The sequence below is a fragment of the Streptomyces sp. NPDC048623 genome, assembly GCF_040650755.1.
GTDB lineage: Bacteria > Actinomycetota > Actinomycetes > Streptomycetales > Streptomycetaceae > Streptomyces.
The window spans coordinates 1-41,392 of sequence record NZ_JBEZHV010000041.1; the positions used below are offsets into that span (position 1 = coordinate 1).

General features: G+C 72.5%; 34 protein-coding genes. 18 read left to right on the forward strand and 16 right to left on the reverse strand.

Translation table 11 applies throughout. The features are described from left to right. Positions 1 to 89 (forward strand): acyl-CoA dehydrogenase family protein (locus tag AB0C73_RS34520; protein ID WP_157846636.1); only part of this gene is annotated, 89 nt, incomplete at its 5' end. A gap of 63 nt (positions 90 to 152) precedes the next feature. On the opposite strand, the gene AB0C73_RS34525 is transcribed toward AB0C73_RS34520, so the two are convergent. The 4 genes from AB0C73_RS34525 to AB0C73_RS34540 form a co-directional block, all read right to left on the reverse strand. Next, positions 153 to 680: a hypothetical protein gene (locus AB0C73_RS34525; RefSeq protein WP_362537635.1), complete on the reverse strand. Its 528-nt coding sequence runs from the start codon at positions 678 to 680 to the stop codon at positions 153 to 155. Positions 681 to 684: 4 nt separating this feature from the next. Continuing rightward, entirely contained in the window at positions 685 to 2,496 is a 1,812-nt protein-coding gene (locus tag AB0C73_RS34530; RefSeq protein WP_362537689.1) for an alpha/beta hydrolase, read from the reverse strand. Positions 2,497 to 2,504: 8 nt separating this feature from the next. After that, the gene (locus tag AB0C73_RS34535) at positions 2,505 to 2,954 is read right to left on the reverse strand and encodes a hypothetical protein (protein WP_362537637.1); all 450 of its coding nucleotides are present in this window, start codon (positions 2,952 to 2,954) and stop codon (positions 2,505 to 2,507) included. A gap of 145 nt (positions 2,955 to 3,099) precedes the next feature. Beyond that, on the reverse strand, positions 3,100 to 4,398 hold the full coding sequence (locus AB0C73_RS34540; protein ID WP_362537639.1) for an LCP family protein: 1,299 nt from the start codon (positions 4,396 to 4,398) through the stop codon (positions 3,100 to 3,102). A gap of 131 nt (positions 4,399 to 4,529) precedes the next feature. Here AB0C73_RS34540 and AB0C73_RS34545 point away from each other — a divergent pair, with 131 nt between their 5' ends. Next, the gene (locus tag AB0C73_RS34545; RefSeq protein ID WP_362537640.1) at positions 4,530 to 5,063 is read left to right on the forward strand and encodes an acyl-CoA thioesterase; all 534 of its coding nucleotides are present in this window, start codon (positions 4,530 to 4,532) and stop codon (positions 5,061 to 5,063) included. Positions 5,064 to 5,235: 172 nt separating this feature from the next. Here AB0C73_RS34545 and AB0C73_RS34550 read toward each other — a convergent pair whose 3' ends face one another. Continuing rightward, complete coding sequence (locus tag AB0C73_RS34550; RefSeq protein WP_362537642.1) at positions 5,236 to 6,612, reverse strand: LCP family protein; 1,377 nt, start codon at positions 6,610 to 6,612, stop codon at positions 5,236 to 5,238. Between the two features lie 265 nt (positions 6,613 to 6,877). On the opposite strand from AB0C73_RS34550, the gene AB0C73_RS34555 reads away from it, so the two are divergent. Further along, positions 6,878 to 7,900, forward strand: coding sequence for a glycosyltransferase family 2 protein (locus AB0C73_RS34555; RefSeq protein WP_362537644.1), 1,023 nt, complete (start codon positions 6,878 to 6,880; stop codon positions 7,898 to 7,900). A 72-nt stretch (positions 7,901 to 7,972) separates the two neighbouring features. Here AB0C73_RS34555 and AB0C73_RS34560 read toward each other — a convergent pair whose 3' ends face one another. The 4 genes from AB0C73_RS34560 to AB0C73_RS34575 form a co-directional block, all read right to left on the reverse strand. Further along, positions 7,973 to 9,766, reverse strand: coding sequence for an LCP family protein (locus tag AB0C73_RS34560; RefSeq protein ID WP_362537646.1), 1,794 nt, complete (start codon positions 9,764 to 9,766; stop codon positions 7,973 to 7,975). A 55-nt stretch (positions 9,767 to 9,821) separates the two neighbouring features. Continuing rightward, positions 9,822 to 11,606, reverse strand: a complete 1,785-nt coding sequence (locus tag AB0C73_RS34565; RefSeq protein ID WP_362537648.1) for an LCP family protein — start codon at positions 11,604 to 11,606, stop codon at positions 9,822 to 9,824. 230 nt (positions 11,607 to 11,836) lie between these two features. Next, positions 11,837 to 12,994, reverse strand: coding sequence for an LCP family protein (locus AB0C73_RS34570; RefSeq protein WP_362537649.1), 1,158 nt, complete (start codon positions 12,992 to 12,994; stop codon positions 11,837 to 11,839). Positions 12,995 to 13,239: 245 nt separating this feature from the next. Beyond that, positions 13,240 to 13,998, reverse strand: coding sequence for a TIGR03089 family protein (locus tag AB0C73_RS34575; RefSeq protein WP_362537651.1), 759 nt, complete (start codon positions 13,996 to 13,998; stop codon positions 13,240 to 13,242). Between the two features lie 136 nt (positions 13,999 to 14,134). Here AB0C73_RS34575 and AB0C73_RS34580 point away from each other — a divergent pair, with 136 nt between their 5' ends. From AB0C73_RS34580 to AB0C73_RS34590, 3 genes are all read left to right on the forward strand, one after another. Next, positions 14,135 to 15,712, forward strand: coding sequence for an N-acetylmuramoyl-L-alanine amidase (locus AB0C73_RS34580; protein ID WP_362537653.1), 1,578 nt, complete (start codon positions 14,135 to 14,137; stop codon positions 15,710 to 15,712). Between the two features lie 110 nt (positions 15,713 to 15,822). Next, positions 15,823 to 16,905, forward strand: coding sequence for an NDP-sugar synthase (locus tag AB0C73_RS34585; protein WP_362537655.1), 1,083 nt, complete (start codon positions 15,823 to 15,825; stop codon positions 16,903 to 16,905). A gap of 260 nt (positions 16,906 to 17,165) precedes the next feature. Continuing rightward, a complete protein-coding gene (locus AB0C73_RS34590; protein WP_362537657.1) occupies positions 17,166 to 18,131 on the forward strand; it encodes a DNA-3-methyladenine glycosylase 2 family protein in 966 nt (321 codons plus the stop codon). Positions 18,132 to 18,152: 21 nt separating this feature from the next. On the opposite strand, the gene AB0C73_RS34595 is transcribed toward AB0C73_RS34590, so the two are convergent. The 3 genes from AB0C73_RS34595 to AB0C73_RS34605 form a co-directional block, all read right to left on the reverse strand. Further along, positions 18,153 to 19,466 carry a coenzyme F420-0:L-glutamate ligase gene (locus AB0C73_RS34595; protein WP_362537691.1) on the reverse strand — a complete coding sequence of 438 codons (1,314 nt, stop codon included), beginning with the start codon at positions 19,464 to 19,466 and terminating at the stop codon, positions 18,153 to 18,155. 374 nt (positions 19,467 to 19,840) lie between these two features. Further along, positions 19,841 to 20,797: a 2-phospho-L-lactate transferase gene (cofD, locus tag AB0C73_RS34600; RefSeq protein WP_362537659.1), complete on the reverse strand. Its 957-nt coding sequence runs from the start codon at positions 20,795 to 20,797 to the stop codon at positions 19,841 to 19,843. A 54-nt stretch (positions 20,798 to 20,851) separates the two neighbouring features. Then, a complete protein-coding gene (locus tag AB0C73_RS34605; protein ID WP_362537661.1) occupies positions 20,852 to 21,376 on the reverse strand; it encodes a cysteine dioxygenase family protein in 525 nt (174 codons plus the stop codon). 682 nt (positions 21,377 to 22,058) lie between these two features. On the opposite strand from AB0C73_RS34605, the gene AB0C73_RS34610 reads away from it, so the two are divergent. The 3 genes from AB0C73_RS34610 (at position 22,059) to AB0C73_RS34620 (ending at position 27,864) form a co-directional block, all read left to right on the forward strand. Then, positions 22,059 to 22,322 carry a WhiB family transcriptional regulator gene (locus tag AB0C73_RS34610; protein ID WP_128984260.1) on the forward strand — a complete coding sequence of 88 codons (264 nt, stop codon included), beginning with the start codon at positions 22,059 to 22,061 and terminating at the stop codon, positions 22,320 to 22,322. A 296-nt stretch (positions 22,323 to 22,618) separates the two neighbouring features. After that, the gene (locus tag AB0C73_RS34615) at positions 22,619 to 26,332 is read left to right on the forward strand and encodes a glycosyltransferase family 2 protein (RefSeq protein WP_362537663.1); all 3,714 of its coding nucleotides are present in this window, start codon (positions 22,619 to 22,621) and stop codon (positions 26,330 to 26,332) included. Beyond that, a complete protein-coding gene (locus AB0C73_RS34620) occupies positions 26,329 to 27,864 on the forward strand; it encodes a DUF5719 family protein (protein ID WP_362537665.1) in 1,536 nt (511 codons plus the stop codon). The genes AB0C73_RS34615 and AB0C73_RS34620 overlap by 4 nt, the downstream gene beginning before the upstream one ends. Before the next feature lie 233 nt (positions 27,865 to 28,097). On the opposite strand, the gene AB0C73_RS34625 is transcribed toward AB0C73_RS34620, so the two are convergent. Beyond that, positions 28,098 to 28,514 (reverse strand): metallopeptidase family protein, encoded by a 417-nt coding sequence (locus AB0C73_RS34625; RefSeq protein ID WP_362537693.1) that lies wholly within the window; start codon positions 28,512 to 28,514, stop codon positions 28,098 to 28,100. 305 nt (positions 28,515 to 28,819) lie between these two features. On the opposite strand from AB0C73_RS34625, the gene AB0C73_RS34630 reads away from it, so the two are divergent. From AB0C73_RS34630 to AB0C73_RS34655, 6 genes are all read left to right on the forward strand, one after another. Then, on the forward strand, positions 28,820 to 29,260 hold the full coding sequence (locus tag AB0C73_RS34630; RefSeq protein WP_362537695.1) for a DUF3499 domain-containing protein: 441 nt from the start codon (positions 28,820 to 28,822) through the stop codon (positions 29,258 to 29,260). A 93-nt stretch (positions 29,261 to 29,353) separates the two neighbouring features. Then, positions 29,354 to 30,724: a phosphomannomutase/phosphoglucomutase gene (locus tag AB0C73_RS34635; protein WP_362537667.1), complete on the forward strand. Its 1,371-nt coding sequence runs from the start codon at positions 29,354 to 29,356 to the stop codon at positions 30,722 to 30,724. A 620-nt stretch (positions 30,725 to 31,344) separates the two neighbouring features. Then, on the forward strand, positions 31,345 to 31,527 hold the full coding sequence (locus AB0C73_RS34640) for a Trm112 family protein (RefSeq protein ID WP_362537669.1): 183 nt from the start codon (positions 31,345 to 31,347) through the stop codon (positions 31,525 to 31,527). Positions 31,528 to 31,736: 209 nt separating this feature from the next. Next, positions 31,737 to 32,891, forward strand: a complete 1,155-nt coding sequence (locus AB0C73_RS34645; protein WP_362537671.1) for an SIS domain-containing protein — start codon at positions 31,737 to 31,739, stop codon at positions 32,889 to 32,891. A 222-nt stretch (positions 32,892 to 33,113) separates the two neighbouring features. After that, complete coding sequence (gene manA, locus AB0C73_RS34650; protein WP_362537673.1) at positions 33,114 to 34,265, forward strand: mannose-6-phosphate isomerase, class I; 1,152 nt, start codon at positions 33,114 to 33,116, stop codon at positions 34,263 to 34,265. Between the two features lie 181 nt (positions 34,266 to 34,446). Next, on the forward strand, positions 34,447 to 35,403 hold the full coding sequence (locus tag AB0C73_RS34655) for a cation diffusion facilitator family transporter (RefSeq protein ID WP_362537675.1): 957 nt from the start codon (positions 34,447 to 34,449) through the stop codon (positions 35,401 to 35,403). A gap of 68 nt (positions 35,404 to 35,471) precedes the next feature. On the opposite strand, the gene lepB is transcribed toward AB0C73_RS34655, so the two are convergent. Next, positions 35,472 to 36,143 carry a signal peptidase I gene (gene lepB / locus AB0C73_RS34660; protein WP_362537677.1) on the reverse strand — a complete coding sequence of 224 codons (672 nt, stop codon included), beginning with the start codon at positions 36,141 to 36,143 and terminating at the stop codon, positions 35,472 to 35,474. 360 nt (positions 36,144 to 36,503) lie between these two features. Here lepB and ahcY point away from each other — a divergent pair, with 360 nt between their 5' ends. Then, positions 36,504 to 37,958: an adenosylhomocysteinase gene (gene ahcY / locus AB0C73_RS34665; protein WP_362537679.1), complete on the forward strand. Its 1,455-nt coding sequence runs from the start codon at positions 36,504 to 36,506 to the stop codon at positions 37,956 to 37,958. Between the two features lie 218 nt (positions 37,959 to 38,176). Then, positions 38,177 to 38,788 carry a hypothetical protein gene (locus AB0C73_RS34670; protein ID WP_362537681.1) on the forward strand — a complete coding sequence of 204 codons (612 nt, stop codon included), beginning with the start codon at positions 38,177 to 38,179 and terminating at the stop codon, positions 38,786 to 38,788. Positions 38,789 to 38,819: 31 nt separating this feature from the next. On the opposite strand, the gene AB0C73_RS34675 is transcribed toward AB0C73_RS34670, so the two are convergent. Then, the gene (locus AB0C73_RS34675; RefSeq protein ID WP_362537683.1) at positions 38,820 to 39,731 is read right to left on the reverse strand and encodes an RDD family protein; all 912 of its coding nucleotides are present in this window, start codon (positions 39,729 to 39,731) and stop codon (positions 38,820 to 38,822) included. Positions 39,732 to 39,895: 164 nt separating this feature from the next. On the opposite strand from AB0C73_RS34675, the gene AB0C73_RS34680 reads away from it, so the two are divergent. Next, complete coding sequence (locus AB0C73_RS34680) at positions 39,896 to 40,903, forward strand: stage II sporulation protein M (protein WP_362537685.1); 1,008 nt, start codon at positions 39,896 to 39,898, stop codon at positions 40,901 to 40,903. A gap of 238 nt (positions 40,904 to 41,141) precedes the next feature. Here the strand turns inward: AB0C73_RS34680 and AB0C73_RS34685 are convergent. Then, a partial coding sequence (locus tag AB0C73_RS34685) for a hypothetical protein (RefSeq protein ID WP_362537687.1) occupies positions 41,142 to 41,392 on the reverse strand: 251 nt, incomplete at its 5' end.

The following is a 41,392-nucleotide window of genomic DNA, read 5'->3' on the forward strand; positions in this document are numbered from 1 at the left end:
AGCGCATGATGCGCGACGCCAAGATCACCCAGATCTACGAAGGCACCAACCAGGTCCAGCGCATCGTCATGGCCCGCAACCTCCCGTAACCCCCCCACGGGAAACCGACGGCCCCCGGCACGACGGTGCCGGGGGCCGTCGTGCGTTCGGCACTAGTCGACCTTGTCGCCCTCCGGGACCTGGTAGCAGCCGGAGACGAGGAACACGTTCAGCTTCGGCGGGTTCTCGTTGGCCCAGTGGGCGATCTTGACGCTGTGCTTCCTGGCGTCGTTGTCGGCGGTGATCGTGACGCTCTTGCTCTGACTGGTGTCGGGCCCGAAATCGACGATCTTCCAGCCGTGCTTCGGCATCTCCGCCTTGAGCCGCTCCATCACGCCGGCGAGCTGCTCGGGCGACGCAGGGGTGAAGGTCCACGCGTGGAACGTGGTGAAGTACTTCTCCGGGTCCTTGCCGGAGCACTCGTTGACACCGGGGCCCGGCTGGGTCGCCTTCCCCTTGAGGCCGATCAGGTCGTAGAGCTCGCTGGAGACCTTCTCCGCCGCGTCCAGCGCGTCGGACGTGGTGGAAACGCCCGCGGACGGAAGGCTGTCGGAATCCTTGGCATCGGTCATGCTGCATCCAGAGAGGGTCGTGAGGGCGAGGGACACGAGGAGCGCGGTTGCGCCCGCCTTGATCTTCATCTGACTAGCGCACTCCGGGAGTGGGGTTCGGTGGCGGCTTCAGCTTGACGTGCTCCGGCTCTCCGGCGACGACCAGCGCCTGGTTCTCCAGGCTCGTGGAGCCCTCGTTCCAGTAGTCGCTGTGACCCGAGCCGTCCGTGGTCATCTGGTTGGCGCCGAAGGTCGGGTCACTGGGGATCTGGAACGGACCGTCCCAGTCGGTCCCGCCGTGTCCGAACCGGCCGATGTCCGGGACCGGGTCCCCGTCGGCCTCCTCGTTCCAGACGTGCCCCTTGGGGACGTCCAGCTGCTCCGCCTTCGGCACCTGCACGCCGGGGCTGCCCGCGAGGATCACGTCGTCGGCGTTCAGGTCTCCCTGCCGGGCCGCCGAGCCGATGAGGGTCGTGCCGTACGAGTGGCCGATCGCCGTGCGGTGCGGGTCCGAGTCGACCGCACGTGACGCGTCGAGGCCGTCGAGGAAGCGGTTGTAGGCCGGGGCGCCGTCATTCGCGTAATGACTGAACGGCGAGTCCTTGACGATGTCCTGAGGGGCGTCGTAGCCGAGCCAGGTGACCGTGGAGACCGAGCCGTTGTCGGCACCGTTGGCCACGCTCCAGAGCCGTTCCATCCGCTTGATGTCGCCGTCGATGCCGCTCAGGTTCGCCGTCGTACCCGGCACGTAGACCGCCTGGTGGTCGGCCGTGTCCGGGTTCCCGTTGGCGACGATCGCCCGGCCGTTGCCCTCGGGGCTGAAGCCGAGCAGGTAGGCCTCCGGCGTGCCCTTGATCCCCGTCCGGTCGAAGCGTCCCTGGATGGCGTCCATGCCCTTCAGGGCGCCCGTGAGTTCCCTGTACCGGTCCCCGTGCTGCCTGTCCCACGCCATCCACTCGTCGGTGTGCACCTTCGCCGGGTACATACCGGCGGTGATCCACGTCCACTCGTTGGCGGGCGGCTTCGGTATGGAATTCAGCTCCGTCTGGTACTGGCCGTGCTTCTCCGCGAGGACCACCCGGTTCGCCTCGTCGCGCACCGTGGAGGGCAGCCCGTCGAGCGCGCCCACCGCCTCGGGCCGGAGGGACAGCCAGGCCGCCTGCTGCTCCGCGTCCAGCCCCTTCCACCAGTTCGCGTTGTCCTTCGGACTGCCGTCCCTGGGCGGCTGCGGCAGGGAGTCGAGGTAGCTCTTGCCCGCCTCCTTCACCCCGCCCATGTCCGACTGCGCGTCCGACCAGTCCCGGTCCGAGACCGTCAGGTCGTCGTCCGCCTTCAGGGCCCGCAGCTTCGGCGCCCACTTGGCGTCCGCTTCCGTGGCTTCCTTCACGGCGTCGGCGATCCTGTTCGCGAACTCGATGGCCTTGCCGTAGTGCGGGTTCGGGTGGATGTTGATGGCCTGGCGCTCGATGGCGTTCGCCGTGGGGTCGGTCATCCCGGCGCTCCCGGTCACCGTTCCGCCGTCGGCGGTCTTGTCCGCGCCGGGCTTCGCGCCGGGCGGGAAGCCGACCGAACCGTTCGGGTTCACGGTGCAGTTGGCCGCCTGGGCGTCGGCGATCGCCGCGTCCAGCTTCCGTTTGGCCGCCCCCAGGTCGAAGGCGAAACCGTTCAGCGCGGTGCTGACGAGACCGCACTCGGTCTGCGCGTAGTGGAAGTTCTTCGACAGTTCCTTGAGCTCGCCCAGGGCGGCTTCGGCGGCCTTGCCCTCCAGCTCGCCGCGGATGCCGCCGGAGATCTTGGTGTCGATCGTGTCCTTGGCCGCCATGGCCATGTCGCCGACGGCCCGGTAGCCGTCCGCGGCCTCCTCGTACTCGGCCTGCTTGAAGGCCCGCAAGGTCTCCAGGTCCATGGCCGCTGTCACTTCTCCTTCGCCTGGCCGCCGACGGCCTCGGTGTCCGTGTAGTGCGCCTTGAGACCGTTGAGCTCACCGAGGAGGGTCTCGTCGGGCTTCGCCAGATCGTGCCCCGAGGAGGTCAGCAGTCCGCCCAGGGCGCCGCAACGGCCGTTCACGTCACCGACGTACTTCTTCCAGCTCTCGTAGAGCTCCTTCTGGGCGGCCGCGCTCTGGATCCCCTGACCGTCACCCAGTCCCGCCTGGCCCGAGTCGAGCTTCGTCAGCGCCGTGGCGACCTCGGTCTTCAGGCCCGAGACGCCCTCGCCGGCCTTCGCCCAGGCCCGCTTGTCGGACTTCAGGTCCTCCGAGTACCCGCCGCCGCCCGGGTCCGGCGCGACCTGGTTCAGGCGCATCGACGACGACTGGCGTGCCGCCGTCTCCGCTTTGAGCTGCTCCCACTCGTCCCACGCCATGCGTGAACCTCCCCGTTCTCCCCGCTGTCCCCGTGCTGTCGCCCCGAGGCGATCCGCCATGATTCCCGGCTTTGCTCGATGAAATCAAACGGTCGACGCCCGAACAGGGCGCCGACCGGGAGGACTCGACATCAGAGGTTCGAGGTCAGCGGTCCGCCGTCACCGTGACCGGCTCGTCGTTCTGGATCTCCTTCACCAGCTGCTTCACCTTCGGCATGTCCCACCGCAGGGAGTTCTGCGGGGCCGAGCCGCTCAGCGGCATGTTCATCGACTTGCCGTCTCCGCCGCTGATGCCCTTCATCGCGAAGAACATCTGGCCCAGGTCCCAGAGCGACATGTCCTTGTCCACGATCAGGGTGTCCAGGCCCGCGCCGAGCGTCGGGTAGAGCTTGAACGGGTTGAGGATCGTGCCCGGGGTCGCCGCCTGGTTCGCCAGGGCCGACAGGAACTTCTGCTGGTTCTTCGTCCGCTGGAGGTCGGACTGGGCGAAGGCGTAGCGGGTACGGACGAAGGCCAGGGCCTGCTCGCCGTTGAGGGTCTGGGTGCCGGCCTGGAAGTCGGCGCCGGACTTCTTGTCCTTGAAGCCCTTCTCGATGTTCAGCTCGACACCGCCGAGCGCGTCCACGATGTTCGCGAAGCCGGCGAAGCCGATCTCCGCGTAGTGGTCGATGTGCAGCCCGGTGTTGAACTCGACGGTGCGGACGAGCAGCTCCGGGCCGTCCATCGCGTACGCCGCGTTCAGCTTGGAGCCGCCGCGCTCCGCGTACTTCTTGCCGGACTCCGAACCCACGAAGGACGGGATCGTCACCCACGAGTCGCGGGGGAGCGAGACCATGGTGTTCCCGCTGGAGCAGGCCGCGAGGATCATCATCGAGTCGGTCCGCTTGCCCTCGGCCGAGCCGGTGTGCAGCTTCTTCTTGTCCTCGGCCGACATGCCCTCACGGCTGTCGGAGCCGACGATCAGATACGTCGTGCAGTCGTCGTCCGCCGGCCGCTCGATGACCTTGGCCAGATCGACCTCGTTGCGCATCTGTGAGCTCGCCCACGCGTACGTGCCGACGCCCCACGCCAGCACGCCCACGACCAGCACGATCGAGCCGATCTTGACGCGCTTGCCCCAGTTCGGCGCGGGCCGCGTGGGGACGGGACCGCCGGCGCCGCCGCCGGGCGCGTACTGCGGCGGCACGCCGCCCCGGCCGCCGCCCTGCTGGCCGCCGTAGACCCGGCCGGAGCTGTAACCGGAGTCGTAGCCGGTGTTCCGGGCCTGGGTGAAGTTGGGGTTGTACCCCTGGCCCTGGTCGTAACCCTGGCCCTGGTCGTAGCCCTGCTCGTACCCCTGGTTCTGCTGGTTCTGGGCGTACGGCTGCTGCGGGGGGACCTGCGGGCGCTGCACATGGCGCATCCGGCGAGGTCCCTCGGGCTGGGCGTCGGGCCAGTCATTCATGCGGACCAGTCTGCCGGTCCCCGCCGCCGGCCCGACAGGGCGGGTGGCGAATCGGACCGGCGCTGTTGCCGATCTGATGCAAAGCGGACGGCACCGAGACCCGCCGCAAGGGCGGGCATAAGGTAGAGGGCATGACAGATCAGGGCGCTATCCCGGGGAAGCCCACCTCCGCCTCCCGCACGACTCTCAGCCACATCATGACCAGCCACGACACCAACCTCCTCGGTACGGTGCACGGCGGCGTGATCATGAAGCTGGTGGACGACGCCGCGGGCGCGGTCGCGGGCCGGCACTCGGGCGGCCCCGCCGTCACCGCGTCCATGGACGAGATGGCCTTCCTGGAGCCGGTCCGGGTCGGCGACCTGGTCCATGTGAAGGCCCAGGTGAACTGGACCGGCCGCTCCAGCATGGAGGTCGGCGTCCGCGTCATGGCCGAGCGCTGGAACGAGTCCACCCCGGCGACCCAGGTCGGCTCCGCGTACCTCGTCTTCGCCGCCGTCGACGCCGACGGCAAGCCCCGCCAGGTCCCGCCGGTCCTCCCGGAGACGGAGCGCGACAAGCGCCGCTACCAGGAGGCCCAGATCCGCCGCACCCACCGCCTGGCCCGCCGCCGCGCGATCATGGAACTCCGCGAGCGCAGGGCGGCCGAGGGCTACGAGGAGTAGGACCGTACGGTGCCCTGACGAGGGCCCCGACCCCGTGGGCGAGTGAGCCGAAGGGGCGCGACGGGGGAACAGTCGCGGGCGCGCGCAGTCTCCCGAGGAACGAGGGAGGCGAGCACGGCCGGGGCTGTGAGCCCGGCTCAAGCGCCCCGGAGGTGAGCCGAGCCACAAAAAATCACGGGCACACGACCTGGTCCCCCCGTACCGCCTCGAACTGCCCCGTCTGCTGCTCCCGCTCCCGCACCGGCGTCGCCCCCTTGTAGTCCGCGCCCACCGTCACCTTCAGCGTCGCGCCCTGGCCCTTCACCGGGCGCAGCTCGGCGCCCGGCAGGGCCGCGGCCAGGGACCGCGCCGAGCGGTCCCAGCCCGGGTCGTACTCGATGACGGTGCGGGCGTGGTCCCGGCCCGTGCCGGCGGTCCGCGGCGCCCGGGTCGTGTCGAAGCCGCCGGCGCGCAGCGCCGCGTCGACCCGGCCGCCGAGCCCGTCCGTGCGGGTCCCGTTGTAGACCTGGACCCGGACCGTCTTCGGCGCGACGTCCACGTCGACGGGCCGCGGCCCCTGCTTCGGGGCCGGGCGGGCGGTCGCGAGCGGCCGGTCGTCGCGCAGCGACTGGAACAGCTTCTGCGCCTTCGCCGCGTCCCACTTCACCGTGGAGCCGATCCCCTTCACCGGGAAGCTCATGTCGCCGAGCGGCACGGACACGAACTCCGACGAGGCCGGCGTGAAGCCGTTCATCGCCTTCGCGAGCGCCAGCATCTGCTGCGTACCGAAGCCCTGGTCGGCCCGTACCGAGGTCAGCATCGTGGACGCGACCTCGCGGAACCGCACCGGGTTGAGCAGCACCCCGCCGCTGGTCACCCGGTCGATCAGCGCCGCCAGGAACTTCTGCTGCCGCTGCATCCGCCCGATGTCGGCGGCGCCGTCGACATGCCGGGCGCGCACGAACTGCAGCGCCTGCCCGCCGTCGAGCTCGTGCGTCCCGGCGGACAGGTCGAGCCCGGTGTAGGAGTCCTTCAGCGGCTTGGTGGTGCAGATCTGCACACCGCCGACCGCGTCGACGGTGCGCATGAAGCTGGTGAAGTCGACCTCCAGATAGTGGTCGATCTTCACCCCGGTCATCGACTCGACCGTCCGCACGGTCAGCGAAGGACCGCCCTCCGCGTACGCCGCGTTCAGCTTCACCGGGTGCGCGTGGTGGTGCTGGCCGGTGGTGAGGTCGGTGTGCTCGGGCATCTCGGCGTACGAGTCACGGGGCAGCGACACCACACTCGCCCGCTCCCGGTCCTCCGAGATGTGCACCAGCATCACGGTGTCGGTGCAGTGGCAGGGCGCGCCGCCGAGCCGGTACTTCTTCCGCTCGTCCTCCGTGATCTTGTCCCGGCCGTCGGTGCCGACGACCAGGACGTTCATGCCGTGCCCGGCCATCGGGCGGTTCTTCATGTCCTTGAAGGGGTCGATCCGGTCGATGCCGGTGTCGAGGCCGGTCACCACGGCATGCCCGATGCCCCCCGCGGCGAGCACCACCACGGACAGCGTGGTCGCCATCCGCATCCCCCACCGCGGCCGGCTCGGCCTCCGCCGTGGCCGGCGGACCGGCGCGGTGCGAGCCGCCACGGGGCGGGCCGGCAGCCGGGGCGGACGGGGCGGCCGGGGCGGCGTGCGGGGCTGCGTACGGGGCGGTGTGGGCACCTGTGGGACACCTCCGCTGGTACGAAAGGGGGACCATGAGCACCGTAGGCCCATACGATCAGCGCCACCCCGCTGCGACCCGGCGGCACGCGACCGTGTCCCCCGTTCGCGGTAACGTGGGCGGACCATGAACGCCACTCCGCCTGTCTCCGTGATCATGCCGGTCCTCAACGAGGAGCGGCATCTGCGCAACTCCGTCCGTCACATCCTGGAGCAGGAGTACGACGGCGAGATGGAGGTGGTGATCGCGCTCGGGCCGTCCACGGACCGCACCGACGAGATCGCCGCCGAGCTCGTACGGGAGGACCCCAGGGTCCACACCGTGCCGAACCCCACCGGCCGCACCCCCGCCGCCCTCAACGCGGCGATCAAGGCATCCCGTCACCCGATCGTGGTGCGCGTCGACGGCCACGGCATGCTGTCGCCCAACTACATCGCGACCGCCGTCCGCCTCCTGGAGGAGACGGGCGCGATGAACGTCGGCGGCATCATGCACGCCGAGGGCGAGAACGCCTGGGAGGACGCGGTCGCCGCCGCGATGACCTCCAGGATCGGCGTCGGCAACGCGGCCTTCCACACCGGCGGCCAGGCGGGCCCGGCCGAGACCGTCTACCTGGGCGTGTTCCGCCGCGAGGCGCTGGAACAGCAGGACGGCTACAACGTGGAGTTCATCCGCGCCCAGGACTGGGAGCTGAACTTCCGCATCCGCGAGGCCGGCGGCCTGATCTGGTTCTCGCCGGAGCTGCGCGTGCAGTACCGGCCCCGCCCGTCGGTCCGCGCGCTCGCGAAGCAGTACAAGGACTACGGCCGCTGGCGGCATGTCGTCGCCCGCTACCACGAGGGCTCCATCAACCTGCGCTACCTCGCCCCGCCGGCCGCCGTCTGCGCGATCGCCGCGGGCCTCGTGGTGGGCGCGGCCCTCACCCCGCTGGGCTTCGTGATCCCGGCCGGCTACCTGGCGGCGATCACCGCGGGCTCGGTCCCGGCCGGCAAGGGCCTGTCGCTCAAGGCGCGCCTCCAGATCCCGGTGGCCCTGGCGACCATGCACATGTCGTGGGGCTTCGGCTTCCTGACCAGCCCGCGCGCGCTGGCGAAGAAGGTCATCGCCAGCAAGCGCCCGGCGGTGCTGAAGGCGGGCGAGACCGTCTGACCTGCTGCTCACGGCGAAGGCCGGGCCCCTTACGAGGGGGCCCGGCCTTCGCCGTATGGATAGTGCGGGTTCCTAGGACTTCCCGTCCCACTTGTAGACCGAGTAGACGTCCATGCAGTCCGTCTTGTCGTCCGCGCCCTCGGGCAGGTCGCCCGCGGCCACGGTCGGCTTCTTGTAGGTGCTGCCCTCGCGCCAGTCGGCGCCGACGACCAGCGTGAGGTCCGTGACCTTGGCGTCCGCGCGGACCGCCGTGGCCGGCAGGCCGAGGGCGGTGGCCACGGACTCGGCGTTCGCCTTGCCCTGGTCACCGGCGGCCTTCGGGTAGAACACCACGGTGTCCTTGCGCGGCTGGGCCTCCCGGGAGGACTCGGCCCGGGTGAAGCCCTTGCCCTGCAGCTGCTCGGCCAGCGCGCCGGCCCGGCCTTCCTGGGCCGCCTCGCCGTCGCCCGCGGTGCCGTTGATCACCGTGAGCGCGAGGGAGCCGGGCGCCTCGGCGACGGCCGCAGGCTTCGCGGAGGCGGAGGGCTTCGGCTTCGCGTCGGCCGGGTCGCCGTTCTTGTCCATGGCCACGTCGTCGCGGAGCATCGACCACATCTTCTCGGCGGCCGACGGGACCGGCTGGAGCCAGGCCTTCGGGTTCGGCGGGTACTCGGTCGTCGGAACGGTGGCCGTGGTCAGCCGGTCCAGCTTCACGTTCTTCAGCTGCATCGACAGATCGAACAGCTTCGCCACCGTGCCGATCTCGTCGGAGACCTTGAAGGCCTTCGTGGCGGTCTCGGCCAGTCCCATCAGACGCGGGGTGTCGGTCCAGGCGTTCTGCTCCTGGAGTTTCTTCATCAGGCCGTTCATGTACATGTGCTGGGCCTGGGCGCGGCCCTGGTCACTGCCCCAGGCGTGCCGGGTGCGCAGCCACTGCAGGGCCTGCTCGCCCTGGATGTCGTGGGTGCCCTGGGGGAGCTTGAGCTGAGAGCCGCCGGGGGCGGCGGCCGTCGACCTGTCGTAGACGCCGGTCTTCACACAGACCGGGACGCCGCCGACCTCGTCGGCCATGGAGACCACACCCGCGAAGTCGATCATCATCCAGTGGTCGACGTAGACCCCGGTGAGCTTCTCCCAGGTGGTGAGGGTGCAGCCGGGGCCGCCTCGGGCCAGCGACTCGTTGATGGGCCGGTTGGTGGTCTCGGGGTACCTCTTGCCGTCCTTGTCCTTGCACTCGGGGATCTTGACGACGGTGTCGCGCGGTATGGAGACGATCGAGGCGTTCTTCCGGTCCGCGGAGACGTGCAGCAGCATCTGCACGTCGGCGAGCGGCGGCCGGTCGCGGTCCTTCTTGCCGCCGCCCAGTGCCACGTTCCTGGGGTCACTACGGTCGTCGGAGCCGATGAGGAGGATGTTCAGCGGGGTGTCGCCGAGCGCGTTCGGCGCGGCCTTCTTCACACCGCTCTCGCCGCCCGCGCGGCCACCGCTCTGGATGTTGCCGTTGAGGTGCAGGTAGTACGCGTATCCGGCGCCGGCCGTGCCGAGTATCAGCACCGACAGCGTGATGGCGGTCCAGCGCAGCGCCTTGCGCTTGCCGGTCTTCTTGGTCCGGGCACGCCGGCGCGGGCCGCCGCGGCGATGGCCGTGACCGGCGTCGCCGGAGCCCGGGCCCTCGCCGCCCTCGCCACCGGCGGGGCCGCCGCCGGCCCGCCGGGCGCGGGGCACCCGGCCGCCCGGGCCCCCGCCCGAACTGCCGTCCCCGCTCCCGGTACCGGTTCCGGTGCCGCCCCTGTTCCCCTCCTCGTAGAGACTGTCGTCCCAGCCCACTTCGCTGGCGCGCGAGGCGCCTTTCGGCGCCCCCTCCCTACGCACGCTGCTCTGTCCCACCCCAGGTCTCCTTGTTCAACTCAGGCGCGACCCAGAGGCCGGACGGTGGTCCGGCTCACTTGGCGCACACCTGCTTGTCTGCCGTCTGCGCACCCTCCGGCGCCTTCGCCGGACCGGTGAGGGGCACCCCCGCCCCAGGGAAATCCGCGCCGAGCACGAGCGTCATGGGCTCACGCTCCCCGGCGTCCTGCGTGCCCGGCTTGAGAGCCGAGGCGGGCAGGCCCATCAGGTCCGCGAGCTTGCGGGCCTGGTCGGCCTGATTGGGCGCGTACGTGAGCGTGGTCTTCGCCGCCGGCTCCGGGGCGTTGCTCCTGTTGCTGGACCGCGTCACGCCGTGCTCGTTCTGGAGCCAGTCGATCGTCTTCTGTGCCGCACCCGTCTTGCCGCTGCCGTTGTACACGTCGACGCGGACCTCGTGCGCGGTGGAGCGGGTGCCTTCGAGGAGCTTCGCCTGGGCCGCGGCCTGGGCGTTCTTGGCATCCGCCTGCTTCTTCTTCACCTCGCTGAGCGAGGTGTCGGACTGCAGCATCGAGAAGAGCTGCGGGGCCTTCTCCGGGTCGGGGACGACCGTCGCGTGGACCTTCTCGGTCGGGTTGTCGATGACCGGCAGCGTGGTGAAGGTGATGTTCTTGGTGTCGATGTCCGTCAGCTCGCCCGCGAGGGCCTTGAGCTTGGAGATGCTTCCTATGCCGGTGTCGACGGTGAGCGCCTTGGTGGCGGCGTCGGCGAGGTCGTACAGCTTGGTCGGCGACGTGAGCGTGTCGTCCGACTTCATCTGACGGATCATCGAGCTGAGGAACTGCTGCTGGACCTTGATCCGGTCCAGGTCGCTCTCGTTGCCGAAGCTGTGCCGGGTCCGGACGAAGGCCAGCGCCTGCTCGCCCTGGATGACCGACTCGCCCTTCGGCAGCTTGAGGTGCGACTTGGAGTCGTTCACCGGCTTGGCCAGGCAGACCTTGACGCCGCCGACGGCGGTCGTCATCTCCTTGACGGCGTTGAAGTCGGCCATCATGAAGTGGTCGACGGTCAGCCCGGTGAGCTCCTTGACCGTGGCCATGGTGCAGCCGGGGTCGCGGCCGTCCTGGCCGAGGCTCGTGTTGAAGCGCTGGGCGCTCGAGCCGGGGATCTTCTTGACGGTCCCGTCGGGCTGCTTGCTCTCGCACTCGGGGATGTCGGTCACCAGGTCCCGGGGGATGGACATCGCCGTGGCGTTCGTCCGGTCCTTGGAGACGTGGAAGAGGATGTTGGTGTCGGCGTGGCCGACGCTGCCCTTGTCTCCGTAACCCTCGTTGCCCGCACCGGTCCGCTTGTCGGTGCCGATGATCAGGATGTTGAAGGGCTGGCCCTCCTGGAAGCCCTCGGTGCCGCCGGCCACGTCGATGGTGCTGATGTTGCCGTCGAAGTGCTTGTAGAGCGCGTACGCGCCCGCGGCGCCGGCCACGATGACGAAGGCCATCGTGCCGCCGGTCCACATCAGGACCTTCTTCTTGCGCGACTTCGCCGGCCTGCGCTTGCGGCGCCCCGCGGCGCCGCGCTCGTCGGCGGGCTCGGGGGCGCGGCGGCGGCGCTGGCCGGGGACCGGCGGAGCGGCCTCGGTGGTGCGCTCACCCGGGCGGCCGGTGTGGCCGCCGCGCTCGCCGCGGTCGTGCGTTCTCTGTCCGGGCGGCGTGGTGCCCCGGGCGCTACGGGTGGTGCGGGGGCGCGGTTGGGACGGGGCGGCGTGCGACGACTGCCCAGCGGAGTGGTCCAGTCGCAGTTCGTAGTGGCCTGTCTGCGGGTTGAGCACCCACTGGTCGGCGGGGTCGATCTCGTCCGCCCGTCCACGGCTGTGCGCGTCCACGGTTACTGAGTCCTCCGTCGGTGCCACGCGAGGCGCCTCCCCCTCGGGCGCTCGGTCGTTCGATCCATCGAGTGCGCGACCACGCGGTCTTGTGCACCGGATCGCGTCACACTATCCGCCCAGTTCAGCGTGGGGCGACGTCAGTGACAAATTCCACGCCCCTTACAACCGGGCAATTCGCTCAAACCTCATCCGGCACACGTCCCCCTTGGCCCTCGCTTTACAAAAGTTCACCGGCAGGCCCCCTCCGCCGCGTTCCGCCCGGCGAAGGACGGCGTCGCGGAAGCGCTCGGCTGCCCGTCGGCCGCCGCCTGCTCCTTTGTCCCGCTGTCGCCCGGGTGCACGGCCACCGGCTGGTCCGCGCGCAGCCGCGCGAAGAGCTGATCGGCGGCCGGTTGCACCAGTTCGTCCCGGTTCGCGTTGTACGTGTACGGGCGCCGCGGCACCGTGAGGAACTGCACTTTCTCCGTCGGGATCGCCCGCATCGACCGCGCCAGGTCGTACAGATCGCGCAGCGAGTCGAGACCCCGGTCGGTGGTGATCGACTTCGTGGCCGCGTCCAGGACCGGGTACAGCTTCGTCGGATTGAGCAGGACGCCGTCGCTCTGCACCTTGTTGACGAGCGCGCCGAGGAACTGCTGCTGCCGGTCCATCCGCTCGGTGTCGCTGCCGTTGCCGATCGACTTGCGGGCCCGTACGAAACCGAGCGCCTGCTCGCCGTGCAGCGTCTGTCGCCCGGCCGGCAGCTTCAGATGCGCGTCGCGGTCGTCGATCGGCTCCTTGAGGCAGACCTCCACGCCGTCCACGGCGTCGACCATCTTCTTGAAGCCCCGGAAGTCGATCACCATGTGGTGGTCGATCCGGATCTTCGTCAGCTTCTCCAGGGTGCGGATCGTGCAGGCGGTGCCGCCGAACTCGAAGGCCCAGTTGAACTGGGCGAACTGCTCCTTGGTGCGGCTCTTGTCCGGCTTCGTGCAGCTGGGGATCCGCACCATCAGATCGCGCGGGATCGACACGGCCGTCGCGCCCGCGCCCTCCGCCGAGATGTGCAGCAGGATCGTGGTGTCCGAACGCTGGGTGCCCCGGTCCTTGCCGTACTTACCGTTCCCCGCGCCGGTCCGGGTGTCGGAGCCGATCAGCAGGATGTTCCGCGCGGCGTTCACGGCGGGCGAGGGGCGCTCCTTCTCGTACTTGAGCAGCTCCGCCTCGGCGGTGGTGTCCGTGGTGATGTTCCCGTCCAGCTTCCGGTACAGCCACCACCCCACCCCCGCCGCCGCGAGCACCACGACCGCCACCCCCAACGCCGTCCAGCGCAGCCAGTGCCGCCGCCGCTTCCCCTGGGCGTCCGCGCTGTCCGTCACGTCAGAACCGTCCGTCCTCGCTGGCATCCGCGGCACCCCGTCCGGCCGTAAGACGACCGACCCCACCGCTTGGTTGTGCGGGAAGGCATCGGATACCCCCTCGGCCGATCATGTACCGGAAGCCGGGACCGGGGCGGGGTACGCGGCGCGTCGATGGGCCGTCCGAGTGACCAGCCGACCTCCGCGCCGCGCCTGCCGCCGCCTCCGCGCGGGCCGCGCCTGGCGGCGGTGCCCAGCGGCGCAGGACGCGACGGAGACGGCGCGCCCCGCGTTCAGTCCGCGAGCGTCACCGTGACCCGCTCGCTCTCCACCCGCTTCGCCAGCCCCTCCACCCCCAGCAGCCCCACATTCCGGCACAGCACCACCGACCCACCCGGCGCCGCCAGCGCCGCGTACAGCCCGGCCGAGACGCCGGCCCAGGTGTCGTACGACCGTCCCGACAGCACACGGCCGCCACTCCCGAGGCCCCACCCCTCCGCATCGGCCCGCGCCCGCTCCACGACCTCCGCCCCCGTCAGCTCCACCCCGTCGACGACGAGAGCGACCGCGTCCGGGTCCACCGGCTCGAACGGGGCGAAGCGGTCGCCCTGGCTCGGCACCTCCACCGCGTAGTCCGCGTACCCGGCCGGTGCCGTGGGGAAGCGGCGCCCCAGCGGGGCGAGGGAGAGCGCGATCCGGTCCCCGGAGCAGGCGAGGCCCGCCTCAAGACCTTCCGGCCCGGCCACCACGTGATCCGCGTCGGCCGGATCGCCGCCGATCTCCGCCGTCACCCCGACCGACGCGCACGCGAGCAGCCACACCGCGGTCTGCCAGTGCGCGGGCAGCAGCAGCGCGAGCCGGTCGCCGGGCGCGGCGGACAGCTCGCCCTGGAGCAGATTCGCGGTCTTGGCCACCCAATTGGCGAAGGTGGCCACCGACAATTCCACGCGTTCACCGGTGGCGTCGTCGTAGAAAGTGACCAAGGGGCGGGCCGGATCCGTGGCGAGCGCGGATCGCAGCAGGTCGGCGGGGGTACGGTCGCTGGCGTTCACGCGGGCAAGGGTACGCGCGGCGCCCGGCGCGGTCCCCCGTACCGGTGACCCCGTCCACCGGTCGGCCCGACGGGGCGTCAGTTTCCGCGCCGGTTCCCGCCGTGCGCGACCGCCGCCCCGTACGGACGATCGCTCCATGCGTGCCTACCTCGCCTCCTCGATCGCCGTCACGTGCGCGGCGGCACTCGCCCTGCCGCTGGCCCTCACGACCCCGGCCGGCGCGGCCGCAGCGCCCGCGGTCCCACCCGTGCTCCCAGCCGGCACCGGCGCCGCCGGACCCGCGGGCGACCTCGCCGGGTCGACCCAGTCCCTTCCCCTCGAACCCCTCGCCGATCCCGAGACCCCGTCGCACGGCCGCACCTTCGGGCGGCCCGACGCGCCAACGGGAGAGCGGGGCCTGACCCGACGGGACGTCAGACCCTTCTCCCTGGTGGGTGTCGTGTGGGACGACACCCGGGCCCAGCTGCACGGCACCGTCCAGGTGCGCACCCGCGCCACGGCGGACGGCCTCTGGTCCGACTGGCAGGACGTGGAGACCCACAACGAAGAGCACGGCGCGGACCCGGGCACGGCCGAAGGCCGTTCGGGCGCGCTGCGCGGGGCGACCGCTCCGCTGTGGGTCGGCGACTCGGACGGCGTGGAGATCCGCGTACGCCCGGAGTCCCAGGCTGCGGAGTCCCAGGCTTCGGAATCCCGGGCTTCGGAGCCCCAGGCTTCGGAGCCCCAGGCCCCGGAGTCTCAGGCTTCGGAATCCCGGGACTCGGAGTCCCAGGCTTCGGAGTCTCACGCCGCGCAGTCCCGGGACTCGGAGTCCGACGCCCCGCAGTCCCGCGCCCCGGAGGACCGGTCGACCCCCGCCACCCCCGCCAGCCCCGTCGCGCCCACCACCCTCCCGGCCGGCCTGCGCCTCGAACTGGTCGACCCGGGCCCGGACCCGGACGCGGACCCGGACGCGGCACCCGCCCCGGCGGCGGGAGCCGCCCGTACCTCCCGAGCCGCCCTGGCCCCCGCGGCGAGCGTGAACGCCGTCCTCCCGGCCCTCACCCGGGCCCAGACCCTCGCCGCGCTCCCCGCCGCCGACCGCGCCGCCCTCGCGGCGAAGCCGTACATCGGCCCCCGCCCCAAGATCATCACCCGTAAGGGCTGGGGCGCCGACGAGAAGATGCGCGAGAGGGCCTTCGTCTACACGAAGACGATCAAGGCGGCGTTCGTGCACCACAGCGCCACCGGCAACAACTACACCTGCAAGCAGGCCCCCTCCGTGCTGCGCAGCATCTACCGCTACCACGTGAAGAGCCTGGGCTGGCGGGACTTCGGCTACAACTTCGCCGTCGACAAGTGCGGAAACATCTACGAGGGGCGGGCCGGCGGCGTCGCCAAGGCGGTGCTCGGCGCCCACACCCTCGGGTTCAACACCAACAGCATGGGCGTCGCGGTGCTCGGCACCTACGGCAGCACCACCCCGCCGGCCGCCGTCGTGACGGCCGTCGCGAAGCTGACGGCGTGGAAGCTCGGTCTCCATGGGGTGAATCCGAAGGGAAAGGTGACACTCACCTCAGGCGGCGGGAACCGCTACAAAAAGGGCAGCAAGGTGAAGTTCAACGCCATCGCCGGCCACCGCGACGGCTTCGCCACCGAATGCCCGGGCGGGCGCCTCTACAACAAGCTCGGCACCGCCCGGTCGGACTCGGCGAAGTACCAGGGAAGGCGCTGATGGAGTGGTGACTCAACCATCTGCATAAACTGACCGGTCATATCGTACGGACGGCCGAAACGGAGGCCGTCCCGGCGAGAGACCGGACCGACAGGAAGCAGAGACGACAGGTGACCGAAGCGATTCTTCTGGTCGGTGGCAAGGGCACCCGACTGCGTCCCCTGACCGTCAACACGCCCAAGCCGATGGTTCCGGCGGCGGGCGTTCCCTTCCTGACGCACCAGCTGGCCCGGGCCCGGGCCGCGGGCGTGGACCACATCGTCCTCGCCACCTCCTATCTGGCGGAGGTCTTCGAACCGTACTTCGGTGACGGCTCGGCGCTCGGACTGAGCATCGAGTACGTCACCGAGGAGGAGCCCCTCGGCACCGGCGGCGCCATCCGCAACGTCGCCTCCCGGCTCCGCTCGGGCCCCGAGGACCCCGTCCTGATCTTCAACGGCGACATCCTCACCGGCCTCGACATCGGTGCGCTCGTCGCCACCCACGAGACGTCCGGGGCGGATGTCTCGCTGCACCTGACGCGGGTCGAGGACCCGAGGGCGTTCGGGCTCGTGCCGACGGACGGGACGGGGCGCGTCACCGCCTTCCTGGAGAAGCCGCAGACGCCGGAGGAGATCGTCACCGACCAGATCAACGCCGGTGCGTACGTCTTCCGGCGCTCGGTCATCGACACGATCCCGGCCGGGCGGCCGGTCTCCGTCGAACGCGAGACCTTCCCCGACCTGCTGGCCTCCGGCGCGCACCTCCAGGGCATGGTCGACTCCACGTACTGGCTCGACCTCGGCACCCCGCAGGCCTTCGTGCGCGGCTCCGCCGACCTCGTCCTCGGCCGCGCCCCCTCCCCGGCCGTCCCGGGGCGCTGCGGCGACCGCCTCGTCCTCGACACCGCGACCGTCGCCCCGGACGCCAAGCTCACCGGCGGTACGGTCGTCGGCCCCGGCGCGGTCATCGGCTCCGGCGCCCGCGTCAACGGCTCCACCGTCCTCGCCGGCGCGGTCATCGGCGACGGTGCCGTCGTCACCGACTCCCTCATCGGCACCCGCGCCCGCATCGGCGCCCGCACGATCCTCACGGGCGCGGTCATCGGCGACGGCGCGGACGTGGGCGCGGACAACGAGCTCCGCGACGGCGTCCGCGTCTGGTGCGACGCCAAACTCCCCGCCTCCGCGATCCGCTTCTCCTCGGACCAGTAGCCAGCGGGCCGGTGCCCACCCGTTGCGGGGCGCCGCGCGCCGCTCGTTGTGGGCCCGCGCCCGCGGGGCGGTACCCACCCGCACGGGCTGCGCCCCCGCGCCACCGCCGTGTGGGCATTCGTCCCGCAGGACGCGGGGGTCCCCCCAGGGCGAAGCCCTAGGGGGCGGGTGGGCACACGGGACGGCGCCCCTTGCGGGCGCGTTCCGCACCTGTGCCTGGACCCGCACCCACTGTGCGGCGCCCCAGTACGCTCGTACCCATGGCCGGCCGCTTCGTCCCCCGCACCCCCTCCACCCCCACCACCGCCCGCGGCGGCCACGCCCCCGTCCCCACCCCCGGAAACACACCGCTCGACCTCGACCTCGGCCTCACCCTCGGCCCCCTCCGCCGCGGCCCCGCCGACCCCACCTTCCGGGCGACGGCCGACGGATCCGTCTGGCGGGCCAGCCGCACGCCCGACGGCGCGGGGACGATCCGCGTACGGGCGGACGGACAGGCCGAGGCGTGGGGCCCGGGAGGCGGGTGGCTCATGGCGCGGCTGCCCGCGCTGCTCGGCGCGGAGGACGACCCCGCCGCCTTCGTCCCCCGCCACAAACTGCTCGCGCTCACCCACCGCGCCCGCCGCGGCCTGCGGCTCACCCGCACCGGCCTGGTCCTGGAGGCGCTGATTCCGTCCGTACTGGAGCAGAAGGTCACGACGGACGAGGCCTACCGCTCCTGGCGCCTGCTGGTACGGAAGTACGGCGAGCCCGCCCCCGGCCCGGGCGGCGCACCCGACGGCCTGTACGTGATGCCGGACGCCCGCACCTGGGCGATGATCCCGTCCTGGGAATGGCACCGTGCCAACGTCGACGGCAAGCGCGCCGCCGCCATCGTCCGCGCCGCCCGCGTCGCCCCGCGCCTGGAGGAGGCCGCGCACATGCCGCCCGCCGAGGCCCGCAAGCGCCTCGAACTGATCCCCGGCATCGGCCCCTGGACCTCCGCCGAGACGATCCAGCGCAGCAACGGCGCGCCCGACGAGGTCACCACCGGCGACCTGCACCTGCCGGGCATCGTCGGCTGGGCCCTCGCGGGCGACCGGAGCGCCGACGACGCGGCGATGCTGGAGCTGCTCGCCCCCTACGCGGGCCAGCGCCACCGCGCCGCCCGCCTGATCCTGCTCAGCGGCCGGGTACCCCCGCGCCGGGCGCCCCGTATGACACCCGGCAACATCACCAGCCTCTAGGGCGCGCTCCGGCCGACGGGCTCACCGCACCTCGATGAACGCCGCCGCCTGCCGCGCCGGCCGCTCCTTCGGCGGCGCGGCAGGCCGGCCGACCGCCACCGCGCCCATCGGGTCCCAGCCGGCCGGCAGCCCGAGCACGTCGCGCACCACGTCGCGGCAGAACATCGTCGAGGACACCCACGCCGAGCCCAGCCGCTCGCCCGCGAGCGCCACCAGCAGGTTCTGTACGCCCGCGCCCGCCGCGACCACGAACATCTCGCGCTCGGCGGCGTCCCGGCGCGGATCGCCGTAGTGGTGGGAGCCGTCCATGACCAGGCACGGCACGATCAGGTACGGCGCGTTGCGCAGCACGTCACCGCGGCGCACCCGCTTGGCGATCGACTCCTCCGACTTGCCGTCGCGCCGCAGGTCCGCGATCCACGCCTCCCGCATCGCGTCGAGCAGCCGGGTCCGCGAGGCCGCCGACTCCAGGAGGACGAAGCGCCACGGGGTGGTGTGGTGCGGGGCGGGCGCCGTGACGGCGGCGGCGACGGCCCGCCGTACCGCGCCCGGGTCGACGGGGTCGTCGGTGAACTCCCGTACGGTACGGCGCAGGGTCACCGCCTCCCGTACGGCCTCCGAGGTGCCGAGCCGGAACATGTCGTCGGCGGCGTCCCGGACGAGCGCCCGGGCACCCGCCCGGTCATCAGGCCCGACGACATGCGGCAGCCCCCGGACGACGGCCACGGGCCGCCCCGCCGCCTTGCCCTTCACCAGGTCGCCGGCGGCGGCCAGTTCGTCGGCGGTGGCGGTGACGGTGACGTTCAGCTCGTTGCCGTGGGAGTCGGTGGCGCCGCGCAGGTCGTCGAGGACCCGTACCCCGGCGGCACCGATGGCCACGTCGGTGAGGCCGTTGCGCCAGGGCCGGCCGAAGGTGTCGGTGACGACCACCCCGACCTCGACGCCGAGGGCCTCGCGCAGTCCGGTGCGGATCCGCGCGGCCGAGGCGTCGGGGTCCTCGGGCAGCAACAGCACGGTCCCGGCGGGGGTGTTGGAGGCGTCGACCCCGGCGGCGGCCATGACCAGGCCCTGCCGGTTCTCGACGATACGGAGCGCTCCGCGCCGCGCCACCACCCGTACCGTCTCGGCGTCGATCGCCGCCTCCCGGTCGGCGGCGGCGATCAGCCGCCCCTCCGCCTTGCTGACGATCTTCGAGGTGACGAGGAGGACGTCCCCGTCGCGGAGGCCGGGAGAGGCGTCGGCGATCAGCTTGGCGAGGTCGTCCCCCACCGCGACCTCGGGCACCCCGTCGAGCGCCCACACCTCGTACCGCGAGGACGTGGCCGCTCCGGGCACCGAGGCCCCCGCGGCGACCTCCCGAGCCCCGGCGACCCCGGTGCCCTCGGCGGTGTCGGCGCCTCCGGCGACCACGGTGACCCCGCTGGTCTCAGCAGCCCCGGCAGCCCCGGTGCCCCCAGGGGCCCGCGTACCCCCGGTCGCCTCCGCCTCCCTTGCGGTCGAGGAGGCTGCGGCGGCCTCGTCGCTCTCAGCGGGCCCGGCAGCCTCGGCGCCCGTGGCGACGTCGCGAGCCCCGGCGACCCTGGCGGTGTCGGCGCCTCCGGTGACCCCGGTGCCCCCAGGCACCTGCACGCTCTCGGCGACCCCGGCGGCCCCAGCCACCTCCGCGCTCCGCGGCGCCTCCGCGCCCCCGGCCACCCCCGTACCCCCCGTCATCCCCTGACCTCCGCCGCCAGCGCCAGCGCCTCGCGCGCCATCGCCGCCGTCGCGTCCAGGTCCGTCATCATCAGCGGCACCGCGCGGCAGCGGATGCCCGCCGCCTCGACGCCGGCGACCGCGTCCGCGTCGACGGTGTCGACCAGCCAGCCGTCGAGCAGCCCCGCGCCGTAGTGCAGGGCCACGGCCCCGGCCGTGGACTCCACGCCGACCGCCGCGAGGACCTTGTCGGCCATGCCGCGCACGGGCGCGTCGCCGACGATGGGGGAGAGGCCGACCACCGGCGCGTCCGCGGCGGCGACCGCCTCGCGGATGCCGGGCACGGCGAGGATCGTGCCGACGGACACGACCGGGTTGGACGGCGGGAAGACGATGACGTCGGCGGCGGCGATCGCCTCCAGGACGCCCGGCGCGGGCTTCGCCTGCTCGGCGCCGACCGGCACGACCGCCAGCGCGTCGACGGAGGCGCGCAGCTTGACCCAGTACTCCTGGAAGTGCACGGCCCGCTGCTCGCCGTCGACCTCGATCGCCACATGCGTCTCGATCCGGTCGTCCGACATCGGCAGCAGCCGGACGCCGGGCTGCCAGCGGGCGCACAGCGCCTCGGTGACGGCGCTGAGCGGATAGCCGGCGCCCAGCATCTGGGTGCGGACGATGTGGGTCGCGAAGTCGCGGTCGCCGAGGCCGAACCACTCGGGCCCGACCCCGTACGCCGCGAGTTCCTCCTTGACCGTGAAGGACTCGTCCTCGCGGCCCCAGCCCTGTTCCTCGTTGATGCCACCGCCGAGGGTGTACATCACGGTGTCGAGGTCGGGGCAGACCTTGAGGCCGAAGAGATGGATGTCGTCACCGGTGTTGCCGACGACCGTGATCTCCGCGTCGGGCGCGGCCTGCTTGAGGCCGCGAAGGAAGCGGGCACCACCGATGCCACCGGCCAGAACCACAATGCGCATGCAGTGCAGTCTGACAGGCGGGTACGACATGTCGTCAGGCGGTTACGGCTCCGGTCACGCGGTCACGGCTCCGGCGGCGCCGACCGCGTCCCTCACCGCAGCGCACTGCTCGCGCAGCGACTCGTGCATCGGCATCTCCGTCAGGCCCGGGTAGTAGACGTGCAGGCTCACGGCCGGTTCGAGGGAGTCGTTGACGACCTCGTGGACGTAGCCGGGCGCGAACACCCGCTGCGCGCCCGCGCCGAGGCTCCGCGCGGCCCGCTCGGTGCGCTCCGACAGCCGGCCTTCGAGGACGGTCAGCACACCGGAGGACGGGCCGTGGTCGTGGCGGCCGCTGCCCTGGCCGGGCAGCCAGGAGAGCAGCCAGACCTCGTAACCGGGGCCGGTGCGCAGCCGGTGGTACCAGCGGGTGGTGGCGTCGTACTCGACGTAGGGGGCCCACAGGGCGCGGTCGGCGGCGATCTCGCGGGCGAGACCGGCGAACTCGGCCACGGTGGCGGGGTGCTCGCGGGCGGGCTGCAGGAGGTGCGGGACCTCAAGGATGTCGCCGGCGATCTGAAGGTCGCTGTCCATGTTCATGGGGTGCGGTGGTTCCTCGGCATGAGTGCGGGGTGTCGCAGAGCGGGGGGTACGGCAGAGGCGGCGGGACGGCCGCGTGAAGAGGCTGGAGCGCTACGAGACGAAGGCGCGCGTCAACAGCTGGGACAGCAACAGCAACAGCGGTCCTGGACAGCGCGGCGGAACCCACGGGCGTGGGTCGCGGAGGGCGCTGCGGTCGCTGGCATGCCACCAAAGTGGCCGGAGGGACACCCGACTGTCAACTCAATGCCCGATTTGGGGGCAATGTTTCACCTCATCCGGTTACCTTGCCTGGAGAAAGGTTTGTGCAGCGCGTGAGCAGGAGACATGGCGCAGCAACCGTGACCGTAAACATGGTGGGGGTCTTGTGATCAGACTGTGATCCGGATCGCTTCCGTGGCTGGATCGCAACAAGATCCAAGTTTCGGGCGTCCTTCTCTGTGAGACGCGACGGTGTGGACAGGCCGGTGGCATGTGTCAGGTTTTTTGGTGATTTGAACACTTTCCGCATAGGCTTGGTTCCGCAGAGTGAATACGGGGCCCAATAGCAGATCTCGGCTTGACTCGCACAGAGCACGAACTTGTAATTTCACTCGTGTCGTTCGGCCGATCGACCGGGATCGAAGACGGCCGATCACGGGGACGCAATGCACGGGGACGCAATGACGGACGAGGGGCGCACATGACCGAGTTGTTCGAGGAACTGCTGGTCGAGGACGCGGGCGAGGAACTCGGCTGGCAGGAGCGCGCGCTGTGCGCCCAGACCGATCCCGAGTCCTTCTTCCCCGAGAAGGGCGGCTCGACCCGGGAGGCCAAAAAGGTCTGCCTCGCCTGCGAGGTGCGTTCCGAATGCCTCGAATACGCGCTGCAGAACGACGAGCGCTTCGGAATCTGGGGCGGCCTGTCCGAGCGTGAGCGCCGCCGCCTGAAGAAGGCCGCCGTCTGACCGACGGCGCATTCCGGCCACCCGCCCCTGGGGCGATGTCCGCCGGGGCGATCACCGGGACGCGAGGACGTACGCCCTGACACGGGGACGTACACCCGGGACACGGGGACGTACACCCGGGGCGCGACGCGAGGACGTACACCCGGGACACAAAGACGTACACAACGAACGGTCCGCACGCCGTGGTTATCCACAGGCGGCGGACCGTTGTCCTGCCAGCTACTAGTGTGGGCCTCCGTCCGAGACGCATCCACGCCCTTCACGGGGCGACCCCCGGCCGGAGGGGCCGTAGCTCGATGTCCTCAACTCCTGAGTTCCCACGACACGTCGTCACCGCCGTGCTCGTCGCCCACGACGGCGCCCGCTGGCTGCCGGACGCCCTCGCCGGGCTGCTCGCCCAGGAGCGCCCCGTCCAGAACGTCATCGCGGCCGACACCGGCAGCGCCGACGACTCCGCGCGGCTGCTCGCCGACTCGCTCGGCCCCGACCGCGTGCTCCACCTCGCGCGCCGCACCGGATTCGGCTCCGCCGTCGACGAGGCCGCGCGCACCGCGCCCGTCCTCGGACCTGAGGAACTCCCGTATCTGAAGCGCCCCAGCGGCTGGGACCCGGTCACCCGCACCTGGCGCGACGACGCCTACGACCTGCCCGAACTCCCGTACGGCGAGCCCGTGCAGTGGCTCTGGCTGCTCCACGACGACTGCGCGCCCGAACCCGGCGCGCTCATCGAACTGCTGCGGGCCGCCGACTCGGACCCGGACGCCGCCGTCGTCGGCCCCAAGCTGCGCGGCTGGTACGACAAGAAGCAGCTCCTCGAAGTCGGCGTCTCCATCGCCCGCAGCGGCCGCCGCTGGACCGGGCTCGACCGCCGCGAGCAGGACCAGGGCCAGCACGACCAGATCCGCTCCGTGCTCTCCGTCTCCAGCGCCGGCATGCTGATCCGCCGCGACGTCTTCGAGGAGCTCGGCGGCTTCGACCGCCGACTGCCCCTCATGCGCGACGACGTCGACCTGTGCTGGCGCGTCCACACCGCCGGCCACGGCGTCCTCGTCGCCCCCGACGCCGTGCTCCGGCACGCCGAGGCCTCCGCCCGCGAGCGCCGCACCGTCGACTGCGCCGGCCGCTCCGCGGCCGACCCGCACCGCGTCGACAAGGCCGGCGCCGTCTACACGCTGCTCGTCAACAGCCGCGGCCGCACCCTGCCGTACGTCTTCCTCCGCCTCGTCGTCGGCACCGTCCTGCGCACCCTCGGCTATCTCGTCGGCAAGGCGCCCGGCCAGGCCGTCGACGAGATCATGGGCCTGCTCGCCACGCTCCTGCGGCCCGAGAAGATCCTCGCCGCGCGGTCGCGGCGCCGTCAGGCGCCCGTCGCCGCGGACGGGGTGCCCCCGGCACAGCGCTGGGCGGAGCTCCGCCCGCTGTTCCCCGCGCCCGGCGCCACCATCCGCGCCGCCGCCGAACAGCTCGCCTCCCAGTTCGGCGGCTCCGACGCCGACTCCGGCGGCTCCCGCCACGGCGTGGTCGAGTCAGGGCCCGGCGGCGACGACGCCGACTACCTGGAGATCGAGCAGTTCGCGCGCCTCAAGAAGATCGCCCGCAAGCCGGGACCCGTCCTCTTCGCGCTGCTCCTCGTCGTCTCCGTGGTCGCCTGCCGCAACCTCTTCGGCGGCGGCTCCCTGGCCGGCGGCACCCTGCTGCCCGCCCCCGACACCGTCTCCGGCCTCTGGTCGCGGTACGCGGACGGCTGGCACGCCATCGGCAGCGGCGGCACCCAGATCGCACCGCCCTACCTCGCCGTCCTGGCCGCGCTCTCCGCGCTGTTCCTCGGCTCGACCTCGTTCGCGCTGACCCTGCTGCTCGTCTGCTCGGTCCCGCTGGCCGGCTTCACCGCCTACTTCGCCTCCCGCGGCATCGTCGAGTCCCGCCTCCTGCGCGCGTGGGCCGCGATCGCCTACGCCTTCCTGCCCGCCGCCACCGGCGCGCTCGCCACCGGCCGCCTCGGCACCGCCGTCCTCGCGATCCTGCTTCCGCTGATCGCCCGCGCCGCCGTTGCCGCCCACGGACTGAACCGCCCGCGCGGCGAGCGCGGCAGCTGGCGCGCCACCTGGGCGTACACCTTCCTCCTGACCTCCGCGATGGCGTTCACGCCGATCGTCTGGCCGCTCGCCGTCGTCCTCGGCCTCGGCGTGCTCGTGCTGCGCCGCGACGACATCACGGCGTACGCGCTGCGCTTCGCAGCCGCCGTCGGCACCCCGATCCTGGTCCTCGCCCCCTGGTCGCTCTCGCTGCTGACCAGCCCCTCCGCCTTCCTCCGCGAGGCCGGCCTCGACATCCGTACGGGCAGCGCCTCCGCGCTCGACCTGCTCGGCGCCAGCCCCGGCGGACCCGGCACCGTCGGCGGCGTCCTGCTGCTCGGCCTCGTGCTCGCCGCCCTCGCCGGACTGCTGCGCGAGGAGCGCGCCCTCGCGGTCCGCACCGCCTGGGCCGCCGCCCTCGCCGGACTCCTCTTCGCCGTCCTCGGCAACGGAGCCGGCACCGGCGAGACCGGCTGGTCCGGTCCCGCCACCCTCGTCTACGGTGCGGCGCTGCTCGCCGCCGGCACGATCGGCGCCGAGGGCGGCCGCACCCGCGTCGCCGCCCACGGCTTCGGCTGGCGCCAGCCCGTGGCCGCGCTCATCGCCCTCGCCTGCGCCGCCGGCCCGCTGCTCTCCGCGGCCGGCTGGATGATCGGCGGCGCCGACGGCCCGCTCACCCGCCGCGACCCGGTCCAGGTGCCCGCGTTCGTCGCCGAGGAGAGCGGCACCCGCGACCAGGCCCGCACCCTCGTCCTCGGCGGCGCCTCGGCCGGCGAGGTCGCCTACACCCTGGTCCGCGGCTCCGGCGGGCGCCTCGGCGACGCCGAACTCGCCGCCGCCGGCGGCAGCGACCCGCGCCTCGACGAGGTCGTCTCCCACCTCGTCGCCGGCTCCGGCGCCGACCAGACCGAAGAACTGAGCGGCTTCGCGATCCGCTATGTGCTCGTACGGGACGGGGCACCCCGCTCGATGAGCCGGGTCCTCGACGCCACCCCGGGCCTGTCCCGGCTCAGCCAGCTCGACGGCAGCGCCCTGTGGCGGGTCGACCGCGAGGTCGCCCGCGTCATGATCGTCCCGAAGGACGCGGCAGCCGGGACAGCGGCCGGCGGCAGCGCGACCGAGACCCCCGGCGCCGCCCCGGCGGAGCCCGCCCAGCCGGTCACCGTCGCCGCCGGTCCCGTCGAGGCCCACACCAAGATCCCCGCCGGGCCCGCCGGCCGCGTCCTGCGCATCGCCGACCACGCCGACGCCGGCTGGACCGCCACCCTCGACGGCACCGCGCTCACGCCCGTCACCGTCGACGGCTGGGCCCAGGGCTTCGAGCTCCCCACCGGCGCCGGGCGCCTGGACCTCACGTACGAGGAGCCGGTCACCCACACCGCGTGGATCTGGACCCAGGCCTTCCTCGCCGTCGTCCTGTTCGTCCTCGCCCTGCCCGGCCGACGCCGCGACATCGACGACGACCTGCCCGACGAGGAGCTCGCCCTCCCCGCCCAGGCCACCGCCGCCGACGGCGACGGCCGCCGCGCCCGCCGGCTGCGCGCCGCCGCCGAGGCCGAGGCCGCCGCCCAGGCCGCCCAGGCCGCGGAAGCCGCCCCCGGCGAGGACCCCGCGCCCGAGCCGGAGCCCGCACCCGTCCCCGTACCGGAGCAGCCGGCGTACGAGCAGCAGCCCGAGTGGGACGGCCAGTACGCCCAGGCTTCGCAGACGGGTTACTACCAGGAGCAGCAGTACGCGTACGACCCGTACGCGCAGCAGGGCGGCTACGAGCAGCAGCAGTACGACGCTCAGCAGTACGACCCCGAGCAGTACCCCCAGCAGTACCCGCAGCAGGATCAGGGTTACGACCCGTACGCCCAGCAGGGCTACGACGCGTACGACCCGTACGGCTACGGGCAGCAGCAGCCGCGTCCGGACGGGAGCAGCAACCAGTGAAGCGCACCACCCTCTCCCTGATCGCCGTCGCCGGCACCCTGGCGGCGGTGACCGGCGTCGCCGCCCTCACCGCCCCCGACGGCACCGTGCCCGTGAACACCGCGCAGGCGACCCGGCTGCCCGTGGAGCGCTCCGCCCTGCTCTGCCCCGCCCCGAGCACCTCCGAGGTCGCGGAGACCACCTACACCTCGTACACGCCCGCCGCGGGCACCGGCGCGAAGGCGGCCGCGGGGGCGAAGGGGGACGGGCGGGCCGCCGCCAAGGCCGAGCTGAAGCCCGCCCCCGCGGCCCCGATCCCAGGCGAGGAGGCCCCCAAGAAGGCCAAGGCGCCCAAGGCACCGGCGACCGTCACCACGCCCGGCACCCCCGTCAACGCCACGGCGAACGGCCCCGACGCCCCCGCCCTCACCGGTTCCGCGAGCGGCGGCCTGGCCCCCGGCTGGACCGTCCAGCAGACCACCGTCGTCGCGGCCGGTGGCGCGCGCGGCCTGCTCGGCGTCACCTGCACCGCCCCGGACACCGACTTCTGGTTCCCGGCCGCGTCCACCGCCAAGGAACGCCAGGACTACGTCCACCTCACCAACCCCGACGACAGCACCGCCACCGCCGACATCGAGCTGTACGGCCCGGCCGGCCCGCTCAAGATGCCGCCCGGCGACGGCATCGCGGTCCCCGCGCACTCCACCGTCCCGGTTCTCATCTCCACCCTCACCACGGACCCGGCGCAGCAGGACCTCACCGTCCATGTGACCACCCGCAGCGGCCGCGTCGGCGCCGTCATCGGCGCCGCCGACGACAAGGCGGGCAGCGACTGGCTGCCGGCCTCCGCCGACCCGGCCGGCACCGCCGTCCTGCCCGGCATCCCGGCCGACGCCACCTCGGTCCGCCTCGTCGCGTACGCGCCGGGCGAGGACGACGCCGACCTGAAGATCCAGCTGGTCACCCCGACCGGCAAGATCGTCCCGGCCAGCGCCGCCTCCGTGCACGTGAAGTCCGGCATGACGGCCTCCGTCGACCTGCCCGACCTCACCCGCGGCGAGCCCGGTTCACTGCTCCTCACCCCCTCCGACCCCAAGAAGGACACCCCGGTCGTCGCCGCGCTGCGCGTGGTCCGGGGCAAGGGCGACAAGCAGGAGGTCGCCTTCATCCCGGCCGCCGCCCCGATCCAGGGCCGCGCCACCGTCGCCGACAACCGCGACAAGGGCGCCACCCTCGCCCTGACCGCGCCCGCCGCCGGTGCCGAGGTGCGGATCACCGCCTCGGCCGGTGCGGGGGGCGGCACCGCGGTCAGCAAGACCGTCACCCTGAAGCCCGGGACCACGACCTCGCTCGCCGCGCCGGTCCCCGAAGGCCTCAAGGGCTCCTACGCCCTGACCGTCGAGCGCCTCTCGGGCGGCCCGGTGCACGCCTCGCGCCTGCTTGAGCTGCCGGAGGACGGCATCCCGATGTTCACGGTCCAGACGTTCGCGGACGACCGGAGCACGGTGGAGGTCCCGAAGGCCCGCCAGGACCTGACGGTCCTGGACGACTGACGGTCCTGGACGCCTGACGAGGGCCCGGGGCCGGGGGACGGCCTCGGGCTGCGGCCGGGGCCCCGGCCGGGCCCGCCGGTTCTTCCGGGCGCGCGCCCGTCGTTCCGGACCCGTCGTTCCGGACCCGATGTCCCGGACCCGCGCCCCTCGCCCGTACGGGTGAGGCACCGGCCCCCGGCGCCCGGGTTCGCTTGCGCTCGATCCCGACCGGGCGGTGCTCGGTCCCGACCGGATCAGTCCTGTCCGTACCGCGGATCGACCGACTCCGGGGAAAGACCGAGCAGGTCCGCGACCTGCTCCACGACGACCTCGTGCACGAGCAGCGCCCGCTCGTCGCGGTTCTTCGCACGGATCTCGACGGGGCGGCGGTAGACGACGATCCGGGCCGGGTCGTTCCGCTCGGCCGGCGTGGAGCCGCCCAGCGGCACCACCGACTCGCCGGGAACCGGCGGCGGCACCTCCATCACCAGGAACTCGACGTCCGCCAGCTGGGGCCAGTGCCGTTCCAGGCGCTCCACCGAGTCCAGGACCAGATCGCGGAAGGTGTCCGCCCGGCTCGCGGACAGCGGAACCTGCGGCGGGGCGACCGGCCCCCGCATGCCGCGGCCGTGCCGGTCGCGGCGTCGCACGCGCGGCGCCGCACTGTCCATGCTGTGGGTGCTGTCCGTCACTGACGCAGCGTAACTCTCCCCGGTGTTCCCGGACCGGTCCGGGACGGCCGGGACGGCGGCGTCCGGCCGCCCGGCCTGTCGGAACCCGACCGATCAGGACAGCCGGCGGCCCTGTTTCCGGGCCGCGCGCGATCGGCCATCTGGCCGTGATTGACCGGATTTTCCCTGGTCGATGTCCGGATCACACCGCCTCGCCGCCCGCCCCGCGCGGCGCTCCCGCAGGTCAGAACGGACGATCACACCCGGTCCGTGGCGCACGTCACACCGCGACACGGTGGAGTGACCTGGGGGAGAGTCGTCGCGGCCCGCTCAAGAGTGCGGTACCGTCCAACGTCGTGAGCCCTGTACGTCGCTGTTCGCGCACCGCGTGCGGCCGCCCTGCCGTCGCGACACTGACGTACGTCTATGCCGACTCGACCGCGGTCCTCGGCCCGCTCGCCACCTACGCCGAGCCCCACTGCTACGACCTGTGCGCCGAGCACAGTGAGCGCCTCACCGCCCCGCGCGGCTGGGAGGTCGTGCGGCTCCACGACGCGAGCACCCCCACCCGCCCCAGCGGCGACGACCTCGAAGCCCTCGCCAACGCGGTACGGGAGGCGGCCCGCCCCCAGGAGCGCGCGGCCGAGGCCGGCGGCGGCAAGCCCGGCCCGGGCGGCCGTGGCGGCGACCCCATGGAGGTCGGCCGTCGCGGGCACCTGAGAGTGCTCCGCTCACCCGAGAACTGATCAAGGTCCGGTCCCGGGTAGTTTGGGCGGTACGTGCGCGCGCCGCGCGCACGACAGCCGAGACCTCTGGACGAGACCTCAGGAGGGGGATCCGTGACTGCTGATCATGCTGATCTGTCGCAGATCGTGAAGGCGTACGACGTCCGCGGAGTGGTGCCCGATCAGTGGGACGAGTCGCTCGCCGAGCTCTTCGGCGCCGCCTTCGTGCGCGTCGCCGACGCCGACGCGATCGTCATCGGCCACGACATGCGCCCCTCCTCGCCCGGCCTCGCCGCCGCCTTCGCCCGCGGCGCCGCCCGCCTCGGCGCCGACGTCACCCTGATCGGTCTCTGCTCGACCGACCAGCTCTACTTCGCGTCCGGCGCGCTCGGCCTGCCCGGCGCGATGTTCACCGCCTCCCACAACCCGGCCCGGTACAACGGCATCAAGATGTGCCGCGCCGGCGCCGCCCCGGTCGGCCAGGACACCGGCCTCTCCGAGATCCGCGCGCTCGTCGAGCGGTGGTCGGAGCAGGGCGCCCCCGAGCCGGTCGCGACCGAGGGCACCGTCACCGAGCGCGAGACGCTCAAGGACTACGCCGCCCACCTGCTCGGTCTCGTCGACCTCAGCGCCATCCGGCCGCTCAAGGTCGTCGTCGACGCCGGCAACGGCATGGGCGGCCACACCGTCCCCACCGTCTTCGACGGCCTGCCGCTCGACGTCGTCCCGATGTACTTCGAACTCGACGGCACCTTCCCGAACCACGAGGCCAACCCGCTCGACCCGAAGAACATCGTCGACCTCCAGGCGCGCGTGCGCGCCGAGGGCGCCGACCTCGGCCTCGCCTTCGACGGCGACGCCGACCGCTGCTTCGTCGTCGACGAGAACGGCGACCCGGTCTCCCCGTCCGCGATCACCGCCCTCGTCGCCGCGCGCGAGCTCGCCAAGAACCCCGGCGGCATCGTCATCCACAACCTGATCACCTCGTGGTCCGTCCCCGAGGTCGTCCGCGAGAACGGCGGCACGCCGGTACGGACCCGGGTCGGCCACTCCTTCATCAAGGAGGAGATGGCGAAGACCAGCGCCATCTTCGGCGGCGAGCACTCCGCGCACTACTACTTCAAGGACTTCTGGAACGCGGACACCGGCATGCTCGCCGCGCTCCACGTCCTCGCCGCCCTCGGCGGCCAGGACGGCCCGCTGTCCGGCCTGGTCTCCGCGTACGACCGCTACGCCTCCTCTGGCGAGATCAACTCCACCGTCGCCGACCAGAACGCCCGCCTGGCCGCCGTGAAGGCCGCCTACGGCGAGCGCGACGGCGTCACCCTCGACACCCTCGACGGCCTCACGGTCACCGCCGCCGACTGGTGGTTCAACCTCCGCGCCTCCAACACGGAACCCCTGCTGCGCCTGAACGTCGAGGCGCGCGACGAGGCGACGATGTCGTCACTGCGCGACGAGGTCCTGGCCCTGGTCCGCGCGTGACGCGCGACGACTGACAACCGAGGCCCGCCCACCCGGGCGGGCCTCCGCCGTCCCCTCACCGCCGGGCCGCGCCCGCCCCAGCCCGTGGGCTTCGCCCCGCACCTGCCGTCCCGCCCGGGCTGCGCCCGCCCCGCTGCCCCCCCCGTTGTGGGCATACGTTCCGCAGGGGCGGAACGGGTGGGCACAACGGACGGCGCCCTTTGCCGGGCCTAGGCTCCCTGCGCCTGGACGGTCACCCGAAGGGCGCTGCGCAACTGGTGCGGGTCCAGGCGCAGGTGCGGAACGCGCCCGCATGGGCGCCGTCCCGTGTGCCCACCCGTCCCGCCCTGCGGGACGAATGCCCACACGGGGGGGGTGAGCGGCGCGGCACCGCCCGTACGAGTGGGCACCGAGCCAGGCGCCCCGCAACGGGCGGCGCGCCCAGACAACCCGTCGCCCCCCGTTTCCCCCCACGTTCCCCCCACGCCGCCCCTCCGTCCGCCCCGCCCCGTTACGTAGCCCCCGGCGCCCCGCCCCATACCAAGGGCGCCGCCCGCGGCCCGGCGGTAGGCTGACCAGGCCCGAGACCGTCCGTACGCCCACGCCCGTGCCGCCGTACCGTCCCGAAGGGACCACCACCCATGCCGCTCGAAGCCGGCCTCCTGGAGATCCTGGCCTGCCCGGCCTGCCACGCCCCGCTGACCGACCGGTCGGCCGAGGAGACCCCGGAGCTCGTCTGCACCTCCGCCGACTGCGGACTCGCGTACCCGGTGCGCGACGGCATCCCGGTCCTGCTGGTCGACGAGGCCCGCCGCCCCGAGTGACCCGCTCCGCCGCCCACCCAGCGCCGCCCGCCCCGCGCCCCGGAAAGCCGACGCGGGCCGGGGCCGCGGCCCGCGGCCCCGGCCCGCGAGACGGACGTACGCGACGAGCGCACGCTGACGCGTCGACCCGCTGACGCGCACCCTCGGGGGGATCACCCACGCCGGCCGACCGCCGGCCCCGCTCCGCCGACCGACCGGAGGCCCGCCACATGCTCGACGAGACCCTCCTCGACGCACCGGACGCCCTCGCCCTCGCCGACCACCGCGGACTGCTCCGCGGTGCCGCCGCGGCCGGCGCGCGGGTACGGACCGCCGCCCGGCACGCCGCCGAGGCAGGCATCGCGCAACTGCGCCCCGAGGGCCGTCCCCGCTCCGTCCTCGTCGCGGGCCCCGGCACCGCCGCCGCGGGCGTCGCCGACCTGGTCGGCGCCCTCGCGGGCGCCGCGGCCCCGGTGATCCGCCTCCAGCCGACCGGTGTCGCACCGGCCGCCGGCGCCCTGCGCTGGGCGCTGCCCGGCTGGGCGGGCTCGGTGGACCTGCTGCTCATGCCGACGACGGACGGCGCCGAACCCGGTCTGGCGCTCCTCGCCGAGCAGGCGTACCGCCGCGGCATCACCGTCGTCGCCGTCGCCCCCAGACAGTCCCCGCTGGCCGAGACGGTCAACGGCTCGCGCGGCCTGCTCGTACCGATGGCGATGGCCCCGCACGAGACCGCCGACGAGTACGCGGAGACCCTCGCCGCCAGCCCCGGCGCCCTGTGGGCGCTGTTCACGCCGCTGCTCGCGCTGCTCGACCGGGTGGGCCTCCTCGAAGCCCCTCCGGAGGCCCTTGAGCAGGTGGCCGACCGGCTCGACCATACGGCGGAGCGCTGCGGCCCCGCCATCGCCACGTACAGCAACCCGGCGAAGACCCTCGCCGCCGAGCTCGCCGACACACTGCCCCTCGTCTGGACCGAGGGCGAGGCCGCCGGCCCGGCCGGCCGCCGCTTCGCCGCGGTGCTCGCCGAACTCGCCGGCCTGCCCGCGCTCGCCGCCGAGCTGCCGGAGGCGCTGCCCGCCCACGGCATGCTGCTCGCGGGGGACTACGCGGCCGGCGCCGACCCCGACGACTTCTTCCGCGATCGCGTCGAGGAGCAGCAGGCCCTGCGCGCCCGCGTCGTCCTCCTCCGCGACCGCCCGGCCGAGGGCAATGTGCTCAGTGCCGCGCCCGCCGCCCGCGAACTCGCCCTCGGCCACGACACGGCGATCAGCGAACTGGAGCCGGAGGAGGGCACACCGCTGGAGAACCTCGCGGAACTCATCGCCGTCACCGACTTCGCCGCCGTGTACCTCTGCCTGGCCACGGCGGCCCGCGTACCGGACTAGGCCGTGTCAAGGGGCCCGGCCGCCGACCGGGCCCCCGCGCCCCCCCGCACCCGCGCCCCCCGCCCCCGCACCCCACACCCGTACCCCCCGTACTCAGGCCTCCCCAGGCCTCCCTTCGGGCACCCCTGACGCCCCGCCCCCGCCGACACCCCCCGGCCCCCGCCGACGCCCTCCACCCACGTCCATCACCGCCCCACCGCACTGAAAAGAGCTGGAAGCCCCATGGACCGCCTCGTCAACACCGTCCGCCCCTACGCCTGGGGGTCCACGACGGCCATCCCGGAGCTGCTCGGCACCGCCCCCACCGGCGAGCCCCAGGCCGAGCTGTGGATGGGCGCCCACCCCGGCGCCCCCTCCCGCACCGACCGCGGTCCCCTCAACGAGGTCATCGACGCCGATCCCGTACGCGAACTCGGCGCCGCCGCCGTTGAGAAGTTCGGCCCGCGCCTGCCCTTCCTCCTCAAGGTGCTCGCCGCCGGCGCCCCGCTCTCCCTCCAGGTCCACCCCGACCTCGACCAGGCGCGCGCCGGATTCGCCGCCGAGGAGGCCGCCGGCGTCCCGCTCGACGCCCCGCACCGCAACTACAAGGACGCCAACCACAAGCCCGAACTCATCTGCGCGCTCACCCCCTTCCACGGCCTGTGCGGCTTCCGCGACCCCGTCGACGCCGCCGACACCATGGCCGCGCTCGGCGTCGACTCCCTCAAGCCGTACGTCGACCTCCTCCACGCCCACCCCGAGGAGGCCGCGCTGCGCGAGGTCCTGACCGCGCTGCTCACCGCCGAGCACGACGAACTGGGCCACACCGTCACCGAGGCCGCGCACGCCGCCGCCCGCCTGGGCGGCGCCCACGCCACGTACGCCCAGATCGCCCACCACTACCCCAACGACCCCGGCGTCCTCGCCGCGATGCTGCTCAACGAGGTCACGCTCCAGCCCGGCGAGGCCCTCTACCTCGGCGCCGGCGTGCCGCACGCGTACCTCGACGGCCTCGGCGTCGAGATCATGGCCAACTCCGACAACGTGCTGCGCTGCGGTCTCACCCCCAAGCACGTCGACGTCCCCGAGCTCCTCCGGGTCGTCCGCTTCGAGCCGAACGAGCCGGGCGTCCTGCGCCCCGAGGCATCCCCGTCCGGCGAGGAGCTGTACGAGACCCCGACCGACGAGTTCCGGCTCTCCCGCTACGCCCGCGCCGAGGGCGCCGCCCCCACGGACCTCACCCTCCCCACCCCGCAGATCCTCCTCGCCGTCGCGGGCCGCCCGGAGGGCGGCGGACTCCCGCTCGCGCCCGGTGAATCTGTCTTCGTCCCGGCAGGCGAAAAGACCGAACTGTCCGGTGCGGGAACCCTCTTCCGCGCCACCGTCGTGGCCTGACGCGGGCCTGATGCTGGTCTGACACGGGTCTGACACGGGTCTGACGCGGGCCTGACGCGGGCCCGATGCGACAACGACCGGCGGCACGACGGCAAAGGGATGGCAATAAGCTGCCCTCCTACAGGGCGGCCGGCCAGAGCGTCGCCGGGCCGGAGCATCGACGAAGGGAACAGACACACCCATGAGCGCGTCAGGCGGAACCAAGGCGATCGTGGCGGCGCTCGGCGCCAATCTCGCGATCGCCGCGTCCAAGTTCGTGGCGTTCCTCTTCAGTGGTTCGTCCTCGATGCTCGCGGAGGCCGTGCACTCCCTCGCCGACTCCGGCAACCAGGGCCTGCTGCTCCTCGGCGGTAAGCGCGCCCAGCGCGAGGCCACCCCGCAGCACCCCTTCGGCTACGGCCGCGAGCGCTACATCTACGCCTTCCTCGTCTCCATCGTGCTCTTCTCGGTCGGTGGCATGTTCGCCCTCTACGAGGGCTACGAGAAGATCAAGCACCCGCACCCGATCGAGGCCTGGTACTGGCCGGTCGGCGTCCTCGTCTTCGCGATCATCGCCGAGGGCTTCTCCTTCCGCACCGCGATCAAGGAGTCGAACGAGCTCCGCGGCACCCAGTCCTGGAAGGAGTTCATCCGGCGCGCCAAGGCCCCCGAGCTGCCGGTCGTCCTCCTGGAGGACTTCGGCGCCCTCATCGGTCTCGTCCTCGCGCTCGGCGGCGTCGGCCTCGCCCTGCTGACCGACAACGGCGTCTGGGACGGCATCGGCACCCTCTGCATCGGTGTCCTGCTCATCACCATCGCGCTCGTCCTCGCCGCCGAGACCAAGTCGCTGCTGCTCGGCGAGTCCGCCGGCATCGACGAGGTGAAGCGGATCGAGGACGCGATCGTCGACGGCGAGACCGTCACCCGCCTCATCCACATGCGCACCCTCCACCTCGGCCCCGAGGAGCTCCTCGTGGCGGCCAAGGTCGCCGTCCAGCACGACGACACCGCCACCGAGGTCGCCCAGGCCATCGACGCGGCCGAGGCCCGCATTCGCGCCGCCGTCCCGATCGCCCGGGTGATCTACCTGGAGCCGGACATCTACAGCGAGAAGCGGGCGGCCGCGGACGCCGCGAAGCCCGAGAACACGGACGTCTGACGACGAGAGAGGCCCCGGACCTGATCGCAGGTCCGGGGCCTCCGTCGTTTCAGGGGACGGTGTACGGCTCAGGCGTGGGCGTACGGGACGGGCGGAGGCGGCGGCACCGCGCGCCGTCGCGCCGACCGGTCGGCGAGCCACCCGGCAAGCCCGAGGCCGAACCCGATCAGCAGGACCACCGCGCCGCCGAAGAACCCGCCCACCGCGGCGACCGAGCCGGCCGGGCTGTCCGCCACCCGCTCCCGTACCGCCGCCACGGGGACCGTGCCTCCGGCACCGAGGTCCTGGTGGTAGCGCGAGTCGAGGGAGTTGCCCCGGTTGTCGCCGAGCAGGAACAACCGCCCCTCCGGCACCTTCACATCGAATCCGGGCGCGTCCCCGATCGGGTCGCCCTGGAAGAGATACGGCTCGCTGAGCGGCTCGCCGTTCACGTACAGCTGCCGGTCGTCGGCCGTCACGCGGTCGCCACCGACCCCGATCACCCGCTTCAGGGTCAGTCCCTCGGTGATGCCCCACTCGGGCACGGACACGAGGACGGCATCCCCGCGCCGTACCTCGGACGGCTCGATCGCCTCGGCGTAGAGCATGTCGCCATGCCCGTACGTCGGCCGCATCGATTCGCTCGGCACCTGGTGCGTCGGATACGCGCTCCGCAGGACCAGCCCCGCGACGACCAGCACCACCCCCAGCGGCACCATCACCAGCCAGCCCGTGATCCGCAGTCCCCGCCCCGGTCTCATACCCCTCAGCCCCTCCCAGCAGCAGTACGGCGCCCGCACCCTATCGGCGCGAACGGACACCGGGGCCTGTTGTCGAACCCGGATCCGGCCTCGATTCGGCCGGATCCGTCACGAGGCGGACTGTGGGCCGCTGCGCCGATCGGTGTAGATTCGTGACCAGCCAGACGTCGCTGCTGATGGCGGTCGGGCGGCCCGTACACGGGCCGGCCGAGGGAGAGAGGGCCTCCGACGACTGCACCGCGGAGCACGCGGGAGCGCTCGGGCATTCGTATGCCCGTTGTCCGCCCGCGTCGCCCACAGCCGCGGTGCCAGGTGCCCACTCGACCCCTCGAACCCGATCGACGAGGAGCAGCACCAGTCATGACGACTGACGCCAAGCAGGACTTCAAGGTCGCCGACCTCTCCCTGGCCACGTTCGGCCGCAAGGAGATCACCCTCGCTGAGCACGAGATGCCCGGCCTGATGTCCATCCGCCGCGAGTACGCCGAGCAGCAGCCGCTCGCCGGCGCCCGTATCACCGGCTCCCTGCACATGACCGTGCAGACCGCCGTGCTCATCGAGACCCTGGTCGCCCTCGGCGCCGACGTCCGCTGGGCCTCCTGCAACATCTTCTCCACCCAGGACCACGCCGCCGCGGCCATCGCCGTCGGCCCGAACGGCACCCCGGAGAACCCGCAGGGCGTCCCGGTCTTCGCCTGGAAGGGCGAGACCCTGGAGGAGTACTGGTGGTGCACGGAGCAGGCGCTGACCTGGCCGAACACCCCCACCGGCGGCCCGAACATGATCCTGGACGACGGCGGTGACGCCACCCTCCTCGTCCACAAGGGCGTCGAGTTCGAGAAGGCCGGCTCGGCCCCGGACCCGGCCACCGCGGACAGCGAGGAGTACGGCCACATCCTCCGTCTCCTCAACCGCACCCTCGCCGAGGCCCCGCAGAAGTGGACGCAGCTCGCGTCCGAGATCCGCGGCGTGACCGAGGAGACCACCACCGGTGTCCACCGTCTCTACGAGATGATGCAGGCCGGCACCCTCCTCTTCCCGGCGATCAACGTGAACGACGCCGTGACGAAGTCGAAGTTCGACAACAAGTACGGCTGCCGTCACTCGCTCATTGATGGCATCAACCGTGCCACCGACGTGCTGATCGGCGGCAAGACGGCCGTGGTCTGCGGCTACGGCGACGTCGGCAAGGGCTGCGCCGAGTCCCTGCGGGGCCAGGGCGCCCGCGTGATCGTGACGGAGATCGACCCCATCTGTGCGCTTCAGGCGGCGATGGACGGTTACCAGGTGACCACCCTGGACGAGGTCGTGGAGACGGCCGACATCTTCGTCACCACGACGGGCAACAAGGACATCATCATGGCCTCGGACATGGCCAGGATGAAGCACCAGGCGATCGTCGGGAACATCGGTCACTTCGACAACGAGATCGACATGGCCGGTCTGGCGAAGGTCCCGGGCATCGTGAAGGACGAGGTCAAGCCGCAGGTTCACACCTGGACGTTCGAGGACGGCAAGGTCCTGATCGTCCTGTCCGAGGGCCGGCTCCTCAACCTGGGCAACGCCACCGGCCACCCCTCCTTCGTGATGTCGAACTCCTTCGCGGACCAGACCCTGGCCCAGATCGAGCTCTTCACCAAGCCGGAGGAGTACCCGACCGACGTCTACGTGCTCCCGAAGCACCTCGACGAGAAGGTCGCCCGTCTCCACCTGGACTCGCTGGGCGTCAAGCTGACGACCCTCCGCCCGGAGCAGGCCTCGTACATCGGCGTCAAGGTCGAGGGCCCGTACAAGCCGGACCACTACCGCTACTGATCCGCCTGCCGGTCAGCTATCGATCCGCAACTGATCCACAGCTGACCCGCGACTGATCCCCGCGACCGGCGGGTGACCGGCGCACACGCGCCGGCCCCGCCGTCGCAGGGACCCGCAGCGGCACAGACAGGCCCCCGCACCCCCGTGCCGGGGGCCTGTCCCGTTCCCCGCAACCGCAACGCCAACCGCTACCGCTCCAGGACGCACCTCGAGGACCCATGCCCCGCGGCCGCTATTCGCTCTACGATCCGCACGATCACACCCCCCTCGGTGAAGAGCACTTCCACTGCGCGCCCGGCCCCTCCGGCTGGCGCTATGTCGCCCGGACCACTTCCCCCACCGGCGACCCCACGGGCTCCGTCGACCTGGCCGTCGACGACCTGGGCCGCCCGATCCGCCTCGAACTCCACGCCGCCGACTGGCAGGTCCGCGGCGCCGCGCTCGACGGCGTCACCTGGGTCCGTACCGACCCCACCGGAACCCATGCCACCGAAGGCAATGTGCGCGCCCATGCCTTCACCGGCACCTCCCCGGCGTTCCTCGTCGCGATCTCCCGACTCCTGCGCCTCACCCCCGATTCCCCGGAGACCCGCATCCGGCTCGTCGCCTTCACGGATCCCGTGCTCGCCCCCCTGACGGTCGACCAGTCCTGGGCCCTGGTGAAGAGTGAAGCGCACGCCACTGACAACGGCCCCCTGATGGTGGACGAGTACCAGGTCAGCGCCCTCGACACGGGCGAACGGCACACCGTCCACCTCGCCGGGGACGTGGTCCTCTCAGCCCCCGGCATCGAACTCGAAGAGCTCGACACCCCGCCGAACGTCTTCTGACCCGCCTCTGACCCGTGCCCGGCGCCCGGCCTCAGGCGGGCGGCGCGAACCCGGTGGCCGGGGGAGCGGGATCGGCGGGAGCCCCGGGTGCCGCAGGGGCGGGACGAGGGGTGGTCGTGGGCGCCGCCGTCGGCGCCGGAGCCACGGGCACTCGACCTGCCGCAGACGCCGACGCAGGTACGGGCGCCGGAGCCGCGAACGCCCGCCGTGCCTCCCGCGCCTGCCGCTCGGCCACCACACCCGCCAGATACGCCGCCGCCGGCACCCCCGGCGGCGCCGGCGTCCCCGTACGCGCCACCAGCTCCCCGGCCAGCCGCTCCGCGAGCCGCTGCCCGATCGCCGGGTCCAGCTGCCGCATCCGCGTCAGGTACTGCCGCACCTCCAGCCAGAGCCCGTCCGGTACGGCCGACAGATCGAGCCCCGCGAACCGCCCCACCAGCCACGGTGGCGGAGGCGGCACCGGCATCCCCGTACCGGCGCCGGCCGCCACCCGCTCCCGTACGACCAGAGTCCCGGCAAACACGTCTCCGAGCCGCCGCCCCCGCTCCGACACCAGCGACGCGACACAGGCGACGACCCCGAACATCATCAGGATCTCCACGGCCCCCATCGCCCCACGCATCAGCGCGTGCCGGAAACGGATCGGCCCGCCGTCGTCACGCACCACCCGCAGCCCGAACGCCAGCTTCCCGAGCGACCGCCCATGGGACAGCGTCTCCACGGCGATGGGCGCTCCCACCAGGAGCAGGACGAAGGAGGCGATCGACAGCGCGGCCGCCGCCGCCTCGTCGAGCGACGCCGTGGCGACCGCGAGACCCAGGCTGATCAGCAGATACGCCACCCACACCACGACCAGATCGATCAGAATCGCCAGCGCCCGGGTCGGCAGCCGCGCCGGCTGCAGTCCCAGATAGACGGCATCCCCCGTCACCACCCCGCTCACGGCCCCCACCCTTCTTCGCCCTGCCGAACCCGGTCCGAACGTCAGTCTGCCAAGCTGACCCGCAGCGCGCCGCAGTAGTACGAACCTGTACGCCGAACCTGTACGACGACCCCGCACCCCGCACCCCGCACCCCGCACCCCAGTGCCTGGAGCAGCAGCCGACCATGGACCTCGACGTCTTCGTCACCGCCCACCGCGCCGAGTGGGACCGCCTCGACCACCTGCTCCGCCGCGGCCGACGCCTCACCGGCGCAGAGGCCGACGAACTCGTCGCCCTCTACCAGCGCACCGCCACCCATCTCTCGCTCATCCAGTCCAGCGCCCCCGACCCGATGCTCACGGCCCGGCTCACCCAGCTGATCGCCCGCGCCCGCGCCACGGTCACCGGCACCCGCCGCGCCTCCTGGCGCGACGCGGCCGACTTCCTCACCGCCGGATTCCCGGCCGCGGTCTACCGAGCACGCCACTGGTGGATACCGACGGCGGTCCTCTCCACCCTGCTCGCGGCCCTCATCGGCTGGTGGATCGCCACCCACCCCGAGGTCCAGTCCGCGATGGGCGCCTCCGCCGAGCTGCGCGAGATGACCCGCCCCGGCGGCCAGTACGAGACCTACTACTCCAGCCACCCGGCGGCCTCGTTCTCCGCCCAGGTCTGGACGAACAACGCCCAGGCCGCCGCCATGTGCCTGGTCCTCGGCGCCTTCCTCGGGCTCCCGGTGCTTCTCATCCTGTTCAGCAACATGCTGAACGTCGGTGTCGGCATCGGTCTCATGGCGTCCGCCGGCCGCCTCGACGTCTTCCTCGGCCTGATCCTCCCGCACGGCCTCCTCGAACTGACCGCCCTCTTCGTGGCCGCCGGCACCGGCCTCCGCCTCGGCTGGACCCTGATCGACCCGGGCCCCACCACCCGCCGCGCCGCCCTCGCCCAGCAGGGCCGTGCGGCGATCGGCATGGCCATCGGCCTCGCCCTGGTCCTCTTCGTCTCGGGCCTGATCGAAGGCTTCGTGACACCGTCCGGCCTGCCGACCTGGGCCCGCATTTCCATCGGCATCGTCGCTGAACTGGGATTTCTTCTGTACGTGTACGTGCTCGGCGGCCGCGCGGCCCGCGCAGGCGACACGGGCGACGTGGCGGAACCGGACCGCGCCGCCGAACTCCCGACAGCCGCCTGACCCCGACCCGGGCTCCCTCGGCCCCCACGATGTGCGGAGCACCCTGCTGACCTGCTAGTCTCCTCTCCGCTCGCAAAACCCGTTGACACGGGTGAGGCGGGGAGGTAGATTCAAACGGTTGCCTGGAGCTGGACAAGCTCAGGGTTGACGAGTTAGAATCTCTCTCGCTCCGGTTGAAGGATCGAGCCTCGTTCGAGGATCTCGAAGACGACGGAGCCACCCCGATTTCATATCCGAATCATTGAAGCCACCGATTAGGTCGGCGGAAATGAATCTGATAAAGTCGGAAACACGCCGGAAGGCCTCGAAAACGAAAGTAATCGGGACCGGAAAGCACCGAGGAAATCGGATCGGAAAGATCTGATAGAGTCGGAAACGCAAGAACGAAGGAAGTGCCCGGAGGAAAGCCCGCGAGGGTGAGTACAAAGGAAGCGTCCGCACCTTGAGAACTCAACAGCGTGCCAAAAATCAACGCCAGATTAGTTGATA

Coding starts and splice junctions, on each gene's coding strand:
- AB0C73_RS34640 (WP_362537669.1), top strand. CDS start 31,345: ATGCCGCTCGAAGCCGGCCTCCTGGAGATCCTGGCCTGCCCGGCCTGC.
- AB0C73_RS34610 (WP_128984260.1), top strand. CDS start 22,059: ATGACCGAGTTGTTCGAGGAACTGCTGGTCGAGGACGCGGGCGAGGAA.
- AB0C73_RS34625 (WP_362537693.1), bottom strand. CDS start 28,514: ATGGACAGTGCGGCGCCGCGCGTGCGACGCCGCGACCGGCACGGCCGC.
- AB0C73_RS34590 (WP_362537657.1), top strand. CDS start 17,166: ATGGCCGGCCGCTTCGTCCCCCGCACCCCCTCCACCCCCACCACCGCC.
- AB0C73_RS34530 (WP_362537689.1), bottom strand. CDS start 2,496: ATGGACCTGGAGACCTTGCGGGCCTTCAAGCAGGCCGAGTACGAGGAG.
- AB0C73_RS34535 (WP_362537637.1), bottom strand. CDS start 2,954: ATGGCGTGGGACGAGTGGGAGCAGCTCAAAGCGGAGACGGCGGCACGC.
- AB0C73_RS34550 (WP_362537642.1), bottom strand. CDS start 6,612: ATGCGGATGGCGACCACGCTGTCCGTGGTGGTGCTCGCCGCGGGGGGC.
- cofD (WP_362537659.1), bottom strand. CDS start 20,797: ATGCGCATTGTGGTTCTGGCCGGTGGCATCGGTGGTGCCCGCTTCCTT.
- ahcY (WP_362537679.1), top strand. CDS start 36,504: ATGACGACTGACGCCAAGCAGGACTTCAAGGTCGCCGACCTCTCCCTG.
- AB0C73_RS34655 (WP_362537675.1), top strand. CDS start 34,447: ATGAGCGCGTCAGGCGGAACCAAGGCGATCGTGGCGGCGCTCGGCGCC.
- AB0C73_RS34580 (WP_362537653.1), top strand. CDS start 14,135: ATGCGTGCCTACCTCGCCTCCTCGATCGCCGTCACGTGCGCGGCGGCA.
- AB0C73_RS34555 (WP_362537644.1), top strand. CDS start 6,878: ATGAACGCCACTCCGCCTGTCTCCGTGATCATGCCGGTCCTCAACGAG.
- manA (WP_362537673.1), top strand. CDS start 33,114: ATGGACCGCCTCGTCAACACCGTCCGCCCCTACGCCTGGGGGTCCACG.
- lepB (WP_362537677.1), bottom strand. CDS start 36,143: ATGAGACCGGGGCGGGGACTGCGGATCACGGGCTGGCTGGTGATGGTG.
- AB0C73_RS34645 (WP_362537671.1), top strand. CDS start 31,737: ATGCTCGACGAGACCCTCCTCGACGCACCGGACGCCCTCGCCCTCGCC.
- AB0C73_RS34540 (WP_362537639.1), bottom strand. CDS start 4,398: ATGAATGACTGGCCCGACGCCCAGCCCGAGGGACCTCGCCGGATGCGC.
- AB0C73_RS34545 (WP_362537640.1), top strand. CDS start 4,530: ATGACAGATCAGGGCGCTATCCCGGGGAAGCCCACCTCCGCCTCCCGC.
- AB0C73_RS34670 (WP_362537681.1), top strand. CDS start 38,177: ATGCCCCGCGGCCGCTATTCGCTCTACGATCCGCACGATCACACCCCC.
- AB0C73_RS34680 (WP_362537685.1), top strand. CDS start 39,896: ATGGACCTCGACGTCTTCGTCACCGCCCACCGCGCCGAGTGGGACCGC.
- AB0C73_RS34570 (WP_362537649.1), bottom strand. CDS start 12,994: ATGCCAGCGAGGACGGACGGTTCTGACGTGACGGACAGCGCGGACGCC.
- AB0C73_RS34525 (WP_362537635.1), bottom strand. CDS start 680: ATGAAGATCAAGGCGGGCGCAACCGCGCTCCTCGTGTCCCTCGCCCTC.
- AB0C73_RS34605 (WP_362537661.1), bottom strand. CDS start 21,376: ATGAACATGGACAGCGACCTTCAGATCGCCGGCGACATCCTTGAGGTC.
- AB0C73_RS34615 (WP_362537663.1), top strand. CDS start 22,619: ATGTCCTCAACTCCTGAGTTCCCACGACACGTCGTCACCGCCGTGCTC.